Genomic DNA, 56,827 nt, shown 5'->3' with positions numbered 1-56,827 from the left:
GCGGTAAAGCTTCACAATGCGGGAATAGCTCAGTTGGTAGAGCACGACCTTGCCAAGGTCGGGGTCGCGAGTTCGAGTCTCGTTTCCCGCTCCAAACATGAAAAACGCCACTCTTTCGAGTGGCGTTTTTTTTTACCTTTTAAAAGGTCTACTAAAAAATCTACCGGTGCTCAAGCGTAGCCGCCGCATAGGGGTATTTCAGCCAGCTCTTTTTATCGTCGAACGAGACCTCTACCGATACGTGGAACTGATAGTTCAGCGCCAGTTTCATCAGGTCGGTCTTGCTCACTGCGCCCAGTGTCAGGATGCCGGCCTCGGTGGGTACCGGGAGTTCATTGGCGATGGCAAGCCTGATGACCTTGGAGACGTCGCCGCGCTCCACCCCTTCAATCCAGGCGTTGACGTATTGCGACGTGTGCCGGAGTAGCCAGTCTCCCAATGTGAACGCAGCGCTTTCCCACTGGGGGCGCAGGTTAATTGCGCCATCCTGGATTTTGTTGCACTGCACGATTGGAAGACCTTCGATTGGCCTCACCGCGACATAATGCGAAGGAGAGACCGGCACATCAGGATTGTTGATCTGATAATACAATTCGACCCGGCTGTTCATATGCGGTGGGATATACACACGTGGGATACGGACCTCACGCACGCCTGGTGGCATGATGGCCGAGGTCCCCCCCAGTGTGCCTGGTTCGCCCCAGATGGCGGTGACAGTCTCGTTAGGCCTGATTTCTACCTCTTCTGGGATGATGAATGTCACGCCATTGATCGCGTCGCGTACATCCAAGGTGCTGAATGACGCGTTGCCTTTTGCTTCTTTGATGAAAGGTGGCAGCAAGATTCGCGGAGGGGGATTGGGATTGGACTTCACATTGCGCATCTCAGCACGCTGGGCTGCTGTGCCCGCCCGGTCTTGAATGATATAACGGGCAAAGCAGACATCCGTCGAAAACTGGCGGATGACGGTACCGGGGTAACTCACTTTGATAGGTTTGCTTTCGAGGCCATCAGGATTGAGATCGTCCGGGTTTAATTTACGGATGCCGGCTGTCTGCCACTCACCGGGGTATCCCTGCCATTGCCATTCCAACGTATCACCCACCTCGGCACCTATATAGGGAGGGATCGTCGCTTCGGCCTGGTCGCCGTTGTCCTTCAGATAATCGTCAGTGATGCCATATTGTTTGACATAGTCTGAGAAGCTCAGTTTTTCATCATGCTGGTTCAGCAAGGGTGGGGTCTTGTCGATGTAGATATCCAGCGGCCGCGAAGCCGCTTGGGTGTCATTGAAAATGGTGACCTCGTAGTGCAACTGGTGCGGGCCTTCGACCATAGTGCGAACGGGTACAAGGATAAAGAGTTCTTCAGGCTTGATGGGCTGGTTGAAGGTCTTCTTTTCAACCAGCACGCCGTTCCAGTACAGGCTTAGATATTCTTCGTCCGTCTCGCTGGGGTTCGAGTGAGCCCACAGGGGGAATTCGACCCGCAAGGGCATATAGGTTGCCAGGAACGACACCGTGTTCGGTATTCCTCCTTCTATATCGGGCACCAGTTCTGGCACATTTGGAGGTACGAGGAGGGCTGTGTCTTTGGCGGTCGCTTTCTTTGCAGGTGCCTTCCTGGTAGACGATTTCGCTTCAACGGAGCTTTTTTTCTGTGTCATCGACCTTCCCTTCCTCTGATGCATGAATGAAAAAGGGAAGGCGCTTAGGCCTTCCCTTCGTTGTCACCAGTTGTAACGCACGCCGAAATTGACGCCCCACGGCTGCTCTATCTTGCTGCCGTTGCTGTAGTCGAAGTCGGCGTGTGCTTGCCATTTATCGTCCCAGGCGACTGCCATCCCGACACCCACCTCGCCGCGCGAGCCTGACAGGTCGGTGCCGAAGCGGTTGTCGTTCACTTTCACCTGGTTGTCATTGACGAATTCGTGAACGGCGGCAACCCGCAGGTAAGGTTGCACGCTGCGCCCTTCGCCGGCTGTGAAGGTGCGCCCTACGGTGCTGCCCACTTTGCCCAGCACCGAACGGGTGCGTTCGCTTTCGGCACGCATGCCGTTATCCAGGGTGTAGTCCTTGCCTTGCACCACAAGCCCGGACAACTGCGCGAAGGGTTCGACGAACCAGCCATCTGCCAGGGCCAGTTGGCGCCCCACTTCCAGCGATACGCCGGCACCCAGGGCGGCATAATCGCCCTTGGCCTTGCTGTCGTCGCTCATGCGCACGTCAGCCTGGTTCTTGAACCGGTTGAGCCGAGCCACGGCGTCGAAGTAGTAGCCGCTGTCGGGATCGAGCCAGGTGGCATAAGCGCCGGCATGGTAGCTGTCGACGCTGGCCGACGAGCCCCGGGTGAGGTTGAGGTCGGAGTTGCTGTAGCCAGCCGTGACCCCGACCAGCCAGTTACCGTCGCCGGCAGCCACGGGTGTGTCGGTACCGATCGACAGCCCTTGCTGCTGTTGCTGGTAAGCGGCGCCAGAGGTGCCCGAAACGTTGTACTGGTTGGCGTAGGTGCGTACCCAGCCACCGGCCTTGCGCGGGTCACGGCGCACCTCGCCCATGCGGCTGCGTAAGGTGCCCAGCTCGCCATACCAGATGGTGGGTGCCACATTGGCCAGTGCCATGACCGACTGTGTGCCAGGGCTGACCGTGCGGGTAGCTACGTCCAGGTACCAATCGTTGCTGTCTCGTTGCACCAGGTCGTAGGAATACGCACCCAGGTCCACAGCGCCCCCCGCCAGTGAGAACTGCGCATCGCCCGCGGCGGTGTGCACCACATGAAGGCTGTTGTCGGCAAGCGGGTCATTGCCGCTGGGGCTGATCAGCAACTGATGAGTGCCGCTGGCGGTGCCCGTCACCTCAAGGAAGTCCGACTGAGCGGTGCTGAAGTCTGCTTCCATGATAAAGGTGCCGTTGCCTGCCAGCTTGTCCACCGACAGGGTGAAGAAGTCCCCTGGCCCGCCGAAGCGCACTGCACCTTCATTGAGGGTGAGGTCGCTGGTGCGGCTGTTCTCGATCAGGACCCACTCGGCGCCGCTGTTGATCCCCAGGCTGGCGACGTTATCCAGGCGGCCCGTGAGGGTGGCGCGGTTCTCCAGCAACACGTTCGCGGTGCCGCCGGCGGCCGCGACGATATCGCCGTGCAAGTGGCTGTCATTGACCCGCAGGTTGGCGGAAGCGTCGTCCGCCACCTCCAGCAATACACCATTGCCACCGCTCAAGGTAGCGCCGTTGAGCACGTCGATCTGCGCGGAAGCTGCGAAGCCTGCACCGCGGCCTACCATGATCGCTGGGCCGTTGCGCCCTTCGACCAGGCTGTTGTCCACGACCAGCGTGGAGCCGCCGCGGCCATTGTCCTCAAGGATGCGCGCACCATAGCTGCCACCACTGAGGGTGCTGCCCTCTTTGGCAGTCAGGGTGCCCGCCACCATGCGCACCCCTTCGCTGGCATCATCAGTACCCCTCAGCGCGCTGCGTTGCAGTTCGGCAGTGCTGGCATTGATGGTCGCGCCCTGGACGCCACCCTCGACCACGCTGTCGCTGATCACCGCGGTCGAACCGTTGCTCAAGCCAAGGCCGCGAGTGTTGCTGCTGATGGTGGTACGTTGCACGGTGGCGCTGGCGCTTCTGAGCGACAGGCCAGTGGCGTTGGTTTCGGCGGTGACCTGGCTGTCGGACAGGTTCACGGTGGAGCCTGCCTCGGCGGCGATCTGCAGGGTCGTCGCACCCTCGGCGGTAAGTGTGGCTGGGCCGATTACCCGGTAGCTGTCCAGCGTGCTGCCTGCACCGAGCTGGGTATCGTCGCTGATCAGGGTTTCGCCCCAGGCAGAGGTGGCGAACAGCAGGGGGCCGAACAGCATGAACCCGGCCGCTGGTGAACGGCGGCGGGCAGGGAAGGGAGGGCGACTTGGCATGGGGGCACCATCAAAGTGAATATTTTCCTGTAAGACCCTTCTCTTATTTGTGAGGGACGGATCTGTTAAGCCGCGAGGTTAGTCACGGTTGGTCGCGAAAAATGTAGGAAAACTCCTACTCAATGGATGGAAAATTCGTCACCAGGTAACGGCCCTGGAGGCAGGCCGTTGCTGGTGCAGGATCACGGCCTGGTCAAGTCGCAAGAACCGTTGGTGCCCTGATCGGACATGCTGATCCTGTTCTCGGTTGGTCTGGATACACGGGGGGGGGTGGTGTTGATGACGTAACTCACCTGCGCGCGCCCACCTCGGGGGTTGGCCGTGTAAACGGGCTGGATATGCTGGAGGTAGGGCTCGACCCTCCAGATGAAGCCGTTTTTGATCTGGTCTTCGGTCAATGTCAGGGTTTCCTGCTTCTCCACCCCAGCGATCAGGTCACCGCCCACAGTTTCGTCATACATCAACCAAGACAGCGTTATGGTGGTGTTGTCTGGTAATGCTGAGCCTCTGTGGGCGGGTACCTTAACCCTGATTGCCGGGTCTGCGGTGGGGGCGAGGGGGTCCCAGAGCGACGGGCAGCTCAGCCAGCCTCGGTCGGTAAGGCCATGGAACTCAAGATCGTCCGGCGTCATGTCGATAGCCGTTACATGCACGTACAGAGGGGACGATTCCTGCTCGTTGATTGCTGTGAGGCTGGCACGTACGGTGTAGTGCACGGGCAGTGCCGGGTCGTTGCCTGCACGCTCGATATAGCTCCAGGGAATCGTGACGCTCTTTTCGGTGCCGGTGGCTTGATCTACCACCCAGCGAGCCTCGGTCACCAGGGTGCCTTTCCAGTAGAAGTCCACTACCTGGCCGTTTGCGGCGTCGGGGTATACGTCGAACGTCAGGGTGGCATCTTGGCCACGGTCTGGTAGTGCAATCTCGTTTTCGAGTCCTGTGAAGCTGGTAATCGTTGGCGCAAGCAGGGCGGGGTTGACTGGCCAGGTCGGGTCTGGGTCTGGGCGTTCGGGGCCGGCGACGGAGAAGTCAACATTGAAGTCATCGTCTGCCGGCCCATAAGGGGCATGATGGCGCAGCACTTTGTAGCTGACGTTGGTGGGCACTACCCCGGTGGCTTTACTGTACTCGTCACGCAATACACGGTGGGGAACGAAAATCTTGATCGGGAATGGACCTGAGCCTACCTGCTCTGTGGGAAGGACCGTCGAGCCCCAAGTCACCAAGATTTTGTCATCGTCTTTGCGGTTGGTGTACAGCTCTATTTCGACGGCCACACCTGCGTGAGCATCATCCAAGCTCAGCACGCCATCATCCGTAGCCAAAGGCACTTTCGGTCGCTGTAGGTTGGCAGGCTCCGGCGTGAGTACCACGTCGATCGTGGCCGGCAAACGGATGCGACTGCGGTTGCGTGCTTTGTCGAAGAGGTAGTACACGATATAGAACCTGCCATCGCCCAATAGGCGGATTGAGTCTGCCGGTAAGATGACTTTGAGGTCGTCGGTAACGGCGCCTGCAGCGGCTGGGTTGTCATAATCGGTATCTTCTTCGGACCATTCTTTCAGGTAGAAGACCTGATAAGTGTCACCTGGTGCCCGGTCTTGGTAGTCAGGCAAGTCCAACTCGATGCCTTCTGGGTGGTTGACCAAATAGCGTTCGTTGATGATTTCGTTGGGTGGCAGGAGTGGGGGCGCGGGGTCGTCCCTCCATGGGGCGACGCTGTCACAGATCAACTCGATAGGGAGAGAAACGTATTTATCGCCTAAATGGTCTATGAGTTCATAGCGCAGCCAGAGTTTGCCATTGCGTGGAATGGAGTCTTGGGGGAACTCGAGAATAAGTGGGAAGTCGCCAGGGACAATCGGTGGTTCGAATCTTCTTACCGGGCCAATAGCCACAAAGGTACGCTCGGCGCCGGTCAAGGTAAACAGGTTCCAACCTTTGCCCCACCCCGAGTCGATTATGTTGAACGGGTTGAAGGTTAACGTGAGGGGTACATCCGGGCCTTGTAAGTAGTTGGCGCCAAGTTCCGGCAGCGCGATGGACAAGGTGTATTGCCCGGTGCGGGTGTCTACCCCACTTTCCATAAAGCTCATGAAGTTCAGGGCGTTGGAATGTAATGAAGATTCCGTGCTCATGGTGGAAGTGCTCGCTTTACACGTGGTGAAAGAGGGTGGGCGCACGACCGTAGTGCCCGGGCATATGAGCAGACACTAGTCGAAGTATGCCTCGCTGGCACCTAGCATTTTTGCCAGGTGTGGGGGCTTGAGTGAGGTGATATACCTGTCGCCAATTCCCATGATTGGTTATTGGTCACAGAGGACACTTTCATGAATACGCCAGACAGGCCGGAGGTCGCGCACCTCGACGTGAGGACAAATTCGGTTGATCTGGATGCGCTGGCATCAGGCCCACTAGATACCTGGATAACCTACAGCGGTATCACACCGGGAGATTACGTGAAGATCAACTGGCGGGGCCTGATGGACGATGGCTCCGTTGATGATATTTTCGTTGAGGTTGAGGTGGATGTACTTGACGCTCAGCAGCGCTGGCGGTTCAGGATCGAGTTCGATCGTGTTTTGAAGTTGCGAGGCGGTACGGTGTTCTATTCGTTCCAACTTCTGGATAGCACCGGCGGTTTTTTGGAGGAGTCGAAGCGCAGGCACTTTTACATCAACCGAATGGCCGACGGCCTGTGGGCCTTGCCGGTCGCGCACCTGCAGGATGCCCATGACTTGATCATTGATGTTACTCAACTCAACGATGAGGGCCTGCAACTGGCGACTCCGCCGTATGTCTCCATGGCTGAAGGGGACAAGGTATTCCTGGTGTGGCAGCCTCATTACAACGAGTTCGCGCCTGGCGAGCCGATCGAATTGCTGCATGAAGTCAGCAACGCTGACCTCGGCCAGCCGTTGCTATGGCACTTGGAACGTGGTGATGTCGAAAACTACATGTTCGGCTTCGGGGTTTTGCGCTACCGCATCGAATATACCGATGGCTCGGTAAGCCGTTCGCCTGAGCAACGTTTCGCCATTGTCTGGCCCGATCCAAGTGACCCTCCTGCCACGCCTCTGCTGGCGGCGCCCAGTATTCCGGGGCATGTAGGAGACACGCTCGACCCCGATGGCGATGCTTATAAGGACGGTATCTGGCTGCTGGCCGAGCCTTACCCAGACCTACGCCTGGGCGATTCCCTGATGCTCTATGTAGACGGCCCGGAGGTGAGCCTGCGCAGCGTGCGAGCAGATGTCAGTTCGCTCGACAGCCAACACCTGGCGTTTCATCTGGACCGTGCTTGGCTGCAGAGCGAGGTCAACCGTGGCAAGCAAATTACCTTCAGCTATGAGTACGGACGCCCTGGGGCACAAAAGCGCTCGGAGGGGCTGACCGTGGCCTTGCAGCGCCCCTTGAACCTGCCACTGCCCGTCATCAAACATGCCGTGCCGGAATGGAACGATGAGCCGCATCAGGGCACTGTCCACCCGCGTAACCTCAATGGCGGTGCCGAAGTGCGTATTCCGGCGGATGCAGAGTTGGGTGAGGGGGAGCTGCCGGCACCGCAGGTCAGTATGCACTGGGAGGGGCATGGCAGCACGGGCTCGGTCATCGTGCCACAGCCCGTCTCTGGTGACCTGCGCCTGTTCAGGGTGCCGCGAACGGCCATCGCCGCCAACATGGGCAGGCGCCTTGAGGTCTATTACACCGTTACCAAAACTGGCGAATTGCCCCGCAGCTCACAGAAATTCGACCTGAAGGTGGCCGATTACGGCCAGCAGAGCTACCCGCTCATACAGGTGAAGGGGGTTGAGAACGAGCAACTGTCGTTGGGTGACGTGCCGCCTGGCGGCGCGCTGTGCTCTTTGGGGTCATGGGCATTCATGGCAGAAGGGCACCTGCTGGGGATCGAAGCCGAAGGTGTGCCGAAAAGCCGTAAAAGTGCCAAGCATACCCTGCGCCCGCGCTCAACCGCGGTGAGTGATGACGAGTATTACGATGGCCTTGTTATAGCGCACTTGCCCAAAGCATTCCTTGAAGGGTTGCCAGCCAGCGCCTGAAAGTCCACCAACGGATAGACTCGACGGGCGATATCCAGCCCACTGACGAAGTCCTTGAAAAAGCGCCCGGCAGCCAGCCGCTGGGGCAATCCACCGCCCAGGTCAAGCTCAGTCTCCACACCCTCTTTCAAGTCGGCCTGCACACCTTGCGAGTTGGCTGTCAATGCCAGCTCTTGCTTGACCTGCAACGGATCCAGCAGGTCGTGCATCGCCACACCGAGAAGGCCGTCGGCCTTGTCCATGATAAAGTGCATACCGCCTTCCAGTGCGATGGTTTGCCGCACGTTGGGCGATGAATACGCCGCCTCGATATCCCCTAACCGTGGCGGCCCCATGCGGTAGCCAGTCAGCACGTGGGTAATACCGCTACCCGGCACAGCGATCTCGCCTTCGATATCGCCCAGCGCGCTGCTCTCGCGACTGTAGTGCGCCAGCTCCACAAGGTCGTTGGCCTGCTCGGGACGCATGGCGAACGTGAGGTCCCAATTCATATGGCTGGGTTGCTGCTTCATCCATGCCAGGATGACTGACAGATAGTTACTAGACATGATATGGCCCTGTTCAACTGATGTGCTGTAAGGCATTCGTGTGATTGAACGTTGTTCAGCTACTTGCGTGTGAGACGCCTTGCGGCCCGCTCGAGCGTTCCATAGGCCCCCGGGTGCTCAACCAAGGGCAACGGCAGTACAATGAAACCGTCATAATTGAGGGGGATGGGGATGAAGTTCCCCGAGCCTGGCGGGAACTCCACCTCCGCCTGCGTCTGCAAGTTGCACCGGACCACACAGAACGGAGCATCTGACGTAACGGCTTGATAATAGGGATTGCCGTCTTCGTCTTTGCCGATCTGGCCTGGGCCATGGACCACTGTCAGTTCACCCGGAATAGCAGCACCGCCGCTAAATAACTGCAGCCATGCCCTGCCCAACTTCACATCGTGCTTTGACATGATCACTGTGGTGGGAGGTTTAAGTTTGCTATTTGTGATCAGGCACACCGAACGGCGTACACCGGTGCTGTTGCTGACCTCTACCTCCTCAAGCACAAATGCCTTGCCCTGCAGGTCTGGGCCAGGTATGTAGGTGTTGGTGGCACCGGATGCATGAGCGAGGGAGCCATGAGGTTGCGCGCCCAGAATTCTCCAGCTCAATTCGCCCTCGGACACATGACCGGCCTTGAGGGTCACCCCTTCATCCCCAACCTGGCAAAGCTCCACCAGTGGGCTCACACTGAGCGCGTTTTTCACCACGGTGACCAACGCGGAACTGGAGAAACCTGTGGCTGGCGCGGTGGCGGTGATGCGCACACGGGTAAAGTCGCCTCGGATACCACTGGCACCGGGAGCCAGGTAAAGTCCATTAGTAACGCGGTCGAAATTACCCGCATCGTCAGCAGAGCCTTCCACTGACTCGACGGACCACTCGATCTTCTGTTGCGCAGGCACGACAGAGAGCTGTAGCTTGTCCCCCTGGACCATGACTTTTTCGAGTGGCGAGACGGTAAACGTAGTCAATTTCGGGTTGACGCTACCGAAGCTCACCACGTCGCGAGGCAAGTAAAGATCACGCCCCGTGATGGCACCGCCGAAGTTAAGCTGGATCGTTTTCTCCACCACCTCATTAATATACAAATCGGTGGCAAAGTCTTTTGCGAGTGCGGCCCGCAACAGAGGGATAGACGTGCCACGTACAACATTTTCCACTGCCGCGTACACACTTTTCCTCATCCAAACAGCGTGTTTTTCACTGGTACCAAATTGATTACCCTCCGCCGGAGGCACTGGCCAGCCTCTCTCAAGATTATACAAATCCCATTTATTCGGAAAATCAATGTTGATGTCTGCCAACTTCAACATACCGCCTTGCTGATCATCAATATTCCAAGTAATTTTTATAATTAATCGAGACTCCGCCGACCACCCCCCCAGCATATAGCTCGGGTGCGTTCCTGGGTTCCAAGGGTCCGCATACCCCCAAGAATCCCAATACCGGGTTACCTCAACATCCAGCCAAGCCGTTTTATCAAACTCCAAGACCGCCTGACCATTAGCAATATGAATTTTCAGATTTCCCGCCAACGGCATCGTCCCCGCTGGCACCCGCATATTCATCTCACTGAAAAACTGCCCATAACCGCCAGCGGCGTAGTCACCTTCAAAAAATGCGCTATCGGCTCCACCTGAAAAATTTAGTTGCCCATCCGTGAATGTTGCGGTTGCCGCGCCATCATTCGCGTACTCAACATTGAATTCTGCCGCCTCGAAAAGGGTACGCGGTATATTCCGAAGAATAGTTGCGAGCGCAACCCTATTTTTTCCAAACATCACCGTCGCGGAATATTCACTGCTGTCGCTAGGTATCAAATAACGATAGTCTTTCCCAGGTGTGGACGCTTTTTCGAGACTGCTACCGACCATGTGAATCGTCCCCAGCAACGCCCCGTCCGTATCTGCTTCCCCCTCAATATCCATCGGCGAACTCGCTATTAAAGGATTGCGCTGGGTATACAATTGAAACGACTTCGGCCGCAGCAAGTCATCATCACCGTGCTCGATATGCCCCAGTGACCAGACGCGTTTTTCATCCGGCAACGCTCTGAACAACGCTTTAAAAAAGTCGCCACCCAACTCTCGAATACGCCTGGAATCGGAAAACGTCATGACAAAATCGTCACTATTGCGCAGGTCCAAGGTCAACGCGCCGCCGTCATCGACATGCCCCGGCGCCTCACTCAACTGCAGATTCAAACGCAACTCTGGGCCCACCAAAGGTTCGATCCGATCAATACGCTGGGGGTACCAGTTGGCGCCAGCCTGCTTCAACCCTACCTGATTGCCGCCCACCATCTTCATACGCAGGCTGGCGCGGGAGCTGGTAATATCGGTGTTATCAAAAGACAGCCTAGGGTGATCCAGAATAAAATTCTGCATGAACACCTTATAACCATTGTCTGGCTTGGTCTCACCATTCACCGGCGGCAGGTACGAACTGGTCTTGAAGCGCCTGATATACTCTTGAGTCAGCAGCCTGTCTGCCTTGGCTTTATCAATTGCAAAAACAGAGTCATTGCCCAGCAGTCGATCACCCGTCTCCAACCACTTCAGCAAGCTCGCCTTGGAATTAGTCGACATGATTCACCTCGCGCAAGAATTGGATTTCAATCAATCAATTCGATATCGACGGAACGAAAGTCCCGCCAGGTTTCGCCATCATCAAAACTGGCAGACACCGTCAACCTGAACTTACTGTTCCGTAGCAATACTTCGTTGGTTCGCTGGGAAAGCAGCGCGGGTAACGAAGTGTTCCACAGTTACACGGGGTATTTATTCCAGAACCAGGGGGAGGCGGAACCGGAGAAAGTGTCTTTCGACGGTGGCATGGCAGCGGTGTTGGGGCGAGTGGACTTCGAGCGGCCGGTGGCGACGGAATATGAGGCCAGCTTGCTGGTGATTGCAAACTTCCGCAATTGGAATCGCTCATTGAGCAATGCACGTGGTCTTGAAGCATTTACCAAGATGTCCAAAGCGTTACGTGTGCAGTTACGTGACGCACGGGGCAATTTGCACCTGGTTCAAATTGATTATCTGCCAGCCGACACCATCGGTGACCGGAATGTGCTGGTACACAGTGTCCCTTCGCGTCCATTTGCAGAAAACAGTACGACGATTCGCTTGACTGACCAAAGTGCAGGGGGTTGTGATGAAAACTAATAATCACGTGTTGAACATGCTGGTTGCGGGCCTTCTTGTTGGCGGCTGTGCTGGGCAAACGGTGCAGGCAAGTGGAACGCAGGCCGCACCAGTCATAAGGTTCGCGCAAGATGTGGTAAACGATGAGCCGGTCGGCACGCACTGTTCTACAGGAGTGCCGGCTGCAGGGGCGGATGCCAAGCAGTTCAAGATGGATGGCTGTGGCAACGACGTGGCGACATACGTTAAATTCGAGAACGTCCCCTCCAGTACCATTGTGACACTGATCTCTGAGAAGTCATGTGATGAGAGCGGGGCGCGTTGGTGGTTCAATGTTCGAACTTTTAAGCATCCCACCACTTCGAAATGGGTTGATATTCGTGAACTTAAGGACATTCCCAATACAGTTATCGTGCCGGGCGTCATGAGGACGACAGGTCATTATAATTACGGAAATATTAAAGGAAAGTTGTCTTGTGCGGTTATTCGTTCTCCTCATGAGTGAATAAAAAGGTTTGATTTTGGCTTGAGGGCTACTTAAGATGAGTGCATCAACTTCCGTTCATTCCAATGCTTTTAATTTTTCCTCTTACATCGAATCGGGTGTCGACTCGCGCACAGGCCAATACACGGTGTCCATCAAGCTGCCCGAGTTGAAAGGTAACGACCTGCAGGGGCCGGACTTCAACCTGGGTTTGTTCTACAGCCCCTTGAACGTTGAAGACTCGGGCTTTGGCAAGGGCTGGAACCTGCAACTCACCCAAGTGCGCAACAATACAGTGACGTTGCGCAGCGGCGAAACGTACAAGATTACCGGTGTGCCCACGGACGACGACCCTCTGGTAATGAAAGAGCAGAAACTCAGGCAGTTCGACCTCTACCATGAACCACCAGGCCAGAATGGGGCCAAGCGTTACCGCGTTGAACACCGTTCTGGCCTGGTCGAAGTGCTGGAGACCATGGGCCCTCAGCAGGCACAGGTCTCTCTGCCCATCGAGTTGCATTCGCCCCTTGGGCCTGTGCTCTACCTGAAATACGAGCCGACGCTGGCTAACCATATGCGCTTGCGCACTGTTACCGACGGCACTGAGGAAATCCTCAGCCTCGAGCGGCAAGGCAACAGCCGGGTCGATATTCTCTGTTACCCCTATGGTGGCGATGGTGGCGGCCCGCTTGCTCGTTACGTGATGACCCTGAGCCAAAGTGATAACCGAGTCAGTGAGATCATCCTGCCCACCCCCAACCAGGCTCGTTGGCGTTTTACCTATAGTGACGTGCGCGGTTTCTTGTGCTTGAACGAGGTCAAGACCCCGTACGGGGGGCGCGAGAGCATCTTTTACGAGGACTCGGGGCATGAATTTCCATCCAGCGCGCGGCGTGTCAATCTGCCCCGGGTAACCCGCCATGAAACCTCGCCGCGTTTCGAACAGCCGACGATGGTGGTGAAGTATGAATACCCTGGCGTAAACAATTTCGTCGGGGGCGGCAGTACGATTCCCTGGGATGACGAAGGGCTGGATAATCTCTACAAGGTGGGGAAGGAATATTCCTACCAGACGCGCGAGATACAAGGGGCGAATAACGATCGAACGATCACGCGCACGTTCAATCGTTTTCACTTGCTGGTGGCCCAACAGACCTCTCAAGGTGAGAATACCCTGGATGTCATCACTACCTACGGTGAAACTGACGGCTCTTTCGACCAGCAGCCGCCTGCCTTCCAGCTTCCGATCGAGGTAATCAGCCGTTGGACCGGGCCCTTCAAAGAGCCCGGCAAGGATCCAGTGGTAAGACAGCGGTTGGAAAAGCAGGTCACCAGCTACGATAATCAGGGAAATGTGCTGACCCGCCTGGAACCCAACCAGGTGCTTGAAACCAATGTCTGGTACAGCGCCGAGGAGGAAGGCAAGCCACACGGTTTCGTGCGCCATTTGAAATCCCGAACCGTACGGCCCGCCCCCAATGGGCAAGGGGCCGCGCCCACCCTGACCCAGCTCTATGCATATAAGCCGCTGGCGCCGCGGGGCAGCTATCTGACGCAACCCTGGTGGCTGGTGGAAAGTGAGAGCATTTTCGAGGCGGGCGGCAAGCCTGATGATTTCATCGAAAAAATCAGTTTCGAATACTATGACGCGTTAACCGCACCCACTTACCAGTACGGACGAGTCAGTACCAGAACCGTGAGTTACCACGGGTCCGAGGCTTACGATACGGTCACCCGTTACGCCTACAGTACACCCGTAGCGAAGGCCGTGTTGCAGACCACCGAGACGCTCGAGGGTTTCGATGGGCAAACCAAGGTCATCACCCTGGAGCACGACCTCCAGACCGGTGAGACGGTGCTCAACCGTGACGACAACAACGTCGAGATTCGTTACGAATTTGACGCGCTGCGTAGAGTAACGCGTGAGACCGTTGCTCCGGGCACGGACTTCGAGGCGTACCGGCGTTACACGTACCACCTGTGCGCTTATGACAATGAACAGGCCCAGCAATGGGCGTACGACGTCAAGGGGGTCGAGACCAGCACGTACTTCGACGGGCTCAGCCGGGCAATTCTAGAAACACGTGAAGACCATGACAGCAAGACGTTCGCGGGGGGCTCGAGGCCGATCTACCGTGCGAAGTACGATCAGCTGGGCCAGTTGAGCGAGGAAACCGAAATCGACTGGCTGGGTGACCAACTGCTGGAGTTGACCAGCACTTACGCCTACGACGACTGGGGCCAGCAGCGGTCCGTCACTGGCCCCGAAGGGGTGACGGAGGTCGAGGAAGTCAGCCAGGTGCAGAGCCCCAATGGCCCGGTTCAGCACAACTGGCGTGAACGTGATGGAATACGGCTCAGCGGTATCACGCAGACATGGCACAACCTGTTTGAAAAGCCAGCGCAAATCGAGCGTTTTGCCCTTGATGGTACGACGAGCATCAGTCTGCAGGTCAATAGCTACGACGGGCTTGGACGGCTTAGCAAGGAGGCCAAGGGCAGCGGCACCGGCCAACGGATCGACGAGTATGTATATGACGCCTTCGACCGTTTGCTCGTCCACACATTGGCTGACCGTAATAATCGGGTTTATCGCACGTATGCCAAGCACAGCCGCAACGACCTGCCAGTCAGCATCAAGGTGGGCACCACCGAAGCGATCGCCAAGTTATTGGGCGAGCAGGCGTTCGATGGCCTGGAGCGGCGTATCAGCGCCACGACCGGTGGGCGCCTGCAAACCTTCGAGTACGACCCGGGTGAGCGGCAGCCGCGCTGGGTGACGGCCCCAGATGGCAGGAAGATCGAATACACCTACGTCCCCGTACTGGGCGAGGAGCCCACAACGCGTGTGCTCAGCGGAAAGCCCGCTTCTTACATATACGATCCCAAGAATGCCAAGCTGACCCATTGTGAAGAACCAGGGGACGCCAGAAACCCCGGGCATAGCATGGACCGCACCTATTTCCTCAGTAACGGCGAGGTCAAGACCGAAACGCGTATTCTGGAGGGTGAAACCTTCAGCATGACCTATGACTACAGCTACCGTCGGCGGATGCGCGCTTATCTGGACGTGCAGGGTCAGAACCAGGTCTATGAATACGATGATTTTGGGCGCCTGGAAAGCACCACGCTGAGTAAACCTGTGCCCACCCCTTCCCGTTACCGAGTGCGCCGCAAGCCGCTGGCTGATCAGATACTCTTGTCGGCATCGTTCACCTACGACGATCTTGGGCGTATGGAAAGTACCACCACCCAGGATGTCACTACCGGTCAGCAATTGACCACACGGCTTGAATACGACGAGTTCGACCGGGAAACGCTGCGCACCTTCGACTTTGGCGACATTCTGCAAACGCTGGAGCAGGGGTATGACGAGTTCGATTGCCTGACGCACCGGATACTCAAAGAGCGCCTCAAGGATGCAGACGAAGAGGATGCCAAGCTGTTGCGCCATGAAAAATACGCGTACGACCGGCGCGGTCGGCTGCAGCGTTATGACTGCACCGGCCCTGAGGCGCCGTTCGATCCTTCCGGCAATCGCATCGAATGGCAGACGTTCGGTTTCGATGGCTTGGACAACATCACCTCGGTCATTACCAAGAGCCCAGGGGGAACACCGCAGCGGACACTGTACGAGTTCAAGAATGTCGACCCGGCGCAATTGAGCAGGATCGTTCCGCCGGCCGCGCCCGCTATCGACTTGTATTATGACGCCAATGGCAACCTGATCAGCGATGAGCAGAAACGCGTGCTGGTGTACGACGAGCTCAACCGCCTGATCAGTGTCGAAACCCAGCAAGGGGAGGCCTGTCGTTACCACTATGACCCTGAAAACATCCTGTCGGGTACCACACAGGCTTAGCCGGGGTATCCAGGTGAAACCAGGCCGGCCAGAGGGGCCGGCCTCTTTACCTGCTAGCGGTAGCGGATGGTGAAGTTCAATGCGCCCTTGGCCAAGCCAGCACGCAGGTTGCTGCTTGGTTCTGTTTGGTAGAAGCGCGCCTCGAAATTCAAGGGCACGGTGCCATCTTGCACCGACCTCAGCCCAATTTCGGTATTCAATGGCATCGGCTGGCCGTTGTGAAGCATCTGGATTCCCATCCCTCGGGCGTCGGAATCGCTGGTCAGGCTGAACACATGCTCACCGACAGGCCCAATGGGTTGTGAGCCATCTCGTCCCTCAAGTTCGATGGTCGCAAGGGTTTCGTTGTCCGGGTCGGGGTCGACCTGGCAACTGCTCAGGCGGATCTGGAACGGCGTAGCGGTGGTGGTGAAACCGGGGCCGGTGAAGTCGCTGGTGCTCCATTCACCGAGCTTCACCGGGTTGGCGCTGACCGCGTCGCTGAGGACCTCGCACTGGCTCTGAATGATCGTTGCCCTGAGGGTGTACTCCATTACCTGGCCCATACCTTGGAAGTCGAGGTGGCCGGTAATCAGTTGGCCATCCAGCTGGTGGACGCCAGGGGCCAGGTCGCCGGTCTTCACCAAGGTAACCTCATGAGCAAAGCTGAGCAGCGCAACGCCACCTAGCGGCGTTGTATCGTAATAGGCCGCGAAAGGGACCAGTGGTGGGTTGCGGCCAATCGGGATCCACTGTTCGGTGCCTCCCAGAAAGGGGCGCCGTACCTTTACGATTGCACCCAAACCCGGAATGTTGGTCCTGAGAACGTGACCGTCCATATTTTGGCCATCAATGGGAGCCATTGGAGGGTGGATGCCACGGGCTGCTTTCATGTCGAAGTTCATGCGCACACCGTAGGTGAAACACCTCAGGCTCAGTTTATTCTGGTCGATTGTTTGCTCGTAGGAGTCAGCGGGGCCGATTAGCGTGCCGACCCGCGCGTCCCGTGGAACGTACAACGTACCCATGTCGCGGACGAATACCTTAAGCAAGTTGCTCTTGAGCGGCCCGAATTCGCAGCGGGTGTCCGCGTTGGCCATGGCCTCGGCCGCCGGCCATGTCATTGCGGCCAGCAATGCCAGGCGCAAGGTTGTTTTGATGTTTTTCATAGATGTCCTGGAGCTCCCAGCGCGGCAGAATGCGAGGGCCGCGCTGCGAGCTTGGTCGCTAAATACAGGGCAGGGTTTGCAGGCGATAGCCGTCAACGGCCGGCGTGGCTTGTGAGTCGATGGCCAGCTGGCAGCTGTTGTCCGGCCGGTCGCCCCAGCTCACCTGCAACGGGCGATCGGAGGCCTGATGCGTGAGCATTACTTGGCCGGCTTGGCCTACCATGCCAAGCAGTTCGCCTTGCTGGTCTTTTACCTGGGCCCCGAAAGGCAGTGGCTGGCCACTGGCGTCGTGCAGGGTCAGGACCATCCGCGAGACATGGCGTGCTTCGAAGCGGCTTTTCACGATCGCGCCTCGGCGGGGGACCACCTGTGCTGCGCCGTTTTCGATCTCCACGTCAGGCCCCAGCCGGTCGATATCCAGTACAACCGCGTTGGTCCTGTAGGGTTGCAGGTAAGGCAGCAGCGCATACCCACGCGCGTTGGTGCGCGTGCCGGGTACGTTGTGCAGGCCCACATCGGCCACACCCGGCACTTCGATCAGGGCCGCGGTATCTCCCAAGTAGGGGCCGAACTCGACGCCGTCGGCATGCAGCAGCACGGCCCCACTGGCATTCAACGACAGATTGCGATAGTCCTCAGCTTCGGTAAAACCACCCGCCAACGTTGCATAGGGGGCCTGATAGCCAAGCGACAGTGCCGCAGTCCGGCGATTGCTTTCGTCCTCGCTCAGGCTGGCGCTGTAGCTCAGCGCTCGGTCGGCGATGCCGCCACCGAGGGAGGCGCGTTTGCTAAGGCCCCGGGCATTGTGTTGCATATCGAAGGTGGCATTGGCGCGGTGCCCGAACTGCAACGGCAACGATACGCTCAAGCCGAATTGACGATCGCTACCATATCGGTCGGTCAACGACTGAGAGGCAAACAGGTTGTAGTTTACGCCGCGGTGATGCGTGCTGAAGTTGAACTGGTATTGACGCTGGGTATCGCTGCGCTGCCAGTAATCCTGCTGAGACAGGGTAAGGGTGAGCGAGCTGTTCTTGCCCATGCTCTGGTGGACCGATGCCTCCAGGCGGCTGCGGCTGCTGCCGGTATACCCTGATGCCTGGCTGCGCTGGCGCACGGCTTCATCGAAGTCGCGGTAACCCTCAGTCGAATAACGGTAGCCGGCAAATCGCAGATTGGTCTGGCTGGTGAAGGCTTTACCGTATTTCAGGGCATAACTCGTACCCTGTACGTCACGCTCATGTGGGGTGTCTACGTCGCTGAACGACTGCGTCAAATCGAAAGCCAAGGCACCCAGGCTACCCAGATCCTTACTGATGCCCAGGCTGCCCGCCCGGTAGTAGTCGCTGGCCATCAACCCGCCGTAGAGCGTCGTGTTCCAGTGGCTGCCCATGGCCAAGGTGCCTTGCCAGAGCAAAGGGGTGTCTACATCACTGGAAGGGTTATAGCGCCCAACCGTCGCACTGTAACGCCAAACACCCGGCCTCAGCAGGTTGCTGATGGTCGAAAAGGGCTGAATGAAGCGCCGGACCTGGCCATCTGACTCGGTCAGAACAATTTCCAGTTCGCCGCTGCCCGAAGTACTGAGGTCGTCAATGGCGTAAGGGCCAGCGCTGACATACGTGGAATAAATCGAATAGCCGTTCTGCCAGACCTCAAGCTTCGCTCGGCTCTGCGCGACACCACGGATGACAGGGGCATAGCCCCGTTGATTGTCGCCGAGCATGCTCATGTCCGATGCCACGCGTATGCCAGAGATAGGAATGCCACGGAATATATCGCTGTCGGTGAATGTTTCCCCGACTGTTAGGTTGGCGCGGGTCCCGGGGATATCGCGTTGCGCGTAAGTCTGGGCCCTGGTCCATTCACGGTTACCCTGTTGGTCCTGACGCCAGGACTGAGTGCTGCGCAAGCGCCATTCGCCAAGGTTGACGCCGCTGTTCAAGTGCAGGTCGTCACTGCTGTAATTGCCCGTGTAACGGCTGCGGCCTTGCAGGGTTGAGGCTTGATAGCTGACGAAGGCAGCGTTGATACCGCTGTCCCAGTGCGCGGGGTCGACCTGGCCGCTGGCGTCTCGGCGCATGGCGATTTGCGGAATCGAAATGGCCACCCGCAATTCGCTGGCCCTGAAGTCGATTTGCGCGCCGGGCACAACAGCCTTCAGATCCAGACAGGCGCGATGCTGATCCTCGATGTTGGCCAGTGCATCAAGTCGCAAACCCCATTCACCCAGCAACTTGGCGGGCAGGCAAGGTTGCAGCTCACCCTCGGCGGTAGGCTGGAAATCCAGTTCGTGCTCGCCCTGTGGTTCAAGGTTGACGTGCACGCTCACCCGGTAGAGGCCTGGTGCAAGGTCCTGGTCGCGGGTCAACATGCCCAATGACCAGGCGCCTACGTCTTCGGACTGGCCCGGCACCTGGCGGAGAAAGCCGCTCTGGAAGCCGGTCTCCGCTTTAACAGTGGGCACCAGTATCAATGCCGAGCTACCTAGCAGGCACAGCAATGCGCCGCGCTGATGGCGTGACGCACGCCAGCGTGATAAGGGGAGGAACATCATGACGATTCCTTGCGACTTGCGTGGTGGCTGGCTCTAGTTAGGCAGGTGGATCGGCAGCGTCAGAGGTTCGGTGTAACCGCCATAGTCATTGATGACGGAAAACTGTGCCTGCAAGCCTGGAGCTGGCTTGATTCCCGTGAGCGGGTAGGCATGCTCGGCGAAGGGTTCCAGCATGTCGGTGTTGTTCAAGGTGTGCTGCTGCCCCTGGCCGCTGACCTCGAATGGAACAGCCGTGGTGGTGTCATCCGCGACGGTATTGATCCAGGTTTGTACCGCGTACGTACTCTTGGACGGGTTTTTCACGATGACGGACGTGCTTCGCTTATCGCCATTGAAAACAATGCGGGTATTATTCAATGTCAAAGCGGCCTGGCTGATGGCAGGAGCGGCGAGCATGCTTATGGCCAGGGAAATACAAGCGGCAAAACGTAAGCCAGCCGTGAATCTGAGTGGATTGATCATAACGGTTACCCATTGCACCCAGGCGTATCATTAACGCCTGGATGGTTTAGCGAGGTGCGCAAGGCACCGGGTGACACGCGTTGCTTACTTATAAGCAACCGAATAGCGGACGTGAGCCGATGCTAGACCTGCGGTTACGGTAGCGGCGGTGGAGCGGTAGTAGGCATCAAACCTCAGGTCGGTGGGCCCAGTTTGGTTGAGTGCATAGTCAACCGACGTTCCGCCAGGCGCGATCGATGCATTGCTGCTGTCGCGGATCACGATCGAGACACCCGTGGCGGCGCCGCTCACAGGGTTGACCTTGAAGTAGCTTCCGCTGCCGTCCGGATCACCGTTAAAGGTGACATTCGCATTGTTTTCGGTAATGCCGCAGCTAGCTTTAGGCGGTACGCGGACGGCAAAAGTGGCACCACGTACTTCGGTGCCGGCGGCGCCACCGAAGCTGCCCATCGGGACGTCACCCATTGCAACCCGATTGTCCACGCTACCATCGCCTGGGTTAACAATTTCGATCGGGCATGTTTCAGCAGTGATGGTGCCTTCGAAGAAAACGGAACTGGCGAAGGCGGAGCTGCCCATCAAGCTGGCAAAGAGGCCTAGGGGGAGTGCGATTAGTTTGCGTTTCATACTGTGGCTCATGGTTGAAGGGGTTAGTGAGGGTGAGGAAATTGCACGAAGCGTGCCTGTAACGCCTCGACGCAAATACTAACGGCCATGAGTTTTGCAGGATGTAGGAATAAGCTAATTGATTGTGGGATTTTTAACGGAGCGCCTTGATGCAAAGCAAGGCGCTGGGGAGGGGGTTTCAGCTTAGTGCGTACTGCCTTTGTCAGTTTGACTCAGTAGTTGCTTTTCCAAGTGCCAGTCGAATGGCTCACCCTCTTGCTCAGCTTCATGGCGGCGCTCTTCCAGTTGCTGGTAGAGGTCGAGTTCATCGTCGGGCATGAAGTGCAGGCAATCACCACCAAAGAACCACAACAAATCGCGCGGCACGAGGTGAGCAATTTGCGGATAACGCTGGATCACTTGGCAGAGCAGGTCCTGGCCGAGGTACTGGCTTTCCAGCGGGTTCTGGGGCAGCAGGGTGAGCAGTTCGTCGAAACGCTCGAGGAATAGGGCGTGGCTTTCTTCCGGCACCTGCTCGGCTTCACCGAGGGCAGCCAGGATGGTGCGCAGGTGTTGCAGCAGTTGCAGGTGATACTCCAGGTGCGGGTTGGCCATGAAAGGGTCCTCGGTGTGTCTGAAAAACGGGGCCGGAGTATACGCTGGCAGGGACCGCTGTGCGGCCCCTTTTGCGCGAGCGTTCAACGTACCTTGCCAGGTGTAGGCCCCAGCTGCTCCTTATCGAAAGCATCGACATCGATCACTGCGCGCCGAGCCTGTTCGGCGGCATGAAGGCGCTGTGCCTCAGCAGGCTGCAGTGCGCCAGCCTCGACAGCAGCATCGATAGCCGATTGCCCAGCGGCAGGTTTTACCTTGCCGTCCTTCAGGGCCTGATGCAGTGCCTTGTGCAAAGGTGCGGCGTCATCCAGCAAGTCGCTCGCACGCTGCAGCGCAGCGACCGGATCACCCTCAGCTTGTGGTCGATAACACCCAGCCAGCAGTTCTTCCAGCGCCGGGTCGCCCTTTTGCCGGCCAATCAGATCCGCCACTTCGGCGTCCAGTTCATCGCTGGGGCCGGTGTGGCAGCGGCCGAAGGGGAAGACCAGTACGCGCAGGGCGCAGCCGACGAAGCGGTTGGGGAAGTTGTCGAGAAGCCGGTCGAGCGCCTGCTCGGCCTTGCCCAGGCTCTCTTCCATGGCCCAGCGCAGAAGAGGTTGCATGTGCTCCGGCGAGCCGAGGTCGTGATACCGCTTGAGTGCCGCGCTGGACAGATACAGGTAGCTCAGCACGTCACCCAGGCGAGCGCTCAGGCGCTCGCGGCGCTTGAGTGCACCGCCCAACAGCATCATCGACAAATCTGCCAGCAGAGCAAACGCTGCAGCCTGGCGATTCAAGGCACGGAAATAGCCCTGGCTCAAGGCATCGCCTGGCACCCGTTCGAGGCGCCCCAGCCCCAGGCCGAGCACGATGGTGCTGGCGGCGTTGCCGGCAGCGAACATGATGTGCTTCATCAGCAGCTCATCGAACTCGACCAGCGCCTGCTCACGGTCTTCGCGGCCGGCCAGCGCCATTTCCTTGAGCACGAACGGGTGACAGCGAATGGCGCCTTGGCCAAAGATCATCAGGTTGCGCGAGAGGATGTTGGCCCCCTCGACGGTGATGAAGATCGGCGCACCCTGCCAATTGCGCCCCAGGTAGTTGTTCGGGCCCATGATGATGCCCTTGCCGCCGTGCACGTCCATGGCGTGCTGGATGCACTCGCGGCCACGTTCGGTCAGGTGATACTTGAGGATCGCCGACAGCACCGAAGGTTTTTCACCCAGGTCGACGGCGTTGGCGGTGAGCAGGCGGGCGCTGTCCATCAACCAGGCATTGCCACCGATACGTGCCAGCGACTCCTGGATGCCCTCGAAGGCTGCCAGCGGCACGTTGAACTGTTCGCGGATATTGGCGTACTGGCCCGTCACCAGGCTGGTGTACTTGGCGGCACCAGTGCCCACTGCTGGCAGCGAGATGGAGCGGCCCACCGACAGGCAGTTCATCAGCATCATCCAGCCCTTGCCGAGCATGGCCTGGCCGCCGATCAGCATGTCTAGGGGCACGAACACGTCCTTGCCGCTGTTGGGGCCGTTCATGAAGGCGGCGCCGAGCGGCAGGTGGCGCTTGCCGATCTCCACGCCCGGGGTGTCGGTAGGAATCAGCGCCAGGCTGATACCCAAGTCCTCTTCGTCGCCCAGCAAGTGCTCCGGGTCGTAGGCCTTGAACGCCAGGCCGAGCAGGGTCGCGACCGGGCCGAGGGTGATATAGCGTTTTTCCCAGTTCAGGCGCAGCCCGATGACTTCTTCGCCTTGCCAATGGCCTTTGCAGATGATGCCGGTATCCGGCATGGCGCCGGCATCCGAGCCCGCCAGTGGGCCGGTCAGGGCGAAGCAGGGGATCTCGTCGCCGCGTGCCAGGCGCGGCAGGTAGTGGCTGCGTTGTTCATCGGTGCCGTAGTGCAGCAGCAGTTCGGCCGGGCCGAGCGAGTTGGGCACCATCACCGTCGAGGCCAGGTCGCCGCTGCGGGTGGCCAGTTTCATTGCAACCTGCGAGTGGGCGTAGGCCGAGAAGCCCTTGCCGCCGTATTCCTTGGGGATGATCAGGGCGAAGAAGCCCTGCGCTTTGATGTGCGCCCAGGCTTCAGGGGGCAGGTCCATGTCCTGGCCGATCTGCCAGTCGCTGACCATGGCGCACAGTTCTTCAGTGGGGCCGTCGATGAAGGCCTGTTCTTCTTCAGTCAGTTTCGGTGCCGGGTAGGCCAGCAAGGTGCGCCAGTCGGGGCGGCCGCTGAACAGTTCGCCATCCCACCAGACGGTGCCGGCGTCGATGGCTTCGCGCTCGGTCTGCGACATGGGCGGCAGGGTACGCTGGAACCACTTGAACACTGGGCCGGTGAACACCTTGCGCCGCCATTCCGGCAGGGCCACCAAGGCGATTTTCACGGCCAGCACGACCCACAGCAGGGCCAGCAGCCAGCCGGGTGCGCTGCTGAAAATACCCATCAGCAGCACGTAGGCTGCCATGATGCCCAGTATCTGCAAGGGCGCCAGGCGCCGGTGCGTGAGGTATGCCGCGCCGATCACCAGTACCACCAACCACAACAGCAACATAATCGGTCCTCCTTGGAACCAAGGGCTTGAGCCGTCCCAGACAGCTTAGACGCAACGCTGTGAACGGCCTGTTCAGAACAGTGACAGGGTGTGGCGGTGGGAGTTTCAGATCATTGTTGGCCTGTGCCGGCCCTTTCGCGGGCAAGCCCGCTCCCACAGGGATACCGTTGGTTTGAAGATTGTGGTGATTCCTGTGGGAGCGGGCTTGCCCGCGAAGAGGCCAGTACAGGCAATAAAACTCTGGAGTAGACTGTTCACCCTCTGCATTCCATAAGGACGTTGCCATGCTGAAGATCTGGGGCCGCAAGAATTCGAGCAATGTGCGCAAGGCGCTGTGGATCGCCCACGAGTTGGGCCTTGATTTCGAATCCATCGACGCCGGCGGCGCCTTCGGCGTGGTCAACGAGCCGCATTACCGCGCCCGCAACCCCAACGGCCTGGTGCCGATGCTCGAAGACGTCGACCTGACGCTGTGGGAGTCCAACACCATCGTTCGCTACCTGTGCGCCGAGTACGGCGCCGAGCAGGGCTGGTACCTGGAAGACCCGCGCCAGCGCGCCTTGGCCGACAAGTGGATGGACTGGACCACCTCGTCCTTCGCCACCCCCTTCCGCCCGCTGTTCTGGGGCCTGCTGCGCACGCCAGAAGACCAGCGCGACTGGGTCGCGATCAACGCCGCGCACAAGCAGTGCGCGCAATTGCTGGCCATCGCCGACGAAACCCTGGCCCAGCAGCCGTACCTGTCCGGTGACCAGATCGGCATGGGCGACATCCCACTGGGTAGCTTCATCTACGCCTGGTTCAAAATGCCTATCGAGCGCCCGGCCATGTACCACCTGGAGGCCTGGTATGCGCGCCTGAAGCAGCGCCCGGCCTACCAGGCGGCCGTGATGACCGCGCTGACTTGAACCTGCCTCGATAGTCATTATCAATACATGTGACTGTACTTGTGTGGCCGGGCCTTGCACCATGGCCGCACTCACTGCGCCAGTGACTTTGCCTGGCGTGTCCTGAACCTTTTTTCTCGGTAAATGGCCCGCTATGAGTTCCGCCCTGTCCATTCGACAGCTGACCAAGACCTACGGTAATGGCTTCCAGGCCCTCAAGGGCATCGACCTGGACGTTGCCGAAGGCGACTTCTTCGCCTTGCTCGGCCCCAACGGCGCCGGCAAATCCACCACCATCGGTATTCTTTCGACCCTGGTCAACAAGACCAGCGGCACGGTGAACGTATTCGGCCACGACCTGGACCGCGAGCCTTCGGCGCTCAAGCGCTGCCTGGGCGTGGTGCCGCAAGAGTTCAACTTCAACCAGTTCGAGAAGGTCTTCGACATCGTCGTCACCCAGGCAGGCTACTACGGCATCCCGCCAAAGCTTGCCAAGGAGCGCGCCGAGCAGTACCTCACCCAGCTGGGGCTGTGGGACAAGCGTGACGTGCCTTCCCGCTCGTTGTCGGGTGGCATGAAGCGCCGCCTGATGATCGCCCGTGCCTTGATCCACGAACCGCGCCTGCTGATCCTCGACGAGCCCACCGCGGGTGTGGACATCGAGCTGCGCCGTTCGATGTGGAGCTTCCTCACCGAGCTCAACCAGAAGGGCATCACCATCATCCTCACCACCCACTACCTGGAAGAGGCCGAGCAGCTGTGCCGCAACATCGGCATCATCGACCACGGCACCATCGTCGAGAACACCAGCATGCGCCAGCTGCTGGGCAAGCTGCACGTCGAGACCTTCGTCCTCGACATCAAGCAGGACCTGGCCTCGCCGCCTGTGCTGCAAGGCTACCCGTGCCGGCTGCTGACCCCGCACACCCTGGAAGTGCAGGTGGAGAAGGACATCGGCATTACCGCACTGTTCGGCCAGCTGGCGCTGCAGAACATCGAGGTGCAAAGCCTGCGAAACAAGACCAATCGACTTGAGGAGCTGTTCGTGTCCCTGGTGGAAAAAAACCTGTCGAAGGTGGCCGTATGAGTGTGGAACTGCGCACCAACTGGGTCGCCCTGAACACCATCGTCTACCGCGAAGTACGGCGCTTTTTGCGCATCTGGCCGCAGACCCTGCTGCCGCCAGCGATCACCATGGTTTTATACTTCGTCATCTTCGGTAACCTGATCGGCCGGCAGATCGGCGACATGGGCGGCTTCACCTACATGCAGTACATCGTGCCGGGGCTGATCATGATGTCGGTGATCACCAACTCCTACGGTAACGTGGTGTCGAGCTTCTTCGGCAGCAAGTTCCAGCGCTCCATCGAGGAGCTGATGGTGTCCCCGGTGTCGCCACACACCATTCTTGTGGGGTATGTGCTGGGTGGCGTGCTGCGTGGCTTGGCGGTCGGGGTGATCGTCACCATCCTGTCGATGTTCTTCACCGACCTGCAGGTGCATCACCTGGGTGTGACCGTGGTCGTGGTACTGCTGACGGCCACCATCTTCTCGTTACTGGGCTTCGTCAACGCGGTGTTCGCGCGCAACTTCGACGATATCTCGATCATCCCGACCTTCGTGCTGACGCCGCTGACTTACCTGGGCGGGGTGTTCTACTCGATCAACCTGCTGCCGCCGTTCTGGCAGACCGTGTCACTGGCCAACCCGGTGCTGCACATGGTCAACTCGTTCCGCTACGGCATCCTAGGGGTGTCGGATATCAGTATCGGGACGGCGATCACCTTTATGTTGGTGGCTACCGCAGTGCTGTACACCCTGTGCATCCGCCTGCTGGTCAGCGGCCGCGGCATGCGCGCCTGAGCCTTTGAGTTTGCGCCGGCGCCACTGCCGGCCCACCCACCAACGCCAGTACAGCAAGGTGCTGAAGTAGGCGAGGATGCCCAGCACCACGCCACACACCACCGAGCCGAGCAGGAAGGGTTGCCACAGGGTCGACAGCTGGTCGGTGATCCATTCGAAGGTGAGGTCGTCGGGCAGCGTGCGCGGCGGTATCTGCAGCAGCCAGGCGCCGGTCATGTAGGTGACGAAGAACACCGGTGGCATGGTCAGCGGGTTGGTCAGCCACACCAGGCTGACCGCGATCGGCAGGTTGCCGCGCACCGGGATCGCCAGCGCAGCGGCCAGCAGCATCTGCATGGGGATGGGGATAAGCGCCGCGAACAGGCCCACACCCATGGCCCGGGCCACCGAGTGCCGGTTCAGGTGCCAGAGGTTCGGGTCGTGCAGCAACGTGCCGAAAAAGCGTAAGGACTTGTGTTCCCGAATGCTGGTCGGATCCGGCATGTAGCGTTTGAAAAGTCGGCGCGGCATGTAGGCTCCCGGGGCGTTGATCGGGGCAGTATGCCTTGATTCCTTAACGGCCTCGTTTAGAGTTTGTGACAATTGTTGAGCAAGCTTTGCCGGCATTTGCGCTATGCCTGAGAAGGTCATTTCGCAGCGGAGCTCTACCTCATGCGCACAGGGATGTTTGCGCTCGCGCTCGGGCTGCTCTGCCTGGGCTTTCTCCCCATATTGCCATCGGTCGGATGGCTACTTCTGCTGTTTGTCGGTGGTGTTGCCAGCCTGTTCACGCGGTTTTGGCCAGTAGGCTGGTTTCTGTTGGGCCTGTGCTGGGCGTGCGGGTCGGCCCAGCGAGCGCTGGATGATCGACTCGCGCCTGAACTGGATGGCCGCACGTTGTGGCTGGAGGGCAAGGTTGTCGGCCTGCCGAGCCGTACCGCGCATGGCGTGCGCTTCGAACTGGAACAGCCCCACTCACGGCGCGGCGAACTGCCGCAACGCTTGCAACTGAGCTGGTTCAACGGGCCGGCTGTGCGGGCGGGCGAACAGTGGCGGTTGGCAGTGACCTTGCAGCGGCCTGCCGGCCTGCTCAACCCCCATGGGCCTGATCGAGAGGCACAGTTGCTGGCTCGGCGAGTGGGGGCTACTGGCACGGTCAAGGCCGGGCAGGTATTGAGCGCTGTAGCGGGCAGCTGGCGAGACCAACTGCGGCAACGGTTGTTGGCGGTCGAGGCCAATGGCCGGCAAGCGGCGTTGGTGGCCTTGGTGCTGGGCGACGGTGCGGGCCTGCCCCGCGAGGACTGGCAGACGCTGCAGGCCACAGGCACGGTGCACCTGCTGGTGATTTCCGGGCAGCACATCGGCCTGGTGGCGGGGTTGCTCTATGGCCTGGTTGCCGGGCTGGCACGCTGGGGCCTGTGGCCCGCGCAGCTGCCCTGGCTTCCCTCGGCCTGCGGCCTGGCGATGACCGCAGCGCTGGCCTACGGCTGGCTTGCCGGTGGCGGTGTGCCGGTGCAGCGGGCCTGCCTGATGCTGGCGGTAGTGTTGCTTTGGCGTCTGCGCTTTCGTCACCTTGGCGCAATGCTGCCATTGCTGCTGGCGCTGGTCGCGGTGCTGTTGTTCGAACCCTTGGCGGCGCTGTTGCCGGGGTTCTGGCTGTCGTTTGCCGCCGTGGCGACCTTGATCTACTGCTTCAGTGCCCGCTTGGGCGGCTGGCGGCCCTGGCAGGCCTGGACGCGTGCGCAGTGGGTGATCGCCATCGGCTTGCTGCCGGTGCTGCTGGCCACTGGCTTGCCAGTGAGCCTGAGTGCGCCCCTGGCCAACTTGCTGGCGGTGCCGTGGGTCAGCCTTGCGGTGTTGCCGTTGGCTTTGCTGGGCACGCTGCTGTTGCCCGTGGCGGGTGTCGGCGAAGCGTTGCTGTGGCTGGCCGGGGGCTTGCTGGAGGTGCTGTTCAGGGTCCTGGCCCTGGCCGCGAGCTGGCGCCCGGCGTGGGTGCCGCCAGCCTTGCCGCTGTGGGCCTGGTCAGTGGTGTGCCTGGGTGCGTTGCTGGTGCTGCTACCCCGTGGCGTGCCCTTGCGGGGGTTGGGCGGGCTCATGCTGCTGGCGTTATGGGTGCCCCGCGAGTCGGTGCCCTTGGGGCAGGTAGAAGTCTGGCAGTTGGATGTCGGCCAGGGGCTCGCGGTGCTGCTGCGTACCCGCCAGCACAGCCTGCTCTACGATGCGGGGCCAGCAAAAGGGGAGTACGACGCGGGGGAGCGGGTGGTGCTGCCGACCCTGCGCAAGCTGGGCGTAAGCCACTTGGATGCGATGCTGATCAGCCACGCCCATGCCGACCATGCCGGGGGCGCGCTGGCCATTGCGCAGGGCATCCCGGTCACGCGGGTGCTCGGTGGCGAGGGGCTGGAGGGCCTTGGGCTGCAGCCGTGTGTCACGGGTGAGCAATGGGAGTGGGATGGCGTGCGTTTCTCCCTGTGGCATTGGGCTGAAGGGCAGAGCAGCAACGACCGCTCATGCGTGCTGCTGGTCGAGGCGCAAGGGGAGCGCTTGCTGTTGGCAGGCGATTTGGAAGCCGCTGCCGAACGGGCCTGGCTGGCATCCACTGAAACACCCCGCATCGATTGGCTGCAGTCCCCGCACCATGGCAGTCGCAGCTCGTCCACCGAGGCATTCATCCGCGCCACGGCGCCACGTGGGGTGCTGATTTCGCGGGGGCGCAACAATGGTTTTGGTCATCCGCATGCCCAGGTGCTCGAGCGCTATCGGCGGCATGGGCTGGCGATTCATGATACAGCGGTGGAGGGCGCGTTGCGCTTGGTGCTGGGGGGGCAGGGTGACGTTGAGGGTGTGCGGGGGCAGCGGCGCTTCTGGCGTGAAGCCGGCAGTGGCTGATCGGGCCCTTTCGCGGGCAAGCCCGCTCCCACAGGTGCAGCACTCCTTTCAGGTTTGGTGCTGTATCTGGACTGCCCCCAAGGCGGTAAGTGGGTCCGGCCAATTCCCTGACCTTCGGCAGATGAGCCCCCGGCGGTCCTATGGTAGAGTGGCGGCCTTTTTCCGAAGGGGCGTTTACTGTGTGGGAATTGGTCAAGTCCGGTGGTTGGATGATGCTGCCGATCATTCTGAGTTCCATCGTTGCCATGGCTATCGTCGTCGAGCGCCTGTGGACCCTGCGCGCCAGTCGCGTGACCCCGCCACACCTGCTAGGCCAGGTCTGGATGTGGATCAAGGACAAGCAACTCACCAGTGACAAGCTCAAGGCCCTGCGCGCCGATTCGCCGCTGGGCGAAATCCTTGCCGCAGGCCTTGCCAACTCGCGCCATGGCCGCGAAATCATGAAAGAGTGCATCGAGGAGGCCGCATCGCGCGTCATCCACGAGTTGGAGCGCTACATCAGCACCCTCGGCACCATTGCCGCGATGGCCCCGTTGCTGGGCCTGCTGGGCACCGTGCTGGGCATGATCGACATTTTCAGCGCCTTCATGGGCTCGCAGATGACTGCCAACGCTGCCGTATTGGCCGGGGGTATTTCCAAGGCCCTGGTCACCACCGCAGCCGGCTTGATGATCGGTATCCCGGCGGTGTTCTTCCACCGTTTCCTGCTGCGCCGCATCGATGAGCTGGTGGTTGGCATGGAACAAGAGGCGATCAAACTGGTGGAAGTGATCCAGGGCGACCGTGAAGTCGAAGTGGCCGGAGGCAAGGCGTGAAGTTTCGGCGCAACCGCCAGCGGGAAAACGTCGACATCAACCTGGCGTCGCTGATCGACGTGGTGTTCGTCCTGTTGCTGTTCTTCGTGGTCACCACCACTTTCACCCGCGAGACGCAACTGCGCGTCGAACTGCCCGAGGCCGCCAACGCCGAGCAGCCGCCGGCCGATGAGCGCAAGCTGGTGGAAGTCACCATTAGCGCCGAGGGCGTGTATTCGGTCAACAACAACCTGCTGCCCAAAAGCGACCTGGCCACCTTGAGCGAGGCCATCGAGCGCGAGTCGGGCGGTGATCACACGTTACCGCTGGCGATCAGCGCCGACGGCAAGACACCGCACCAGGCCGTGGTGACCGCGATGGATGCGGCCGGCAAGCTCGGTTTCAGCCAGTTGCGCATGACCACCGTCGAGGCAGCCCAGGGGACGCCTTGATGGCCTTTGCCGACCGTTTGCTCGCCGCCTGGTACGCCGGGCACCCGGCCCTGGCGCTGCTGCGCCCGCTTGAAGCCCTGTACCGCCGCGTGGTGACGCGCAAGCGTGCGCGGTTTCTCAGTGGCGAAAGTGCCAGCTACCGCGCGCCGGTGCCGGTAATCGTGGTGGGCAACATTACCGTGGGTGGCACTGGCAAGACGCCGATGATCCTCTGGCTGATCGAGCATTGCCGCCGGCAGGGGCTTAAGGTCGGTGTGGTCAGCCGCGGTTATGGCGCCAAGCCAGCCCACCTGCCTTGGCGCGTTGAGGCCGACCAGGCTGCCGACCAGGCTGGTGACGAGCCGCTGTTGATCGTCCAGCGCACGGGCGTACCGTTGATGATCGACCCCGATCGGTCGCGCGCGGTGCAGGCGCTGCTGGCCAGCGAGCCGCTTGACCTGGTCCTGTGCGATGACGGCATGCAGCACTACCGCCTGGCGCGAGACCTGGAGCTGGTGCTGATCGACGCCGCCCGCGGCCTGGGCAATGGCCGCTGCCTGCCCGCCGGGCCGCTGCGCGAGCCGGCCGAGCGCCTGCAAGAAGCCGACGCAGTGCTGTTCAACGGTGCTCGCGCCGACTCACCCGCGGGCTTTGCCTTCAGCTTGCAGCCCTCGGCACTGGTCAATGTGCGCAGCGGTGAGCGGCGTGGCGTGAATCTGTTCCCGCCTGGCCAGCGCCTGCACGCGGTGGCGGGCATCGGTAACCCGCAGCGTTTCTTCAATACCCTGCAAGGGCTAAACTGGCAGCCGGTGCCGCACCCGTTCGCAGACCATGCGCAGTTCAGCGCCGAGCGCCTGTCGTTCACGCCGCCGTTACCGTTGGTGATGACTGAGAAAGATGCAGTCAAATGCCGTGCCTTCGCCGCTGACGACTGGTGGTACCTGGCCGTCGAGGCGCAGCCGTCGCCTGCCTTCAGCGCCTGGTTCGACAGCCAGTTGCAGCGCCTGCTGCCTGGGCACCCAACGCCCTGAGCCCCTTTTCAATTTCCGGCCACCTGGCCTCAAGGAAGCTTCCATGGACACCAAACTGCTCGATATCCTGGCCTGCCCGATCACCAAGGGCCCGCTCAAGCTCAGCGCCGACAAGACCGAGCTGATCAGCAAGGGCGCGGGCCTGGCTTACCCGATTCGCGACGGCATCCCGGTGATGCTGGAAAGCGAAGCGCGTACCTTGACCGACGATGAGCGCCTGGACAAATGAGCCCGGACTACACGGTAGTGATCCCCGCCCGCCTGCGCTCTTCGCGCCTGCCGGGCAAGCCGCTGGCGCTGATCGCCGGTAAGCCGATGGTCCAGCACGTGTGGGAACAGGCGCGCAAGAGCGCGGCCAGCCGTGTGGTCATCGCCACGGATGACGCCAGCATCGTCGAGGCCTGCCAGGCATTTGGCGCCGAAGTGCTGCTGACTCGCGCCGACCACGAATCCGGTACCGACCGCCTGGCCGAAGTGGCAGCGCACCTCGGGCTGCCCGCCGACGCCATCGTGGTCAACGTGCAGGGCGACGAGCCGCTGATTCCGCCGGTGATCATCGACCAGGTGGCGGCCAACCTGGCGGCCCACCCGGAAGCTGGTATCGCCACCTTGGCCGAGCCGATCCACGAGCCACAGGTGGTGTTCAACCCTAATGCGGTCAAGGTGGTCTGCGACAAGAACGGCCTGGCCCTGAGCTTCAGCCGTGCGCCGCTGCCCTGGGCGCGTGATGCCTTCGCCGCCAACCGCGAGCAACTGCCGGAAGGCGTGCCTTATCGTCGCCACATCGGCATGTATGCCTACCGCGTGGGCTTCCTTCAGGACTTCGTCGGTTGGGGCCCGTGCTGGCTCGAGCAAGCCGAAGCCTTGGAGCAGTTGCGTGCCTTGTGGCATGGCGTGCGCATTCATGTCGAAGACGCCCTCGAGGCGCCCGCGGTGGGTGTCGATACCCCTGAAGACCTGGAGCGCGTACGGCGCTTGCTGGAGGCCTGATGCGCGTCCTGTTCGTTTGCCTGGGCAACATCTGTCGCTCGCCTACCGCCGAAGGCGTGCTGCGCCATCAGTTGCAGGCCGCGGGGCTTGCCGAGCAGGTGCACGTGGCGTCTGCCGGTACCGGTGACTGGCATGTCGGCAAGGCGCCCGACAGCCGCACCTGCAAGGCCGCTCTGGCGCGGGGCTACGACCTTTCGCAGCAGCGCGCACAGCAGGTCAATGTGGCCCACTTTGCCGAGTACGACCTGATCCTGGCCATGGACGAAAGCAACTTGAGCCATTTGCGTGCCATGCGCCCGCAGTCTTCGCCCGGCGAGCTCGACCTGTTCCTGCGCCGCTATGGCGCGAAACTCGATGAAGTGCCAGACCCGTACTACGGCGGCGCGGAGGGTTTCGAGCAGGTCCTGGACCTGATTGAGGAAGCGTGCAAAGCGTTGGTCGCGGAAATCAAGGGGCGGTTATGACAGCGCTGTGGCAGGAGCACGTTTCGCTCAAGCCTTACAACACCTTTGGCATTGACGTCAGGGCCCGGCATTTCAGCCAGGTGCATGATGACGACGAGGTGCGTGATGCGCTGGCCGAAGCGCACCGCCGAGGCGTGCCGGTGCTGGTTATTGGCGGTGGCAGCAACCTGCTGCTGACCGGTGATGTCGACGCGTTGGTGCTGCACATGGCCAGCCGTGGCCGCCGCGTGCTCAGCGATGACGGTGAGCACGTTGTGGTCGAAGCCGAGGCGGGCGAGCCCTGGCACCCGTTCGTGCAGTGGACGCTGGCACAAGGTTTTTGCGGGCTGGAGAACCTCAGCCTGATCCCGGGCACGGTGGGCGCTGCGCCCATGCAGAACGTGGGCGCCTATGGCGTCGAGATCAAGAACGTGTTCGCCGGCTTGACTGCGCTGGACCGCCAGACCGGCGAGCTGCGTGACTTTGGGCTGGAAGAATGCGCCTTTGGCTACCGCGACAGCCTGTTCAAGCGTAACCCTGGGCGCTGGCTGATCTTACGCGTGCGCTTCATGCTGGCCCACACGCTGCAAGCCCACCTGGACTATGGCCCTGTGCGCCAGCGTTTGGTGGAGCAGGGCGTAGCGCAGCCGAGTGCGCAGGCGATCAGTGATGCCATCTGCAGCATTCGCCGCGAGAAGTTGCCGGACCCAGCCGAGTTGGGCAATGCCGGGAGCTTTTTCAAGAACCCAGTGGTGTCTGCCGCGCTTGTCGAGCGTATACGGGGGCAGTTCCCGGGTGTCGTGGCTTATCTCCAGGCCGATGGCCAGGTGAAGCTGGCGGCAGGGTGGTTGATCGAACAGGCGGGGTGGAAGGGCTATCGCGATGGCGATGCCGGCGTGCATCGGTTGCAGTCGTTGGTGCTGGTCAATTATGGTCAGGCGAGCGGGGCGCAGCTGCATGACCTGGCGCGGCGGATTCAGGCAGATATCCACGAGCGATTCGGGGTTGAGCTGGAAATGGAGCCTAACCTGTACTGAGGCGTGCTGTAGGAGCAGCCTTGCGCTGCGAAGAGGCCGGTGAAATCACCGCAGATCTTTGGTGTTTACACTGGCCTCTTCGCAGCACAAGGCTGCTCCTACCTGTTTCGGGTTGAGGCCTGAATAGAGGCAAGCAAGAAAAAGCCCCGCCAGTTCGCACTGGCGGGGCTTTTTCATTCAGCCTTGGCTATCAGCCGTGATGAGGTTTGTGTTCATCAGCGGTTTCCAGGGCAGTTTCCTGCGTCGATGCAGCAGCTTCCTGCGCGGCTTTGGCAGCAGCCTCGGCTTCACGCTTGCGGCGACGCACTTCGCGTGGGTCGTTAGGCGCGCGGCCGTTTGCCAGCATCACAGTGGCGGTTTCGACCGCCGCAGGTGCTTCGACCGGTGCAGGCTCTACCGCAACTGGAGCAGGCTCAACGACCACTTCAGGCTGGGCTTCGGCAAGCGGAGCAGGTGCTTCGATGACCGGTGCTTGTTCGATGAAGGCCGGGGACTTTTCGATTTCACCGGCTTCGACCGCTGCAGCTTCCGCTGGGGCTTCGGCAACCACTGCAGGTTCGGCCGCGGGGGCTTCTTCCACGACCGGCTGTGGCGCAACTTCAACCACAGGTTCGGCAGTCGCTTCCACCACTACGGGTTCGCTGACAGGTTGTTCGACCACCGGAGCAATGGTGACTTCCTCGGCCTGCACAACGGCTTCGACCTGCTCGGCGGGCTTGGCGACTTCGCGGGTGTCGGTTTCGGCGACTTCAGCGGTGGCGCGCTCGGCCTGCTGATTGGCTTGGGCTTCGGCATCGGCACTGATGCTGCTGCTGGCAACAGCCGCGGTCACAGCCAGGCCGGCAGCCAGTTCGGCACCCAGCTCGCTGGCCTGGTGCTGTTGTGGCTGCTCTTCGCTGCCGTCGTCTTCGCTACCTTCGATCAGCTCACCGTTGGCATTGCGCTGACGCTCGCGACGGTTGCTGCGACGACGCTGGCCGCGGGAACGGCGGCGCGGACGCTCGCCATCGGCGCCTTCCTGCTCGTCTTGCAGCAGCTCTTCGTTCGGCAGTTGCTCTTCGGCAAGCTCTGCAGCCTGCTCGGTGGCTTCTTCGCTGGCACGTGGCTGGCGCTCTTCACGCGGTGGGCGTGGGGCACGCTCTTCACGTGGTGCGCGTTCTTCGCGAGGTGCGCGTTCTTCACGCGGGGCACGCTCTTCACGCGGAGCACGTTCTTCACGTGGCGCGCGCTCTTCGCGAGGGGCACGTTCTTCACGCGGTGCACGCTCTTCGCGTGGGGCGCGTTCTTCACGGGCTACACGCTCTTCACGTGGCTGGCGCTCTTCACGGGCAGCGGGCGCCGGCGTGGCTTCCAGCGGCTCGCGCAGTTCGCGTACCGGGCGTTCTTCGCGGTTGCCACGACGGTCTTCGCGAGGCTGACGTGGTTGGCGCTCTTCGCGCGGTGCACGTTCTTCTCGCGGGGCACGTTCTTCACGTGGTGCGCGTTCTTCGCGAGGCTGACGCTCTTCGCGTGGTGCGCGCTCGGCACGCTCTTCGCGTGGCTTGCGCTCTTCATCGCGGCGGCCGTTACGGTTGCGGGTCTGCTGGCGGCCGTTGCGACGCTCTTCGTTGCGCGGGGTGCGTTCAGCGGCTGGTTTTTCGGCAGTGACGGCCGGTGCGGCGACCGGTTCGTCCTTGCCGGCGAACAGGCTGACCAGCGACTTGACCAGGCCTTTGAACAGGCTTGGCTCTGGGGCGCTTGGCGCTGGGGCTACCGGTGCGGCAGGCTGCTGCGGCTCTTCGACAGTGCTCGGCACCGGCGCGTTGGCGCGGGCCGGGGCAGTCTTCACCGCGGCTTCCTGGCGAACCAAGGTGCGGGTGGCGGTCGGCTGCGGCGCTTCTTCGGTTTCGGTGGCAGCGATCTCGTAGCTGGACAGGTTGTTCAGCACTTCCGGGTTGTCGTCGCGCAGGCGCTGGACTTCGAAGTGCGGGGTTTCCAGGTGATCGTTCGGCAGGATGATGATGCGTGCACGGGTGCGCAGTTCGATCTTGGTGATCGAGTTGCGTTTCTCGTTCAGCAGGAAAGCAGCGACCGGGATCGGCACCTGGGCGCGCACTTCGGCAGTGCGGTCCTTCAGCGCTTCTTCCTCGATCAGGCGCAGGATGGCCAGCGACAGCGACTCGACGTCACGGATGATGCCGGTACCCGAGCAGCGTGGGCAGACGATGCCGCTGCTTTCGCCCAGCGATGGGCGCAGGCGCTGACGGGACATTTCCAGCAGGCCGAAGCGCGAGATGCGGCCAACCTGAACGCGGGCGCGGTCGGCCTCAAGGCACTCACGCACACGCTCTTCGACGGCGCGCTGGTTCTTGGCCGGGGTCATGTCGATGAAGTCGATGACGATCAGGCCGCCGATATCACGCAGACGCAGTTGGCGGGCGATTTCTTCGGCCGCTTCCAGGTTGGTCTGCAGGGCGGTTTCCTCGATGTCGCTGCCTTTGGTGGCGCGCGCCGAGTTGATGTCGATGGAGACCAGGGCCTCGGTCGGGTCGATCACGATCGAACCGCCGGACGGCAGGTCGACGACGCGCTGGAAGGCGGTCTCGATCTGGCTTTCGATCTGGAAGCGGTTGAACAGCGGGACGCTGTCTTCGTACAGCTTGACCTTGCTGGCGTACTGCGGCATCACCTGGCGGATGAAGGTCAGGGCTTCTTCCTGAGCGTCCATGCTGTCGATCAGCACTTCGCCGATGTCCTGGCGCAGGTAGTCGCGGATGGCGCGGATGATGACGTTGCTTTCCTGGTAGATCAGGAATGGCGCGGCGCGGTCAAGGGAGGCTTCCTTGATGGCGGTCCACAGCTGCAGCAGGTAGTCGAGGTCCCATTGCATTTCTTCGCTGCTGCGGCCAAGGCCGGCAGTGCGCACGATCAGGCCCATGTCGCCCGGCACGGTCAGGCCGTTCAGGGCTTCGCGCAGCTCGTTGCGCTCTTCGCCTTCGATGCGGCGGGAGATGCCGCCAGCGCGTGGGTTGTTGGGCATCAGCACCAGATAGCGGCCGGCCAGGCTGATGAAGGTGGTGAGGGCGGCGCCTTTGTTGCCGCGCTCTTCCTTCTCGACCTGGACGATGACTTCCTGGCCTTCGCTGAGGACGTCCTTGATGTTGACGCGGCCTTCGGGGGACTTCTTGAAGTACTCGCGGGAGATTTCTTTCAGCGGCAGGAAGCCGTGACGTTCGGAGCCGAAGTCGACGAAGGCGGCTTCGAGGCTAGGTTCGATGCGGGTGATCTTGCCTTTGTAGATGTTGGCCTTTTTCTGCTCACGGGCGCCGGACTCGATGTCCAGGTCGTAGAGGCGTTGGCCGTCCACCAGGGCTACACGCAACTCTTCGGGTTGAGTTGCGTTAATCAGCATTCTTTTCATGTTGTACCGTCGGTTTCCGGGCTGCCGGAAACGGCGTTCGGCACACACGACGTCTCATGGTCGGTGCCAAGGTGCGCAAAGGGTGGCGGGGCCACCCCCGTGTCGAGCGACGTTCGGCACCAGCCGGTTGCCCAGCCTGCCGTTGTCACGACGACGCGTCCTGTTTGCTGCGGTGCCTACCAGGCCCTTGTGGCTTTCGAATAGGTATCCGAATCAACCCAGCGGGCCAAGTGCACTCAGTCAGGAGGAGGAATCAACCTTCAGCCGTGGACGCCCGGAGGCATCTGTTTCAGGACCTTATCCGCTCGCCGCCCATGTCAGTGGGCCGGTGGCCGGACGCGGTGCTACACGGTCCGAGGGCTGTGCATCTCCACCCTGCACGTATCCCTGATAATTCGGGTGCTGCCGCGCGCTGAATCCGCAACGGGTTGCATTTTTCGCCAGCGCGGGTTCCGCGCTGGCGCCATTCATGTCCAAGGCAGGTATTTCCGAAGCATTCGCCGTGCGTTGCGTGGAAGCGACGAGGCGGGCAGAGGTGCAGCGAAAAGAATCGGGTAAGCAGGTGAAACACCGCACTTGTCGTTTTTTTTCGGTCTTCTCTACACAGCGCTGGTGGCGATTCCAGGCAATTCGGTAAACTGGCGAAAACCCCGTAGGACGGCCTCGCGTCCTGGAGAATTGCGAAGGTCAGGGACCGGCGAAGAGCCTGGTGCCGCTGGCCTGCCGCTTTTGGCGGCGTTCGCGACTATAGCAGCAATGATTAAGTGCTTCAATTCCATAAAAAATTGTTATGATCCCTTGATGACGACCAATACCCCTCCGACTTCCGGCGTTCAGCTGATCGAAGTCGCGCCGGAGCTTGCCGGCCAACGCATCGACAATTTCCTCATCACGGCCCTCAAGGGCGTGCCCAAGACGCTTGTCTACCGCATCCTGCGCAAGGGTGAAGTGCGGGTCAACAAGGGACGCGTCAAGCCTGAGTACAAGATTCAGGCCGGCGATATCGTGCGGGTGCCGCCCGTCCGCTTGCCCGAGCGTGATGCGCCTGCGCCGGTGGCACAAGGCCTGTTGCAGCGCCTGGAAGCGGCGATTGTCTATGAAGACAAAGCGCTGATCGTGATGAATAAGCCGGCCGGTATCGCCGTGCATGGCGGCAGTGGCCTGAGCTTTGGTGTGATCGAGGCGCTGCGCCAACTGCGCCCGGACGCCAAGGAACTTGAACTGGTGCACCGCCTGGACCGCGACACGTCCGGCCTGCTGATGATCGCCAAGAAGCGCAGCATGCTGCGCCACCTGCATGCCGCATTGCGTGGCGACGGTGTCGACAAGCGCTACATGGCCTTGGTGCGCGGCCATTGGCCGACCGCCAAGAAGCAGGTCAACGCACCGTTGCTCAAGAGCAACCTGCGTTCTGGCGAGCGTATGGTCGAGGTCAATGACGAGGGCAAGGAAGCGCTGACCCTGTTCCGCGTGCTGCGCCGTTTTGGCGAGTTCGCGACCATTGTTGAGGCGCGCCCGATCACCGGTCGTACTCACCAGATTCGTGTGCACACCTTGCATGCTGGGCACATGATCGCAGGCGACAGCAAGTACGGCGATGAAGACTTCAGCCGCGAAATCCGCGAGCTGGGCGGCAAGCGCTTGTTCCTGCATGCCTACGCCCTGACTGTGCCGCTGCCTGATGGCGGTGAGCTCAAGCTCGAGGCGCCGGTGGATGAGGTGTGGGCTAAGACGGTTGAGCGTTTGAGTGCGTCCTGATCTATGAAAAAGCCGTATGAACTGCTGATTTTCGACTGGGATGGCACCCTGGCCGACTCCATTGGCCGCATCGTCGAGGCCATGAATGCCGCCGCTGAGCGTGCCGGTGAGGCGCCAAGCCACGAAGAGGCGGTCAAGGGCATCATTGGCCTGGCCCTGGGTGAGGCGATCCATACCCTGTACCCGCACCTGGCGCCGGCAGCGCTCGAGCGCTTCCGGCAGCACTATGCCGACATCTACATGGCACTCGACCAGCAGCCCTCGCCGTTGTTCGAGGGCGTGGTCGAATCGCTGGATGCCTTCCGTGCCGAGGGTTACCGCCTGGCGGTGGCGACCGGCAAGGCGCGTCGCGGCTTGGATCGGGTGCTCAAGGCCAATGGCTGGGAGCAGTTCTTCGACATCACCCGTGCTGCCGACGAGACCCGTGGCAAGCCGCACCCGCTGATGCTCGAGGAAATTCTCGGCCATTGTGGTGTCGAACCAGGACGTGCGCTGATGGTCGGCGATTCGGCGTTCGACCTGCAGATGGCCAGCAATGCTGGCATGCATTCGGTGGCTGTCGGGTATGGCGCGATGTCGTTGCAGGCATTGGCCGAATTCGGCCCGCAGCTGTGCATCGATCATTTTTCCCAGTTGCGTGAGTGGCTGGGCCGTTCCGCGTAATTTCACGCCCAAGGCAGGTAAGCATGGCAGACGAATGGAAAGCCCCTGAGTCCGAACCCGAGGAGCGCGAAGAGCGCAAGAGTTGGAAGCTGTTGGAGAAGACCCTGCTGGCGGGCGTCCAGGAGCAGCGTCGCGCGCGGCGCTGGGGGATCTTCTTCAAGCTGCTGACCTTCGTTTACCTGTTCGGCATGCTGGTGCTGTTCACGCCGCTGATGGACATGGACAAGGCGGCTTCGCGCAGTGCCAGCCATACAGCGCTGATCGAAGTACGAGGCGTGATTGCCGACCAGGAGGCTGCCAGTGCCGATAACCTCGTCAAGAGCCTGCGTGAGGCGTTCAAGGACGCCAAGACCAAGGCGGTGGTGCTGCGCATCAATAGCCCAGGCGGCAGCCCGGTGCAGGCGGGTTATGTCTATGACGAGATTCGTCGCCTGCGTGCCGAGTACCCGGCCATCAAACTGTATGCGGTAATTACCGATCTGGGCGCTTCCGGTGCTTACTACATTGCCAGTGCGGCGGACGAGATCTATGCCGACAAGGCTAGCCTGGTCGGCTCCATCGGGGTGACGGCAGCGGGTTACGGGTTTGTCGGGTCGATGGAGAAGCTTGGGGTCGAGCGACGCACGTACACTGCAGGCGAGCACAAGGCCTTCCTGGACCCGTTCTCGCCAGAAAAGCCGGAAGAGCGGGCGTTCTGGCAGGGTGTGCTGAACACCACGCACCAGCAGTTCATCGCCATGGTCAAGCAGGGGCGGGGTGACCGCCTGAAAGACAAAGAGCACCCGGAGCTGTTCAGTGGCCTGATCTGGACCGGCGAGCAGGCCAAGGCGCTGGGGCTGGTGGATGGCCTGGGCAGTGCCAGCTATGTCGCGCGGGAGATTGTCGGCGAAAAGGAGTTGGTGGATTTCACGGTCGAGGAATCGCCGTTCGATCGCTTCTCGAAGCGGCTGGGCGCTAGCGTGGCGGAGCATCTGGCGATGTATATGGGGTTCCAGGGGCCGTCGTTGCGCTGAGGGTTCGCCGTCGCAGTTTTGGTGCCTGTGAGATCAGGTGCCGCCCGCGCGCCCATGTCCCAGAAATAATTGGCCCGAAACAACTGTAGGAGCAGCCTTGTGCTGCGAAGCGCCGCGCAGGCGGCGCTCAATCTCATAAGCGCCACAAATGTTGAGCCTAAGGTATCTCCACCCCTTCCTTCATCAGCATATCCACCAGCCGAATCAGCGGCAGCCCCACCAGGCTGGTCGCATCGCACCCGTGCGTGCTTTGGAACAGGCTCACCCCCAGTCCCTCCGCCTTGAAGCTCCCAGCGCAATCCAGTGGCTGCTCTGCCGTTACATAGCGCTCGACCCGATTGCGGTCCAATTCACGCATGGTGACGGTAAAGGGCACGCAATCGACCTGGCAGTGCCCCGTGGCGCTGTTCAGCAGTGCCAGCCCGGTCAGAAAAGTCACCTGCTGCCCACTCGCCTCCAGCAGCTGCTCGCAGGCGCGGGCGAAGGTGTGTGGCTTGCCCAGGATCTGTTCACCCAGCACGGCGACCTGATCAGAGCCGATGATCAGGTGCCCAGGGTGGCTGCCCGCCAATGCTTCAGCCTTTTGCCTGGCCAGGCGCCGTACCAGCTCCACGGCAGGCTCGTCACCCAGCCGCTGCTCGTCTATATCGGGGCTTGCGCAGGTGAATGGCAGGCGCAGGCGGGCGAGCAGTTCGCGTCGATAAGGGGAGCTGGAAGCCAGTAATAAGGGAAGCATGGTAGACTCCTGGTCAGTTGAACCAAATTCTAACATGCAACATGCCGCCTAATTTCCTTTGACAGGTGCGGGGGGCATCCCTAGAATGCTGCGCCTATGTTGAATGACCCGATTCCACCTCACGTTGACCCGCGCAAATTAGCCGATCGTGGCGTAACCCTTAACGGTTCGCTGCAACTCGCTGATTTGGAAAGACTCTGCGACCCGCTTTCCGACAATGTCGGTACGGTGCAGGCGAAGTTAAATTTTGAACGAGATGAACAGCACGTGGTGGTTATCCACAGCGAGCTCGACGTCGAGGTCAAGATGGTTTGCCAGCGTTGTCTTGAGCTGGTCACCCTGCCGATCCACAGCGAATGTACTTACGCCGTGGTGAAGGAGGGTGCGAATACCCAGTCGTTGCCGAAAGGCTATGACGTGCTGGAACTGGGCGAAGATCCATTGGATCTGCAGGCGCTGGTCGAGGAGGAGCTTCTGCTCGCCTTGCCAATCGTGCCTGCTCATCATCCGGAAGAATGCCAGCAGCCGGCGGGCGCAGACGAGCCCGATTCGAGCAAGGACGAGGTATCGCGGTCCAACCCGTTCAGTGTTTTGGCGCAGTTAAAGCGTGACCCAAACGTTTAGGAGTTAATCAATTATGGCTGTTCAGCAGAACAAAAAATCCCGCTCTGCCCGTGACATGCGCCGTTCGCACGACGCTCTGTCGGAAAACGCGCTGTCGGTAGAGAAAACCACCGGTGAAGTTCACCTGCGCCACCACGTATCGCCAGAAGGCGTATACCGTGGTCGCAAAGTGGTCGACAAGGGCGCTGACGAGTAATCCTTGTCCGCTCAGATCATCGCGATCGACGCAATGGGCGGGGACTTCGGTCCCCGCAGCATTGTCCAGGCTAGCATTGCCTGCCTTTCGGCTACTCCCTCGCTGCACCTGACCCTCGTCGGTCAACCCTCCCTCCTTGAAGATCTTGTCAGCGGCCTTGCGGCGGCGGATCGCGCGCGCCTGCAGATTGTCGCGGCCAGCGAGGTGATTGGCATGGACGAGCGGCCATCCCAGGCGTTGCGTGGCAAACCGGATTCGTCGATGCGCATTGCGCTCGAACTGGTGCGTGACGGCAAGGCCCAGGCCTGCGTGAGTGCCGGCAACACCGGGGCGCTGATGGCGTTGTCGCGTTTCGTGCTCAAAACCCTGCCGGGTATCGATCGGCCGGCCATGGTGGCGGCGATCCCGACCCAGGCGGGGTACTGCCAGTTGCTCGACCTGGGTGCCAATGTCGATTGCAGTGCCGAGAACCTCTTCCAGTTCGCCGTGATGGGCTCGGTGGCCGCCCAGGCGCTGGGTGTGCATCGGCCGCGCGTGGCGCTGTTGAATATCGGCACCGAGGACATCAAGGGCAACCAGCAGGTCAAGCTGGCGGCCACCTTGCTGCAGAACGCCCGTGGGCTTAACTATGTGGGCTTCGTCGAAGGCGATGGCCTGTACCGCGGCGAGGCTGACGTGGTGGTGTGTGACGGTTTTGTCGGCAACATCCTGCTCAAATCCAGCGAGGGCCTGGCGACGATGATCGCTGCGCGCATCGAGACGCTGTTCAAGGGTGGCGTGTTGTCGCGCGCTGCCGGCGCGCTGGCCATGCCACTGCTCAAGCGCCTGCAGGCCGACCTGGCGCCGGCGCGGCACAACGGTGCGAGTTTCCTGGGTTTGCAGGGGATCGTCATCAAGAGTCACGGTTCGGCAGGGGTGCAGGGCTTTCAGAGTGCGATTCAGCGGGCGCTGATCGAGATTCAGGAAAACTTGCCGCAGCGGCTGCATGGCCGCCTTGAAGACCTGTTGCCTTAGGCAATTCGCCGATGAAGTGCTTAAATGTGACCGCTTGGTCCGCGTCTCCATCCAAGTTTTCAGATTCCGCGTCAGGCTGATGCCCGGCGCACCCTATCCGACGACAAGATCATAAGGGCTTGTTCAATGTCTGCATCCCTCGCATTCGTCTTTCCCGGTCAAGGTTCCCAGTCGCTCGGCATGCTCAAAGAATTGGGCGCCGAAAAGCCGGTGATCGTTGAGACCTTCAAGGAGGCCTCCGAGGCTCTGGGCTATGACCTGTGGAAGCTGGTCCAGGAAGGCCCGGAAGAACAACTCAACCAAACCGACAAGACCCAGCCGGCCATCCTCACTGCCTCGATCGCCCTGTGGCGCCTGTGGTTGGAAGAGGGCGGCGCGCAGCCGGCGTTCGTTTCCGGCCACAGCTTGGGTGAATACAGCGCCTTGGTTGCCGCTGGCAGCCTGTCGCTCAAAGATGCAGTGAAGCTGGTCAAGCGCCGTGGCGAACTGATGCAGGAGGCCGTGCCTGCCGGTCACGGCGCCATGGCCGCGATTCTCGGCCTGGACGATGCCGTAGTGGTCGATATCTGTGCCAAGGCCGCCGAAGATGAAGTGGTCAGCGCGGTGAACTTCAACTCGCCAGGTCAGGTCGTGATCGCGGGCAACACGGCTGCCGTGGACCGTGCCATGGCGCTGTGCAAAGAGGCCGGTGCCAAGCGCGCCCTGCCGTTGGCGGTCAGCGTGCCGTCGCACTGCGCCTTGATGAAGCCGGCTGCCGAGCGTTTTGCCGAATCGGTCAACGCCATTGAATGGAAGGCTCCGCAGATCCCGGTGGTGCAGAACGTCACCGCCGCTATCGCCGCCGACCTCGATGCGCTCAAGCATGACCTGCTGGCACAGCTTTACCAGCCCGTGCGCTGGGTCGAGTGCGTGCAGACCCTAGCCGCCAATGGCGCGGTCAACCTGGTCGAGTGCGGCCCGGGCAAAGTCCTCGCCGGCCTCAACAAGCGTTGCGCCGACGGTGTCACCACCTACAACCTCAATACCCCTGACGCCGTCGCCGCCACCCGTGCGGCGCTGGCCTGAATTGGAGAAGCTTGCATGAGCCTGCAAGGTAAAGTTGCACTGGTCACCGGCGCTAGCCGTGGCATCGGCCAGGCCATTGCCCTCGAACTGGGCCGCCAGGGCGCGACCGTGATCGGCACCGCCACGTCGGCTTCCGGCGCCGAGCGCATTGCCGCCACCCTCAAAGAGCACGGCATCGCCGGCACCGGCATGGAGCTGAATGTGACCAGCGCCGAGTCCGTGGAAGCGGTGCTGGGTGCCATCAGCGCACAGTTCGGTGCGCCGACCATCCTGGTCAACAACGCCGGCATCACCCGCGACAACCTCATGCTGCGCATGAAGGACGACGAGTGGTTCGATGTGATCGACACCAACCTGAACAGCCTCTACCGTCTGTCCAAGGGCGTGCTGCGCGGCATGACCAAGGCGCGTTGGGGTCGTATCATCAGCATCGGCTCGGTTGTCGGTGCCATGGGCAACGCCGGCCAGGCCAACTACGCGGCGGCCAAGGCCGGCCTCGAAGGCTTCAGCCGCGCCCTGGCGCGTGAAGTGGGCTCGCGTGGTATCACCGTCAACTCGGTGACCCCGGGCTTCATCGACACCGACATGACTCGCGAGCTGCCAGAAGCGCAGCGCGAAGCCCTGCAGACCCAGATTCCGCTGGGCCGCCTGGGCCAGGCTGAGGAAATCGCCAAGGTGGTTTCCTTCCTGGCCTCCGACGGCGCAGCCTATGTGACCGGCGCTACGGTGCCGGTCAACGGCGGGATGTACATGTAACAACTGCAACTCAATGTGACGGATTTCGTAAAAAAAGAGTCATACTGCGAGCCTAAAATCCGTTATAAAGCTGCAACCAGATTCCAGGCAGCGGGTGCGGTGACTAATCCGAAGGTGCGTTTAGCTTGAAAAGCGAACGTCTTTCTATAAAATTGGTCACCGGCCAGCTGCCTGACATATGTCCATTAGGAGTGAAAACTAGGTATGAGCACCATCGAAGAACGCGTCAAGAAAATCGTCGCCGAGCAACTGGGCGTCAAGGAAGAGGAAGTGACCAACGAGAAGTCCTTCGTCGATGACCTGGGTGCCGATTCGCTTGACACCGTTGAGCTGGTGATGGCTCTGGAAGAGGAATTCGAGACCGAGATTCCTGACGAAGAAGCCGAGAAGATCACTACCGTTCAAGCCGCTATCGACTACGTCAACAGCCACAAGGCCTAAGACGCAGTAGTCGACGCTTCTTGTCGGGAAAAACCGCACTGCCTTTGCTGGCGTGCGGTTTTTTCTTTGCGAGCCCCCTGCCTTCAGCTCAAGGGTATCGTTCACCGCGCACCGAGAGCCTGTTGTCATTCCATTCCATCGCATGAATGCAATGCCAAGAGACTCTGTTATTAGAAAAGGAGAGTACTGTGTCGCGTAGACGCGTCGTGGTCACCGGTATGGGTATGCTGTCGCCACTGGGTACCGATGTACCGAGCACCTGGCAGGGCATTCTGGCTGGCCGCAGTGGCATCGGTCCGATCGAACATACGGATCTGTCTGCCTACTCCACCCGTTTCGGCGGCTCGGTGAAAGGCTTTGAGGTCGAACAGTACCTGTCGGCCAAAGAGGCCCGCAAACTTGACCTGTTCATCCAGTACGGCCTGGCGGCCGGGTTCCAGGCCGTGCGTAATGCGGGCCTGGAGGTCAACGACAGCAACCGTGAACGCATTGGCGTGGCCATGGGTTCGGGTATTGGTGGCCTGACCAACATCGAAGAAACCAGCCGGACCCTGCACGAGCAGGGCCCGCGGCGTATTTCGCCGTTCTTCGTGCCGGGTTCGATCATCAACATGATCTCCGGTTTCCTGTCGATCCACCTGGGGTTGCAGGGCCCGAACTACGCCATTGCCACTGCCTGCACCACGGGCACCCACTGCATCGGCATGGCCGCGCGCAACATCGCCTATGGCGAAGCCGACGTGATGATCGCCGGTGGTGCCGAAATGGCCGCCTGCGGCTTGGGCATGGGCGGCTTCGGTGCTTCGCGTGCGCTGTCGACCCGCAACGATGAGCCAAGCCGTGCCAGCCGTCCTTGGGACAAAGGCCGTGATGGCTTCGTGCTGTCTGACGGTGCCGGTGCCCTGGTGCTGGAAGAACTCGAGCACGCCAAGGCCCGTGGCGCGACCATTTATGCTGAGCTGGTCGGTTTCGGCATGAGCGGCGACGCTTACCACATGACCTCGCCACCCGATACCGGCGAAGGCGCTGCCCGTTGCATGGCCAATGCCCTGCGCGATGCGGGTATCCAGCCTGAAGAGGTCAGCTACATCAACGCCCACGGCACTTCGACCCCGGCCGGCGATATCGCCGAAGTGGCGGCGATCAAGCGTGTGTTCGGTGAGCATGCCTACAAGCTCGCGGTCAGCTCGACCAAGTCGATGACTGGCCACCTGCTGGGTGCTGCTGGCGCGGTGGAGGCGATCTTCAGCGTGCTGGCGATCAACAGCCAGATGGCGCCGCCGACCATCAACCTGGACGAGCCGGACGAAGGGTGTGACCTGGACTTCGTGCCGCACCAGGCGCGCAGCATGCCGATCGATGTGGTGCTGTCCAACTCGTTCGGCTTTGGTGGCACCAACGGCTCGCTGGTGTTCCGCCGGTTCGCCGGTTGATGCACAGCTGGGTCGACGGCCAGCCGGCGGATGCAGTCAACCTGCAAAACCGCGGCCTGGCATACGGCGATGGTCTGTTCGAGACCATCGCCGTGCGCGGTGGCCGGCCCAGTTTGCTGGCGGGCCACCTCGCACGCTTGGCCCTGGGTTGCCAGCGCCTTGCAATCGACGTCGACCTGGCGTTGGTTGAAGACGAGCTCCTGCGTTACGCCAGCCAGCTCGGTGATGGCGTCGCCAAACTCATCCTGACCCGTGGCGACAGCCAGCGCGGCTATGCCCCGGTTGCCGGTGCCGCGCCACGGCGCATCCTTCAGTGCAGCCCACTGCCCAGCTATCCTGTCGAGCATGCCGAGCGTGGTGTGCGTTTGTTCCCGTGCCAGACCCGGCTTGGGGAACAACCGCTGCTGGCCGGGCTCAAACACCTCAATCGCCTGGAGCAGGTGCTGGCGCGTGCCGAATGGCAGGACAGCGAGTATGCCGAAGGCCTCATGCGAGATGGGCAGGGCAGGGTGGTCGAAGGGGTGTACAGCAATCTTTTCCTGGTGCGTGACGGCGTGCTACTGACCGCAGACCTCAGCCGATGCGGCGTCGCGGGCGTGATGCGTGCCGCGTTGTTGCAGCAGGCCCAGGCGCTGGCCATTCCCGTCCAGGTTCGTGACCTGGCATTCGATGAACTGCAGCAGGCGGATGAAGTATTCGTTTGCAACAGTGTCTATGGGATCTGGCCCGTACGGGGAATTGCCGCGCTGAACTGGTCGCCAGGCCCACTCACCCGTAAACTGCAGGCCGTTGCCCGTACGTTACTGGATACCTGAATTCGTGAGACGCAAATTCCTGCTGCTGCTGGAAATGGGGTTGATCCTGGCTGGCCTGGCATTCGGCTGGTCGGCCTGGAAGGTCAACTCGGTCCTGGAGCAGCCCTTGCACGTGACGCAGGAGCGCCTGCTCGATGTGCCCAATGGCACCAACCCCAACCGCATGTTCTACCGCATGCAGAACGAGGGGTTGCTCGATGACGCCTTTTGGCTGCGGCTTTACTGGCGTTTCAACATGGCCGGTACGCCCCTGCACACCGGTGAGTACCGCCTGACCCCGGGCATGACGGTCGAGCAGTTATTCGATGCGTGGCGCCGCGGCGATGTCGTGCAGTACAACCTGACCCTGGTCGAAGGCTGGACCTTCCGTCAGGTACGCTCGGCGATCGCCAAGCACGAAAAGCTCAAGCACACGCTGGACGGCCTGACCGACGCCGAGGTCATGGACAAGCTTGGCCATACTGGGGTGTTCCCTGAAGGCCGCTTCTTCCCGGACACCTATCGCTTCGTGCGTGGCATGAGCGACATCGAATTGTTGCAGCAGGCCTACATGCGCCTGGACGAAGTGCTGGCCAAAGAGTGGTCGGAACGCACCACCGACCTGCCTTATCGCGACCCCTACCAGGCGCTGATCATGGCCTCGCTGGTGGAGAAGGAAACCGGCATCCCGCAAGAGCGTGGGCAGATTGCCGGCGTGTTCGTGCGGCGCTTGCGCCTGGGCATGATGCTGCAGACCGACCCGACCGTGATCTATGGCATGGGCGAGCGCTACAACGGCAAAATCACCCGCGCCGACCTGCGTGAGCCAACGCCCTATAACACCTACACCATTACCGGCCTGCCGCCGACGCCTATCGCCATGGTCGGCCGTGAGGCGATTCACGCTGCGCTCAATCCGTCTGATGGCACCAGCTTGTATTTCGTCGCTCGCGGCGATGGCAGCCACGTGTTCTCCGACGACCTGGACGATCACAACTCGGCGGTGCGCGAGTTCCAGCTCAAGCGGCGGGCGGATTACCGCTCCAGCCCGGCTCCGCAGGCCCAGCCGGGAGCGGGGGAGGCCGTGGAGCCCGAGACGCCCGCAGCGGACCAGCCGACTGCGCAGCCTGAGCCCGATGAGGCGCCCGCGCAGGATGCCGCCCCGGCCAGCGACCCTGCCCCCGTCGATGCACCGGCCACTGCGCCGACGCCCGACGAACAACATTAAGGACTGCCTGTGAGCGGCTTGTTTATTACTCTGGAAGGCCCCGAAGGCGCGGGCAAAAGCACCAACCGTGAATACCTGGCGGCGCGCCTGCGCGAGCAAGGCCTGGATGTGTTGCTGACCCGCGAGCCGGGCGGTACGCCGCTGGCCGAGAAGGTGCGTGAACTGTTGCTGGCACCCAGCGATGAATCCATGGCGGCCGATACCGAGCTGTTGCTGGTGTTCGCTGCGCGCGCCCAGCACCTGGCGCAGGTGATCCGTCCTGCGCTGGCCCGCGGCGCCGTGGTGTTATGTGATCGGTTTACCGATGCCACCTACGCCTATCAGGGTGGTGGTCGCGGGTTATCCGTCGAGCGTATCGCCACCTTGGAACAATTCGTCCAGGGCGACCTGCGCCCTGACCTGACACTCGTATTTGACCTGCCCGTAGAAGTCGGCCTCGCCCGCGCCGCTGCGCGTGGCCGCCTGGACCGATTCGAGCAGGAAGGCCAGGCGTTCTTCGAGGCCGTGCGCCAAGCCTACCTGCAGCGTGCCCATCGTGAGCCGCAGCGCTACAGCCTGTTGGACGCCGCGCAACCGCTGGAGGCCGTGCAGCGCGCCATCGATGCGCTGCTACCGGGTATTCTGGAGCGTTGCCGTGGCTGAAGCCTACCCCTGGCAGCAGGCCATCTGGCAGCAGCTGGCCGGTCGCAGCCAGCACGCCCACGCCTACCTGCTGCATGGGCCGCAGGGCATTGGCAAGCGGGCCCTGGCCGAGCGGCTGATGGCGCGCCTGCTGTGTCAGCAGCCGCAAGGCCTGGATGCCTGTGGTAGCTGCAAGTCCTGCCTGCTGCTCAAGGCCGGTAGCCACCCGGACAACTATGTACTGGAGCCAGAAGAGGCTGACAAGCCGATCAAGGTCGACCAGGTGCGCGAGTTGGTGGCTTTCGTGGTGCAGACTGCGCAGTTGGGTGGGCGCAAAGTCGTGTTGATCGAGCCGGTCGAGGCAATGAACATCAACGCTTCCAACGCCCTGCTCAAAAGCCTTGAAGAGCCCTCTGGCGACACCGTTCTGCTGTTGGTCACGCACCAGCCCAGCCGCCTGTTGCCGACCATCAAGAGCCGTTGCCAGCAGGTCGCTTGTCCGCAGCCCAGCGTGACACAGAGCCAAGCCTGGCTGGCCCATGCGCTGGCCGACAGCGATGAAGCCGAGCGCGATGAGTTGTTGACCCTGGCCGCTGGTTCGCCATTGATGGCGGTGAGCTTGCAGGCGCAGGGTGTGCGCGAGCAGCGTGCGTTGGTCACCGACGGGGTGAAGAAACTGCTCAAGCAGCAGCAATCGCCCAGTCAGTTAGCAGAGGCTTGGAATGGCGTGCCGTTGTTGCTGTTGTTCGACTGGTTCTGTGACTGGTCGCACCTGATCCTGCGCTATCAGTTGACCCAGGACGAAGAAGGGTTAGGCTTGGCCGATATGCGCAAGGTTGTGCAGTACCTGGCGCAAAAGAGCCGCCAGGCCAACGTGCTTCAGGTGCAGGCGTGGATCCTGGAACAGCGCCAGAAGGTGCTGGGCAAGGCTAACCTGAACCGCGCCCTGCTGCTCGAAGCGCTGCTGGCGCACTGGCAGCAGTTGCCAGGCGCCCGCTGACTTTCCCTTTTCATGTGTGCCGTTATCCCATGCTCGTAGATTCCCATTGTCACCTTGACCGTCTTGACCTGAGCGCCCACCAGGGCTCCCTCGATGCCGCCCTGCAAGCCGCGCGTGAGCGCGGGGTGGGGCACTTCCTGTGCATTGGCGTCAGCGCCGAGAACGCTGGTGCGGTCAAAGCGCTGAGTGAGCAGTACGCCGATGTCGATTGTTCGGTGGGGGTGCACCCGCTCGACCTGGCACCGGGCGAAACCCCGGCGTTGGAGTGGCTATTGCGTGAGTTGGCGCATCCGCATGTGGTGGCGATCGGTGAAACCGGCCTGGACTACCACTACGAGCCGGAAGCCGCCGAGTTGCAGCAGGCATCGTTTCGCCTGCACCTGGAGGCCTCGCGCCAGACCGGCAAGCCGGTGATCGTGCATACCCGTGCTGCACGGGCCGACACCCTGGCGCTGCTGCGCGAGGCGAACCTGCCCCAGGCCGGTGTGCTGCACTGCTTCACCGAAGACTGGGACATGGCCAAGGCGGCGCTGGACCTGGGCTACTACATCTCGTTGTCGGGCATCGTCACCTTCCGCAATGCCGATGCCTTGCGTGAGGTGGCGCGCCAGGTGCCTGTCGACCGCCTGCTGGTGGAGACCGATTCGCCGTACCTGGCACCGATTCCGCACCGGGGCAAGCCTAACCTGCCGCAGTATGTGCGTGAGGTGGCCGAATACGTCGCCTCGTTGCGAGGGGCCAGTTATGAGCAGTTGGCGGAGCAGACCACCGCCAACTTCAAGCGGTTGTTCCCGCTGGCTCGCGTGGCCGGGTAGCGCCACAGGCAAAAAAAACCCGGGTTCTGGGGGAGGGAATCCGGGTTAAGACCATTAGGAGTAAAACAAAGGTACGCGGTCCCTGAGCACCTTTATCGGCGCGCCACTTGGGGGGGATGCGCCGCGCCAACACTTCAAGTATTGGTCAGGTTTGGCGCAGTGCCAGTGGCTGTTGGTCGTTTTTTAAACAGATTTGGAATACGCCCGCGTTCCGTTGCACTCTCAGTGCATGGCCAGGCGCCGCACCTGCTGAACAGTTTCGTCGATCAGCTGCTCACTGGTATAGAAATGCGGTGAAAATCGCACACCGCCGCCGCGCAAAGCGCAAATTGTGCGCTCGGCCATCAAGGCCTTGTGGATGTCCACGCTGGCCTGCCCTTTGATACTGAATGTGACGATGCCCGCTCGTCTGTCTGGGTCAGCCGGGGTGTGCAGCACAACACCGGGCACTGATGCCAAGCCTTCATACAACTGGGCCACGCGCTGCTGCAATTGCTGCGCGACCGTGCCGATACCGACCTCCTCCAGGAGCGACAGGCTTGCCTCCAGCGCATGGGCGCCGAGCATGTTCGGGCTGCCACACTCGAAACGCCGCGCGCTGTGTGCGGGCTGCCATTGGCGTCGGTCGAAGTCGCCCAGGTGTTCCAGCATGTGCCAGCCATAGGCATTGAGTTCAAGTTGCGGGCGTAGCGCGGCGCGGCAATAGAACATCCCCAGCCCCTCAGGGCCGAGCATCCACTTATGGCCATCGGCCACGGCAAAATCACACTGAAAGCGTTGTACGTCGAAGGGCAGGGCGCCGACCTGCTGAATGGCATCGATGCAGAACAGTACATTACGCGCCCGGCAACCTTCTCCCAGGCGCGCCAGGTCCAGGCGCAGGCCGCTGCCGAACTGCACCGCGCTGACCGCCAATAACCGGGTGCGCGGGCCGCAGGTCGTCAGCAAGGTGGCTTCGGGGTCTGGGCCGGCCAGGTTGGCCTCGATCACCTGCACGCCACGGTCGGCCAACGCCTCCCACACCACGCGGTTGGAGGGGAACTCCTCGTCGCTGATCACCACCTGGTCGCCCGCTGCCCAGTCCAGCCCAAAGGCGACCAGCGACAGCCCTTCTGAGGTGTTCTTCACCAGGGCGATATCGCCAGGCGAGGGCGCATGAATAAGCCGCGCCAGCCGCGCGCGCAGGCGTCGCTCGGTGGCCAGCCAGGATGGGTACTCGCTGGCACCTAGGCAAACGTTGTCGCGGGCGAAGCGGGCCACTGCCTCGGCAGCCCGCCGTGGCCAGGGGGCGATGGCGGCGTGGTTCAGGTAGCGCAGCCCCGGGGCATGGTCGAACTCATCGTGAAACATAGACATGGTTGGATGATCCGTGCAATTTCCCGCAAGATAGGCATAATAAACCGCTTCGATTGTCATCCAGTCCTTCCTATGCAGAAAGAACCTCGTAAGGTCCGTGAGTTTCGCCGTCGCGAACAGGAAATCCTCGATACCGCGCTCAAGCTGTTTCTCGAACAGGGTGAAGACAGTGTCACCGTCGAGATGATCGCTGACGCGGTAGGTATCGGCAAAGGCACGATCTACAAGCACTTCAAGTCCAAGGCGGAGATCTACCTGCGCCTGATGCTCGACTACGAGCGTGATTTGAACGAGCTGTTGCATTCGGCCGACGTCGACCGTGACAAGGAAGCCCTGTCGCGCGCCTACTTCGAGTTCCGCATGCGCGACCCGCAGCGCTATCGCCTGTTCGACCGCCTGGAAGAAAAGGTGGTCAAGGGTAATCAGGTGCCGGAGATGGTCGAGCAGTTGCATAGCATCCGCGCCTCCAACTTCGATCGCCTCACCCAGTTGATCAAGGGCCGTATCAGCGAAGGCAAGCTCGAAGACGTACCGCCGTACTTCCACTACTGCGCGGCCTGGGCGTTGGTACATGGCGCCGTGGCGCTGTACCACTCGCCGTTCTGGAGCAATGTGCTTGAAGATCAGGAAGGTTTCTTCCAGTTCCTCATGGACATCGGCGTACGCATGGGCAACAAGCGCAAACGCGACCCGGAACCCACCCACTGACCGGTCCGGTGGCTCCAGCATGAACAAGATGCTTGCAAAAACCTGATTTATGAGTCAGGTTTTGCCAGCCCCGCTTCATCCATGCTGGAGTCATCCATGATCGTCGATCGTCAAGGCAGGCGTTTTCGCAACCTGCGTGTCAGCCTGACGGCTGCCTGTAACTACGCGTGCACTTACTGCGTGCCCACTGGCAAACGCCTGGTGGCGGCGCAGGACGAGCTGTCGGCGCAAGCCCTGGCGCGGGGCGTTGCTTACCTCATCGAGGCCGCAGGTATCGAGCGTTTACGCATTACTGGTGGCGAGCCGCTGGTCAGCCCCCGGCTGGATGGCTTTCTGGCTGCCATTGCCAAACTCCCCCTCGACGATATCTCGCTGACCACCAATGGCCAGTTGCTCGCGCGCAAGCTGCCAGCGCTTCATGCCGCCGGCATCCGCCGCTTGAATGTTTCCCTCGATACCCTCGACCCGCTGGCGTTTCGCCGCATCGCCCGCGGTGGCGACCTGGCCAGTGTGCTGGCAGGCATGCAGCGCGCCAGCGAGCAGGGCATGCGCATCAAAGTGAACATGGTGCCGATGCGTGGGCAAAACCTCGACCAGGTGTTGCCGCTGCTGGATTACTGCCTCGAGCGGGGTTTTGAGCTGCGCTTCATCGAGCTCATGCGCATGGGCCACCTGGCCAGTGATCGCAACGCTTTTTTGCAGCAGTTCGTGGGCCTCGACCAGGTGCTCGGGCTGATTGGTACCGAGCATGCCTTCGAGCAGGTCGACGTGCCGGTGGATGCTACGGCCCTGCGTTACCAGATCCCGGGTAAAGGCCATTTTGGCGTAATTGCCAACGAGAGCGTGCCGTTTTGCCGCGGTTGCTCACGACTACGTTTGTCATCGACGGGTTGGCTGCATGGCTGCCTGTCGTCGAGCAACCGCCACTTTGTCGGCGATCTGCTGGAAAAGCCGCGTCATCAAGCGCTTCCTGCCTTGCAGCGGCTGCTGGTCAAAGCCCTGGCAGACAAGCAGGATGTGGCGTTTTCCGGGGGTGTTACGGTGATGAAGGTGATTGGCGGCTGAGTCTGGCGCAAAAGCTGCATCCGCCGGCTATTCGCCGGTTTTTCGTCGCCGGCCACTGGAGGAAAGATGCGTAGCCTGGTCTTGCTGCTGGCGCTGATGGCGTTGGGCGGCTGCATGAATGTCAGCGATATGGGCGAAGGCGTCCGTTACCACATGAGCGACGCCGGTCTGCTCGACCACAGCGATACCCGCAGGACCCTGTCGATCCGCCTGCAGCCCGACTCGTTCATCTTCATTGGCCAGGGTGCCTTCGTGCCGCCCGGTAAAGGGCCAGTACCGCAGCAGAATGTGGTTGCCGACCAGGCCTTCAAGAGCTTCGTCGAGTATTTCCCCCTGGTACGCCGCGCCCAAGGCCCGCTCGGCTTGGAGGACGCGATCGCCCAGGCCCGCTCGGTGGGCGCGGACTACGTGCTGTACACCCGTTTCGCACGTACCGATGACCGCATCGGCAACGGCGACGAATGGTATGACGAGCAGGCTGTCGACCGCCTCGGCTGGGACACTGGGGTGGTGCAGATGATGCTGATCGAAACCAATACCCGCTACTTGATCGACACCGCACGCATCAAAAGCCGTGGCGGTTTGTTGACGTTCCACGACAATACGCCGGAAGATTTGCTTGCCGCGCCGATGCGCGAGTACGCTCGGAGCCTTCTGGGCATGAGCGAATGAGGCAAGCGTGATGAGCGATTCCGGCAAGGCCAATGACCTTCTGGCGCAAATCCCCAAGGCGAAGGGTTTGCCGCCCGTGCACCTGTGGAACCCGGACTTCTGCGGCGACATCGACATGCGCATCGCCCGCGACGGTACCTGGTATTACCTGGGCACGCCGATCGGGCGCAAGCCGATGGTGCGGTTGTTTTCCACGATCATCCGCCGCGACGGCGATGACTACTTCCTGATAACCCCGGTGGAGAAGGTCGGCATCCGTGTCGACGATGCGCCCTTTGTCGCGGTTACTCTGGAGGTGCAGGGCGAGGGCGAGCAGCAAGTGTTGCGCTTCACCAGCAATGTCGACGACCAGGTCGAGGCGGGGCCGGATAACCCATTGCGGGTCGAGCTCGATCCTGTCACGCAAGAGCCATCCCCCTACGTACTGATGCGCAGCAACCTTGAGGCGCTGATTCATCGCAATGTGTTCTACCAACTGGTCGAGCTGGCGGTGCCGCGTATTATCGGTGGTGAAGAGTGGCTGGGGGTATGGAGCCGGGGTGAGTTCTATCCGATCGGGCGTACCGGCTGAGACCTGTGTGGCTGGCATGCGCATGCCTTGAGTATGTCGGTGTCAATAAGACCGAGCGCCGCCCGCGCGGCGCTTCGCAGCACAAGGCTGCTCCTACATCCGTTTCGGGCCAGTCTCGCCTGTGGCATTTGCGCGCGACCGCATGCGCCAAGTCTCCAGGAATAACTGGCCCGGAGCCGATGTAGGAGCAGCCTTGTGCTGCGAAGCGCCGCGCTGGCGGCGCTCGGTCTGCCAGGCGCCGCAACATTCCAGCCGTACAACGAAAAAGCCCCCGGTTGCTTGCGCACCCGGGGGCTTTTCAGTGTTTGGCTCCGCGACCTGGACTCGAACCAGGGACCCAATGATTAACAGTCATTTGCTCTACCGACTGAGCTATCGCGGAATCTGCGCATATCTTACTGATCACCAAAGGGAAGTCAAGCTTCCCCCTGGTAAATCAGAACCGAATCAAGCAGTTACAGCACTTCGACGATAGCCTTGGTGACCACGTGGATGTTGCTTTGATTCAGTGCGGCAACCGCGATGCGGCCAGTGTCCAGCGCGTAGATGCCGAACTCGTTCTTCAGGCGTGCTACTTGCTCCACGGTCAGGCCGGAGTAGGAGAACATGCCCACTTGGCGGCCAACGAAG

49 protein-coding genes, 2 tRNA genes and 1 pseudogene (1 of these 52 only partly in view) are annotated in these 56,827 nt (G+C 61.2%); 35 read left to right on the top strand and 17 right to left on the bottom strand.

All coding sequences use genetic code 11. The features are described 5' to 3' along the window. Nucleotides 1-18: 18 nt before the first annotated feature. Nucleotides 19-94, top strand: a tRNA-Gly gene (locus tag QOS90_RS21655). A gap of 66 nt (nucleotides 95-160) precedes the next feature. Here QOS90_RS21655 and QOS90_RS21650 read toward each other — a convergent pair. From QOS90_RS21650 to QOS90_RS27690, 3 genes and pseudogenes are all read right to left on the bottom strand, one after another. Then, on the bottom strand, nucleotides 161-1,666 hold the full coding sequence (locus tag QOS90_RS21650; RefSeq protein ID WP_256577475.1) for a hypothetical protein: 1,506 nt from the start codon (nucleotides 1,664-1,666) through the stop codon (nucleotides 161-163). A gap of 63 nt (nucleotides 1,667-1,729) precedes the next feature. Beyond that, nucleotides 1,730-3,910: an autotransporter outer membrane beta-barrel domain-containing protein gene (locus QOS90_RS21645; protein WP_085273704.1), complete on the bottom strand. Its 2,181-nt coding sequence runs from the start codon at nucleotides 3,908-3,910 to the stop codon at nucleotides 1,730-1,732. A gap of 1,928 nt (nucleotides 3,911-5,838) precedes the next feature. Further along, a pseudogene (locus QOS90_RS27690) lies at nucleotides 5,839-6,048 on the bottom strand (hypothetical protein); the annotation flags it as partial. Between the two features lie 192 nt (nucleotides 6,049-6,240). Here QOS90_RS27690 and QOS90_RS21635 point away from each other — a divergent pair. After that, complete coding sequence (locus QOS90_RS21635) at nucleotides 6,241-7,971, top strand: hypothetical protein (protein ID WP_143491081.1); 1,731 nt, start codon at nucleotides 6,241-6,243, stop codon at nucleotides 7,969-7,971. On the opposite strand, the gene QOS90_RS21630 is transcribed toward QOS90_RS21635, so the two are convergent. Beyond that, nucleotides 7,905-8,519: a hypothetical protein gene (locus QOS90_RS21630; RefSeq protein WP_085273701.1), complete on the bottom strand. Its 615-nt coding sequence runs from the start codon at nucleotides 8,517-8,519 to the stop codon at nucleotides 7,905-7,907. The genes QOS90_RS21635 and QOS90_RS21630 overlap by 67 nt on opposite strands. A gap of 59 nt (nucleotides 8,520-8,578) precedes the next feature. After that, nucleotides 8,579-11,101 (bottom strand): hypothetical protein, encoded by a 2,523-nt coding sequence (locus QOS90_RS21625; RefSeq protein ID WP_085273700.1) that lies wholly within the window; start codon nucleotides 11,099-11,101, stop codon nucleotides 8,579-8,581. A gap of 135 nt (nucleotides 11,102-11,236) precedes the next feature. Here QOS90_RS21625 and QOS90_RS21620 point away from each other — a divergent pair, with 135 nt between their 5' ends. From QOS90_RS21620 to QOS90_RS21610, 3 genes are read left to right on the top strand one after another with little or no spacing between them, the layout of a single operon-like run. Then, on the top strand, nucleotides 11,237-11,680 hold the full coding sequence (locus QOS90_RS21620; protein ID WP_143491080.1) for a hypothetical protein: 444 nt from the start codon (nucleotides 11,237-11,239) through the stop codon (nucleotides 11,678-11,680). Next, entirely contained in the window at nucleotides 11,670-12,164 is a 495-nt protein-coding gene (locus QOS90_RS21615) for a hypothetical protein (RefSeq protein WP_143491079.1), read from the top strand. The genes QOS90_RS21620 and QOS90_RS21615 overlap by 11 nt, the downstream gene beginning before the upstream one ends. A gap of 37 nt (nucleotides 12,165-12,201) precedes the next feature. After that, complete coding sequence (locus QOS90_RS21610; RefSeq protein WP_085273698.1) at nucleotides 12,202-16,005, top strand: RHS repeat domain-containing protein; 3,804 nt, start codon at nucleotides 12,202-12,204, stop codon at nucleotides 16,003-16,005. A 53-nt stretch (nucleotides 16,006-16,058) separates the two neighbouring features. On the opposite strand, the gene QOS90_RS21605 is transcribed toward QOS90_RS21610, so the two are convergent. The 6 genes from QOS90_RS21605 to QOS90_RS21580 all read right to left on the bottom strand — a co-directional run bounded on the left by QOS90_RS21605 (nucleotide 16,059) and on the right by QOS90_RS21580 (nucleotide 23,924). Then, nucleotides 16,059-17,153, bottom strand: coding sequence for a fimbrial protein (locus QOS90_RS21605; protein WP_085273697.1), 1,095 nt, complete (start codon nucleotides 17,151-17,153; stop codon nucleotides 16,059-16,061). 58 nt (nucleotides 17,154-17,211) lie between these two features. After that, nucleotides 17,212-19,707, bottom strand: coding sequence for a fimbria/pilus outer membrane usher protein (locus tag QOS90_RS21600; protein WP_085273755.1), 2,496 nt, complete (start codon nucleotides 19,705-19,707; stop codon nucleotides 17,212-17,214). Nucleotides 19,708-19,743: 36 nt separating this feature from the next. Next, nucleotides 19,744-20,172, bottom strand: coding sequence for a fimbrial biogenesis chaperone (locus tag QOS90_RS21595; protein ID WP_159455783.1), 429 nt, complete (start codon nucleotides 20,170-20,172; stop codon nucleotides 19,744-19,746). An 84-nt stretch (nucleotides 20,173-20,256) separates the two neighbouring features. Beyond that, nucleotides 20,257-20,799 carry a fimbrial protein gene (locus QOS90_RS21590; RefSeq protein ID WP_085273695.1) on the bottom strand — a complete coding sequence of 181 codons (543 nt, stop codon included), beginning with the start codon at nucleotides 20,797-20,799 and terminating at the stop codon, nucleotides 20,257-20,259. A 183-nt stretch (nucleotides 20,800-20,982) separates the two neighbouring features. Then, nucleotides 20,983-21,393, bottom strand: a complete 411-nt coding sequence (locus QOS90_RS21585) for a PA2817 family protein (protein ID WP_027596061.1) — start codon at nucleotides 21,391-21,393, stop codon at nucleotides 20,983-20,985. A gap of 83 nt (nucleotides 21,394-21,476) precedes the next feature. Continuing rightward, nucleotides 21,477-23,924 carry an acyl-CoA dehydrogenase gene (locus QOS90_RS21580; protein ID WP_085273694.1) on the bottom strand — a complete coding sequence of 816 codons (2,448 nt, stop codon included), beginning with the start codon at nucleotides 23,922-23,924 and terminating at the stop codon, nucleotides 21,477-21,479. A gap of 284 nt (nucleotides 23,925-24,208) precedes the next feature. On the opposite strand from QOS90_RS21580, the gene QOS90_RS21575 reads away from it, so the two are divergent. The 3 genes from QOS90_RS21575 to QOS90_RS21565 all read left to right on the top strand — a co-directional run bounded on the left by QOS90_RS21575 (nucleotide 24,209) and on the right by QOS90_RS21565 (nucleotide 26,674). Next, a complete protein-coding gene (locus QOS90_RS21575; RefSeq protein WP_027596063.1) occupies nucleotides 24,209-24,832 on the top strand; it encodes a glutathione S-transferase in 624 nt (207 codons plus the stop codon). A gap of 133 nt (nucleotides 24,833-24,965) precedes the next feature. Further along, nucleotides 24,966-25,898 (top strand): ABC transporter ATP-binding protein, encoded by a 933-nt coding sequence (locus tag QOS90_RS21570; RefSeq protein ID WP_027596064.1) that lies wholly within the window; start codon nucleotides 24,966-24,968, stop codon nucleotides 25,896-25,898. After that, a complete protein-coding gene (locus QOS90_RS21565) occupies nucleotides 25,895-26,674 on the top strand; it encodes an ABC transporter permease (RefSeq protein WP_016500910.1) in 780 nt (259 codons plus the stop codon). The genes QOS90_RS21570 and QOS90_RS21565 overlap by 4 nt, the downstream gene beginning before the upstream one ends. Here QOS90_RS21565 and QOS90_RS21560 read toward each other — a convergent pair. Beyond that, nucleotides 26,558-27,184: a DUF2062 domain-containing protein gene (locus tag QOS90_RS21560; protein WP_143491078.1), complete on the bottom strand. Its 627-nt coding sequence runs from the start codon at nucleotides 27,182-27,184 to the stop codon at nucleotides 26,558-26,560. The two genes, QOS90_RS21565 and QOS90_RS21560, sit on opposite strands and share 117 nt — an antisense overlap. A 141-nt stretch (nucleotides 27,185-27,325) precedes the next feature. Here QOS90_RS21560 and QOS90_RS21555 point away from each other — a divergent pair, with 141 nt between their 5' ends. From QOS90_RS21555 to murB, 8 genes are all read left to right on the top strand, one after another. Beyond that, nucleotides 27,326-29,542, top strand: coding sequence for a DNA internalization-related competence protein ComEC/Rec2 (locus QOS90_RS21555; protein ID WP_085273693.1), 2,217 nt, complete (start codon nucleotides 27,326-27,328; stop codon nucleotides 29,540-29,542). A gap of 179 nt (nucleotides 29,543-29,721) precedes the next feature. After that, the gene (gene pocA / locus QOS90_RS21550; RefSeq protein WP_027596066.1) at nucleotides 29,722-30,357 is read left to right on the top strand and encodes a flagellar polar localization protein PocA; all 636 of its coding nucleotides are present in this window, start codon (nucleotides 29,722-29,724) and stop codon (nucleotides 30,355-30,357) included. Continuing rightward, the gene (pocB, locus tag QOS90_RS21545) at nucleotides 30,354-30,788 is read left to right on the top strand and encodes a flagellar polar localization protein PocB (RefSeq protein ID WP_085273692.1); all 435 of its coding nucleotides are present in this window, start codon (nucleotides 30,354-30,356) and stop codon (nucleotides 30,786-30,788) included. Before pocA ends, pocB begins: the two co-directional genes overlap by 4 nt. Further along, nucleotides 30,788-31,798: a tetraacyldisaccharide 4'-kinase gene (gene lpxK / locus QOS90_RS21540; RefSeq protein WP_027596068.1), complete on the top strand. Its 1,011-nt coding sequence runs from the start codon at nucleotides 30,788-30,790 to the stop codon at nucleotides 31,796-31,798. The genes pocB and lpxK overlap by 1 nt, the downstream gene beginning before the upstream one ends. Before the next feature lie 43 nt (nucleotides 31,799-31,841). Continuing rightward, entirely contained in the window at nucleotides 31,842-32,027 is a 186-nt protein-coding gene (locus QOS90_RS21535) for a Trm112 family protein (RefSeq protein WP_003247142.1), read from the top strand. Next, on the top strand, nucleotides 32,024-32,788 hold the full coding sequence (gene kdsB / locus QOS90_RS21530; RefSeq protein ID WP_085273691.1) for a 3-deoxy-manno-octulosonate cytidylyltransferase: 765 nt from the start codon (nucleotides 32,024-32,026) through the stop codon (nucleotides 32,786-32,788). Before QOS90_RS21535 ends, kdsB begins: the two co-directional genes overlap by 4 nt. Continuing rightward, complete coding sequence (locus tag QOS90_RS21525) at nucleotides 32,788-33,252, top strand: low molecular weight protein-tyrosine-phosphatase (protein ID WP_027596070.1); 465 nt, start codon at nucleotides 32,788-32,790, stop codon at nucleotides 33,250-33,252. Before kdsB ends, QOS90_RS21525 begins: the two co-directional genes overlap by 1 nt. Then, complete coding sequence (gene murB / locus QOS90_RS21520) at nucleotides 33,249-34,268, top strand: UDP-N-acetylmuramate dehydrogenase (protein ID WP_085273690.1); 1,020 nt, start codon at nucleotides 33,249-33,251, stop codon at nucleotides 34,266-34,268. Before QOS90_RS21525 ends, murB begins: the two co-directional genes overlap by 4 nt. A 190-nt stretch (nucleotides 34,269-34,458) precedes the next feature. Here murB and rne read toward each other — a convergent pair whose 3' ends face one another. Beyond that, nucleotides 34,459-37,668 carry a ribonuclease E gene (gene rne / locus QOS90_RS21515; RefSeq protein WP_027596072.1) on the bottom strand — a complete coding sequence of 1,070 codons (3,210 nt, stop codon included), beginning with the start codon at nucleotides 37,666-37,668 and terminating at the stop codon, nucleotides 34,459-34,461. Between the two features lie 801 nt (nucleotides 37,669-38,469). On the opposite strand from rne, the gene rluC reads away from it, so the two are divergent. From rluC to sppA, 3 genes are read left to right on the top strand one after another with little or no spacing between them, the layout of a single operon-like run. Continuing rightward, a complete protein-coding gene (rluC, locus tag QOS90_RS21510; protein ID WP_027596073.1) occupies nucleotides 38,470-39,426 on the top strand; it encodes a 23S rRNA pseudouridine(955/2504/2580) synthase RluC in 957 nt (318 codons plus the stop codon). Nucleotides 39,427-39,429: 3 nt separating this feature from the next. Next, nucleotides 39,430-40,089, top strand: coding sequence for an HAD family hydrolase (locus tag QOS90_RS21505; protein WP_085273689.1), 660 nt, complete (start codon nucleotides 39,430-39,432; stop codon nucleotides 40,087-40,089). 23 nt (nucleotides 40,090-40,112) lie between these two features. Then, nucleotides 40,113-41,102 (top strand): signal peptide peptidase SppA, encoded by a 990-nt coding sequence (gene sppA / locus QOS90_RS21500; RefSeq protein WP_027596075.1) that lies wholly within the window; start codon nucleotides 40,113-40,115, stop codon nucleotides 41,100-41,102. Between the two features lie 157 nt (nucleotides 41,103-41,259). Here the strand turns inward: sppA and QOS90_RS21495 are convergent, their stop codons facing one another. Beyond that, nucleotides 41,260-41,838 (bottom strand): Maf family protein, encoded by a 579-nt coding sequence (locus QOS90_RS21495; RefSeq protein ID WP_027596076.1) that lies wholly within the window; start codon nucleotides 41,836-41,838, stop codon nucleotides 41,260-41,262. 96 nt (nucleotides 41,839-41,934) lie between these two features. On the opposite strand from QOS90_RS21495, the gene QOS90_RS21490 reads away from it, so the two are divergent. From QOS90_RS21490 to QOS90_RS21435, 12 genes are all read left to right on the top strand, one after another. Then, entirely contained in the window at nucleotides 41,935-42,462 is a 528-nt protein-coding gene (locus QOS90_RS21490) for a YceD family protein (RefSeq protein ID WP_027596077.1), read from the top strand. Nucleotides 42,463-42,475: 13 nt separating this feature from the next. Next, nucleotides 42,476-42,658, top strand: coding sequence for a 50S ribosomal protein L32 (gene rpmF / locus QOS90_RS21485; protein WP_003247154.1), 183 nt, complete (start codon nucleotides 42,476-42,478; stop codon nucleotides 42,656-42,658). 3 nt (nucleotides 42,659-42,661) lie between these two features. Then, entirely contained in the window at nucleotides 42,662-43,672 is a 1,011-nt protein-coding gene (gene plsX / locus QOS90_RS21480) for a phosphate acyltransferase PlsX (protein WP_081717536.1), read from the top strand. Between the two features lie 126 nt (nucleotides 43,673-43,798). Beyond that, nucleotides 43,799-44,737: an ACP S-malonyltransferase gene (gene fabD, locus QOS90_RS21475; protein ID WP_027596079.1), complete on the top strand. Its 939-nt coding sequence runs from the start codon at nucleotides 43,799-43,801 to the stop codon at nucleotides 44,735-44,737. A gap of 15 nt (nucleotides 44,738-44,752) precedes the next feature. Further along, entirely contained in the window at nucleotides 44,753-45,493 is a 741-nt protein-coding gene (fabG, locus tag QOS90_RS21470) for a 3-oxoacyl-ACP reductase FabG (RefSeq protein WP_027596080.1), read from the top strand. A 204-nt stretch (nucleotides 45,494-45,697) separates the two neighbouring features. Beyond that, a complete protein-coding gene (acpP, locus tag QOS90_RS21465; RefSeq protein WP_008096410.1) occupies nucleotides 45,698-45,934 on the top strand; it encodes an acyl carrier protein in 237 nt (78 codons plus the stop codon). A 188-nt stretch (nucleotides 45,935-46,122) separates the two neighbouring features. Next, the gene (fabF, locus tag QOS90_RS21460) at nucleotides 46,123-47,367 is read left to right on the top strand and encodes a beta-ketoacyl-ACP synthase II (protein WP_027596081.1); all 1,245 of its coding nucleotides are present in this window, start codon (nucleotides 46,123-46,125) and stop codon (nucleotides 47,365-47,367) included. Continuing rightward, complete coding sequence (pabC, locus tag QOS90_RS21455; protein ID WP_085273688.1) at nucleotides 47,367-48,182, top strand: aminodeoxychorismate lyase; 816 nt, start codon at nucleotides 47,367-47,369, stop codon at nucleotides 48,180-48,182. Before fabF ends, pabC begins: the two co-directional genes overlap by 1 nt. A 4-nt stretch (nucleotides 48,183-48,186) precedes the next feature. Continuing rightward, entirely contained in the window at nucleotides 48,187-49,389 is a 1,203-nt protein-coding gene (mltG, locus tag QOS90_RS21450) for an endolytic transglycosylase MltG (RefSeq protein ID WP_085273687.1), read from the top strand. Between the two features lie 9 nt (nucleotides 49,390-49,398). Beyond that, complete coding sequence (tmk, locus tag QOS90_RS21445) at nucleotides 49,399-50,031, top strand: dTMP kinase (RefSeq protein WP_027596084.1); 633 nt, start codon at nucleotides 49,399-49,401, stop codon at nucleotides 50,029-50,031. Then, entirely contained in the window at nucleotides 50,024-51,010 is a 987-nt protein-coding gene (locus tag QOS90_RS21440) for a DNA polymerase III subunit delta' (protein ID WP_027596085.1), read from the top strand. Before tmk ends, QOS90_RS21440 begins: the two co-directional genes overlap by 8 nt. 29 nt (nucleotides 51,011-51,039) lie before the next feature. Beyond that, a complete protein-coding gene (locus tag QOS90_RS21435) occupies nucleotides 51,040-51,825 on the top strand; it encodes a TatD family hydrolase (protein WP_027596086.1) in 786 nt (261 codons plus the stop codon). 222 nt (nucleotides 51,826-52,047) lie between these two features. Here QOS90_RS21435 and QOS90_RS21430 read toward each other — a convergent pair whose 3' ends face one another. Continuing rightward, nucleotides 52,048-53,181: an aminotransferase class V-fold PLP-dependent enzyme gene (locus QOS90_RS21430; protein WP_027596087.1), complete on the bottom strand. Its 1,134-nt coding sequence runs from the start codon at nucleotides 53,179-53,181 to the stop codon at nucleotides 52,048-52,050. 72 nt (nucleotides 53,182-53,253) lie between these two features. Here QOS90_RS21430 and QOS90_RS21425 point away from each other — a divergent pair, with 72 nt between their 5' ends. From QOS90_RS21425 to QOS90_RS21410, 4 genes are all read left to right on the top strand, one after another. Next, nucleotides 53,254-53,889, top strand: a complete 636-nt coding sequence (locus tag QOS90_RS21425) for a TetR/AcrR family transcriptional regulator (protein ID WP_027596088.1) — start codon at nucleotides 53,254-53,256, stop codon at nucleotides 53,887-53,889. A gap of 96 nt (nucleotides 53,890-53,985) precedes the next feature. Beyond that, nucleotides 53,986-54,954 carry a GTP 3',8-cyclase MoaA gene (locus tag QOS90_RS21420; RefSeq protein ID WP_027596089.1) on the top strand — a complete coding sequence of 323 codons (969 nt, stop codon included), beginning with the start codon at nucleotides 53,986-53,988 and terminating at the stop codon, nucleotides 54,952-54,954. Nucleotides 54,955-55,020: 66 nt separating this feature from the next. Further along, complete coding sequence (locus QOS90_RS21415) at nucleotides 55,021-55,626, top strand: DUF4823 domain-containing protein (protein WP_085273686.1); 606 nt, start codon at nucleotides 55,021-55,023, stop codon at nucleotides 55,624-55,626. Nucleotides 55,627-55,636: 10 nt separating this feature from the next. Then, nucleotides 55,637-56,197, top strand: a complete 561-nt coding sequence (locus tag QOS90_RS21410) for a DUF1285 domain-containing protein (protein ID WP_085273685.1) — start codon at nucleotides 55,637-55,639, stop codon at nucleotides 56,195-56,197. A 306-nt stretch (nucleotides 56,198-56,503) separates the two neighbouring features. On the opposite strand, the gene QOS90_RS21405 is transcribed toward QOS90_RS21410, so the two are convergent. Both QOS90_RS21405 and QOS90_RS21400 read right to left on the bottom strand, forming a co-directional pair. After that, nucleotides 56,504-56,579, bottom strand: a tRNA-Asn gene (locus QOS90_RS21405). A gap of 73 nt (nucleotides 56,580-56,652) precedes the next feature. Continuing rightward, nucleotides 56,653-56,827, bottom strand: the end of a protein-coding gene (locus QOS90_RS21400; RefSeq protein WP_085273684.1) for an amino acid aminotransferase. The gene runs 1,022 nt beyond the window's last position; the window shows 175 of its 1,197 coding nt (coding positions 1,023-1,197); its start codon lies off the right edge, out of view; it ends in the stop codon at nucleotides 56,653-56,655.

The sequence above is a fragment of the Pseudomonas sp. LAIL14HWK12:I10 genome (assembly GCF_900184205.1).
GTDB classification, from domain to species: Bacteria; Pseudomonadota; Gammaproteobacteria; order Pseudomonadales; family Pseudomonadaceae; genus Aquipseudomonas; species Aquipseudomonas kermanshahensis.
This window is presented reverse-complemented; position numbering and strand designations above follow the sequence as displayed.

What these genes read in the sequence shown, in the direction of transcription:
- QOS90_RS21600 (WP_085273755.1), bottom strand. Translation starts at nt 19,707, where the DNA reads ATGTTCCTCCCCTTATCACGCTGGCGTGCGTCACGCCATCAGCGCGGC.
- QOS90_RS21555 (WP_085273693.1), top strand. Translation starts at nt 27,326, where the DNA reads ATGCGCACAGGGATGTTTGCGCTCGCGCTCGGGCTGCTCTGCCTGGGC.
- QOS90_RS21560 (WP_143491078.1), bottom strand. Translation starts at nt 27,184, where the DNA reads ATGCCGCGCCGACTTTTCAAACGCTACATGCCGGATCCGACCAGCATT.
- fabD (WP_027596079.1), top strand. Translation starts at nt 43,799, where the DNA reads ATGTCTGCATCCCTCGCATTCGTCTTTCCCGGTCAAGGTTCCCAGTCG.
- QOS90_RS21630 (WP_085273701.1), bottom strand. Translation starts at nt 8,519, where the DNA reads ATGTCTAGTAACTATCTGTCAGTCATCCTGGCATGGATGAAGCAGCAA.
- fabG (WP_027596080.1), top strand. Translation starts at nt 44,753, where the DNA reads ATGAGCCTGCAAGGTAAAGTTGCACTGGTCACCGGCGCTAGCCGTGGC.
- QOS90_RS21645 (WP_085273704.1), bottom strand. Translation starts at nt 3,910, where the DNA reads ATGCCAAGTCGCCCTCCCTTCCCTGCCCGCCGCCGTTCACCAGCGGCC.
- QOS90_RS21415 (WP_085273686.1), top strand. Translation starts at nt 55,021, where the DNA reads ATGCGTAGCCTGGTCTTGCTGCTGGCGCTGATGGCGTTGGGCGGCTGC.
- QOS90_RS21575 (WP_027596063.1), top strand. Translation starts at nt 24,209, where the DNA reads ATGCTGAAGATCTGGGGCCGCAAGAATTCGAGCAATGTGCGCAAGGCG.
- pabC (WP_085273688.1), top strand. Translation starts at nt 47,367, where the DNA reads ATGCACAGCTGGGTCGACGGCCAGCCGGCGGATGCAGTCAACCTGCAA.
- QOS90_RS21615 (WP_143491079.1), top strand. Translation starts at nt 11,670, where the DNA reads ATGAAAACTAATAATCACGTGTTGAACATGCTGGTTGCGGGCCTTCTT.
- QOS90_RS21505 (WP_085273689.1), top strand. Translation starts at nt 39,430, where the DNA reads ATGAAAAAGCCGTATGAACTGCTGATTTTCGACTGGGATGGCACCCTG.
- QOS90_RS21610 (WP_085273698.1), top strand. Translation starts at nt 12,202, where the DNA reads ATGAGTGCATCAACTTCCGTTCATTCCAATGCTTTTAATTTTTCCTCT.
- QOS90_RS21635 (WP_143491081.1), top strand. Translation starts at nt 6,241, where the DNA reads ATGAATACGCCAGACAGGCCGGAGGTCGCGCACCTCGACGTGAGGACA.
- QOS90_RS21430 (WP_027596087.1), bottom strand. Translation starts at nt 53,181, where the DNA reads ATGTCTATGTTTCACGATGAGTTCGACCATGCCCCGGGGCTGCGCTAC.
- QOS90_RS21570 (WP_027596064.1), top strand. Translation starts at nt 24,966, where the DNA reads ATGAGTTCCGCCCTGTCCATTCGACAGCTGACCAAGACCTACGGTAAT.
- QOS90_RS21625 (WP_085273700.1), bottom strand. Translation starts at nt 11,101, where the DNA reads ATGTCGACTAATTCCAAGGCGAGCTTGCTGAAGTGGTTGGAGACGGGT.
- QOS90_RS21420 (WP_027596089.1), top strand. Translation starts at nt 53,986, where the DNA reads ATGATCGTCGATCGTCAAGGCAGGCGTTTTCGCAACCTGCGTGTCAGC.
- QOS90_RS21590 (WP_085273695.1), bottom strand. Translation starts at nt 20,799, where the DNA reads ATGAAACGCAAACTAATCGCACTCCCCCTAGGCCTCTTTGCCAGCTTG.
- QOS90_RS21580 (WP_085273694.1), bottom strand. Translation starts at nt 23,924, where the DNA reads ATGTTGCTGTTGTGGTTGGTGGTACTGGTGATCGGCGCGGCATACCTC.
- QOS90_RS21525 (WP_027596070.1), top strand. Translation starts at nt 32,788, where the DNA reads ATGCGCGTCCTGTTCGTTTGCCTGGGCAACATCTGTCGCTCGCCTACC.
- QOS90_RS21435 (WP_027596086.1), top strand. Translation starts at nt 51,040, where the DNA reads ATGCTCGTAGATTCCCATTGTCACCTTGACCGTCTTGACCTGAGCGCC.
- sppA (WP_027596075.1), top strand. Translation starts at nt 40,113, where the DNA reads ATGGCAGACGAATGGAAAGCCCCTGAGTCCGAACCCGAGGAGCGCGAA.
- rluC (WP_027596073.1), top strand. Translation starts at nt 38,470, where the DNA reads ATGACGACCAATACCCCTCCGACTTCCGGCGTTCAGCTGATCGAAGTC.
- QOS90_RS21410 (WP_085273685.1), top strand. Translation starts at nt 55,637, where the DNA reads ATGAGCGATTCCGGCAAGGCCAATGACCTTCTGGCGCAAATCCCCAAG.
- QOS90_RS21535 (WP_003247142.1), top strand. Translation starts at nt 31,842, where the DNA reads ATGGACACCAAACTGCTCGATATCCTGGCCTGCCCGATCACCAAGGGC.
- QOS90_RS21565 (WP_016500910.1), top strand. Translation starts at nt 25,895, where the DNA reads ATGAGTGTGGAACTGCGCACCAACTGGGTCGCCCTGAACACCATCGTC.
- QOS90_RS21595 (WP_159455783.1), bottom strand. Translation starts at nt 20,172, where the DNA reads ATGATCAATCCACTCAGATTCACGGCTGGCTTACGTTTTGCCGCTTGT.
- QOS90_RS21425 (WP_027596088.1), top strand. Translation starts at nt 53,254, where the DNA reads ATGCAGAAAGAACCTCGTAAGGTCCGTGAGTTTCGCCGTCGCGAACAG.
- QOS90_RS21495 (WP_027596076.1), bottom strand. Translation starts at nt 41,838, where the DNA reads ATGCTTCCCTTATTACTGGCTTCCAGCTCCCCTTATCGACGCGAACTG.
- kdsB (WP_085273691.1), top strand. Translation starts at nt 32,024, where the DNA reads ATGAGCCCGGACTACACGGTAGTGATCCCCGCCCGCCTGCGCTCTTCG.
- QOS90_RS21605 (WP_085273697.1), bottom strand. Translation starts at nt 17,153, where the DNA reads ATGAAAAACATCAAAACAACCTTGCGCCTGGCATTGCTGGCCGCAATG.
- QOS90_RS21650 (WP_256577475.1), bottom strand. Translation starts at nt 1,666, where the DNA reads ATGACACAGAAAAAAAGCTCCGTTGAAGCGAAATCGTCTACCAGGAAG.
- rne (WP_027596072.1), bottom strand. Translation starts at nt 37,668, where the DNA reads ATGAAAAGAATGCTGATTAACGCAACTCAACCCGAAGAGTTGCGTGTA.
- murB (WP_085273690.1), top strand. Translation starts at nt 33,249, where the DNA reads ATGACAGCGCTGTGGCAGGAGCACGTTTCGCTCAAGCCTTACAACACC.
- QOS90_RS21490 (WP_027596077.1), top strand. Translation starts at nt 41,935, where the DNA reads ATGTTGAATGACCCGATTCCACCTCACGTTGACCCGCGCAAATTAGCC.
- QOS90_RS21585 (WP_027596061.1), bottom strand. Translation starts at nt 21,393, where the DNA reads ATGGCCAACCCGCACCTGGAGTATCACCTGCAACTGCTGCAACACCTG.
- acpP (WP_008096410.1), top strand. Translation starts at nt 45,698, where the DNA reads ATGAGCACCATCGAAGAACGCGTCAAGAAAATCGTCGCCGAGCAACTG.
- lpxK (WP_027596068.1), top strand. Translation starts at nt 30,788, where the DNA reads ATGGCCTTTGCCGACCGTTTGCTCGCCGCCTGGTACGCCGGGCACCCG.
- rpmF (WP_003247154.1), top strand. Translation starts at nt 42,476, where the DNA reads ATGGCTGTTCAGCAGAACAAAAAATCCCGCTCTGCCCGTGACATGCGC.